Source organism: Streptomyces sp. NPDC053493 (genome assembly GCF_044544825.1).
Classification (GTDB): domain Bacteria; phylum Actinomycetota; class Actinomycetes; order Streptomycetales; family Streptomycetaceae; genus Streptomyces.
The window spans coordinates 285,719-343,389 of record NZ_JBITXS010000001.1 but is presented as its reverse complement, the minus strand read 5'-3'; the positions used below and the strand labels follow the sequence as shown (position 1 = coordinate 343,389).

The 57,671-nt window shown below is 73.4% G+C and carries 41 protein-coding genes (2 of these 41 running past the window's edge); 19 read left to right on the top strand and 22 right to left on the bottom strand.

The window, feature by feature from the left end:
• A protein-coding gene (locus ACIGO8_RS01465; protein ID WP_399722626.1) for a hypothetical protein crosses the window boundary here: on the top strand, positions 1-998 show its 3' portion. It extends 298 nt beyond the left edge of the window; 998 of the gene's 1,296 nt are visible here — the last part of the coding sequence; its start codon lies beyond the left edge, outside the window; its stop codon occupies positions 996-998.
• A gap of 111 nt (positions 999-1,109) precedes the next feature.
• Here the strand turns inward: ACIGO8_RS01465 and pyk are convergent, their stop codons facing one another.
• The 3 genes from pyk to pta form a co-directional block, all read right to left on the bottom strand.
• On the bottom strand, positions 1,110-2,540 hold the full coding sequence (gene pyk, locus ACIGO8_RS01460; RefSeq protein ID WP_399722624.1) for a pyruvate kinase: 1,431 nt from the start codon (positions 2,538-2,540) through the stop codon (positions 1,110-1,112).
• An 82-nt stretch (positions 2,541-2,622) separates the two neighbouring features.
• Complete coding sequence (locus ACIGO8_RS01455) at positions 2,623-3,852, bottom strand: acetate kinase (protein WP_399722623.1); 1,230 nt, start codon at positions 3,850-3,852, stop codon at positions 2,623-2,625.
• Positions 3,849-5,981 carry a phosphate acetyltransferase gene (pta, locus tag ACIGO8_RS01450; RefSeq protein ID WP_399722621.1) on the bottom strand — a complete coding sequence of 711 codons (2,133 nt, stop codon included), beginning with the start codon at positions 5,979-5,981 and terminating at the stop codon, positions 3,849-3,851. Before pta ends, ACIGO8_RS01455 begins: the two co-directional genes overlap by 4 nt.
• A 259-nt stretch (positions 5,982-6,240) precedes the next feature.
• On the opposite strand from pta, the gene ACIGO8_RS01445 reads away from it, so the two are divergent.
• Positions 6,241-7,266 (top strand): ATP-dependent 6-phosphofructokinase, encoded by a 1,026-nt coding sequence (locus ACIGO8_RS01445; RefSeq protein ID WP_399722620.1) that lies wholly within the window; start codon positions 6,241-6,243, stop codon positions 7,264-7,266.
• A 166-nt stretch (positions 7,267-7,432) separates the two neighbouring features.
• Positions 7,433-8,419, top strand: coding sequence for a helix-turn-helix domain-containing protein (locus ACIGO8_RS01440; protein ID WP_399722618.1), 987 nt, complete (start codon positions 7,433-7,435; stop codon positions 8,417-8,419).
• Here ACIGO8_RS01440 and ACIGO8_RS01435 read toward each other — a convergent pair.
• The 4 genes from ACIGO8_RS01435 to ACIGO8_RS01420 form a co-directional block, all read right to left on the bottom strand.
• Positions 8,416-9,165 carry a tyrosine-protein phosphatase gene (locus ACIGO8_RS01435; protein WP_399722617.1) on the bottom strand — a complete coding sequence of 250 codons (750 nt, stop codon included), beginning with the start codon at positions 9,163-9,165 and terminating at the stop codon, positions 8,416-8,418. The two genes, ACIGO8_RS01440 and ACIGO8_RS01435, sit on opposite strands and share 4 nt — an antisense overlap.
• A gap of 46 nt (positions 9,166-9,211) precedes the next feature.
• On the bottom strand, positions 9,212-9,820 hold the full coding sequence (locus tag ACIGO8_RS01430; protein WP_399724242.1) for a helix-turn-helix domain-containing protein: 609 nt from the start codon (positions 9,818-9,820) through the stop codon (positions 9,212-9,214).
• 146 nt (positions 9,821-9,966) lie between these two features.
• Complete coding sequence (locus ACIGO8_RS01425; protein ID WP_399722615.1) at positions 9,967-10,692, bottom strand: response regulator; 726 nt, start codon at positions 10,690-10,692, stop codon at positions 9,967-9,969.
• The gene (locus ACIGO8_RS01420; protein ID WP_399722613.1) at positions 10,689-12,443 is read right to left on the bottom strand and encodes an ATP-binding protein; all 1,755 of its coding nucleotides are present in this window, start codon (positions 12,441-12,443) and stop codon (positions 10,689-10,691) included. The genes ACIGO8_RS01425 and ACIGO8_RS01420 overlap by 4 nt, the downstream gene beginning before the upstream one ends.
• 240 nt (positions 12,444-12,683) lie before the next feature.
• Here ACIGO8_RS01420 and ACIGO8_RS01415 point away from each other — a divergent pair, with 240 nt between their 5' ends.
• Positions 12,684-14,036 (top strand): cation:dicarboxylate symporter family transporter, encoded by a 1,353-nt coding sequence (locus ACIGO8_RS01415; protein ID WP_399722612.1) that lies wholly within the window; start codon positions 12,684-12,686, stop codon positions 14,034-14,036.
• A 214-nt stretch (positions 14,037-14,250) separates the two neighbouring features.
• On the opposite strand, the gene ACIGO8_RS01410 is transcribed toward ACIGO8_RS01415, so the two are convergent.
• Both ACIGO8_RS01410 and ACIGO8_RS01405 read right to left on the bottom strand, forming a co-directional pair.
• Entirely contained in the window at positions 14,251-15,129 is an 879-nt protein-coding gene (locus ACIGO8_RS01410; protein WP_399722610.1) for an aldo/keto reductase, read from the bottom strand.
• On the bottom strand, positions 15,129-16,034 hold the full coding sequence (locus ACIGO8_RS01405) for an NAD-dependent epimerase/dehydratase family protein (protein ID WP_399722608.1): 906 nt from the start codon (positions 16,032-16,034) through the stop codon (positions 15,129-15,131). Before ACIGO8_RS01405 ends, ACIGO8_RS01410 begins: the two co-directional genes overlap by 1 nt.
• A 45-nt stretch (positions 16,035-16,079) precedes the next feature.
• Here ACIGO8_RS01405 and ACIGO8_RS01400 point away from each other — a divergent pair, with 45 nt between their 5' ends.
• From ACIGO8_RS01400 to trxA, 3 genes are read left to right on the top strand one after another with little or no spacing between them, the layout of a single operon-like run.
• Entirely contained in the window at positions 16,080-16,598 is a 519-nt protein-coding gene (locus ACIGO8_RS01400) for an Lrp/AsnC family transcriptional regulator (protein WP_399722606.1), read from the top strand.
• Between the two features lie 49 nt (positions 16,599-16,647).
• Positions 16,648-17,049, top strand: a complete 402-nt coding sequence (locus ACIGO8_RS01395) for a MerR family transcriptional regulator (RefSeq protein ID WP_399722604.1) — start codon at positions 16,648-16,650, stop codon at positions 17,047-17,049.
• Complete coding sequence (trxA, locus tag ACIGO8_RS01390; RefSeq protein ID WP_399722602.1) at positions 17,046-17,378, top strand: thioredoxin; 333 nt, start codon at positions 17,046-17,048, stop codon at positions 17,376-17,378. Before ACIGO8_RS01395 ends, trxA begins: the two co-directional genes overlap by 4 nt.
• Positions 17,379-17,403: 25 nt before the next feature.
• On the opposite strand, the gene thrS is transcribed toward trxA, so the two are convergent.
• Positions 17,404-18,639 (bottom strand): threonine--tRNA ligase, encoded by a 1,236-nt coding sequence (gene thrS, locus ACIGO8_RS01385; RefSeq protein WP_399722601.1) that lies wholly within the window; start codon positions 18,637-18,639, stop codon positions 17,404-17,406.
• Positions 18,640-18,976: 337 nt separating this feature from the next.
• On the opposite strand from thrS, the gene ACIGO8_RS01380 reads away from it, so the two are divergent.
• Positions 18,977-21,223, top strand: a complete 2,247-nt coding sequence (locus ACIGO8_RS01380) for a HelD family protein (RefSeq protein ID WP_399722599.1) — start codon at positions 18,977-18,979, stop codon at positions 21,221-21,223.
• On the opposite strand, the gene glgB is transcribed toward ACIGO8_RS01380, so the two are convergent.
• The 5 genes from glgB to ACIGO8_RS01355 form a co-directional block, all read right to left on the bottom strand.
• Positions 21,210-23,495: a 1,4-alpha-glucan branching enzyme gene (gene glgB, locus ACIGO8_RS01375; protein WP_399722597.1), complete on the bottom strand. Its 2,286-nt coding sequence runs from the start codon at positions 23,493-23,495 to the stop codon at positions 21,210-21,212. The two genes, ACIGO8_RS01380 and glgB, sit on opposite strands and share 14 nt — an antisense overlap.
• 204 nt (positions 23,496-23,699) lie before the next feature.
• Positions 23,700-25,061, bottom strand: a complete 1,362-nt coding sequence (locus ACIGO8_RS01370) for a maltokinase (RefSeq protein WP_399722595.1) — start codon at positions 25,059-25,061, stop codon at positions 23,700-23,702.
• Between the two features lie 243 nt (positions 25,062-25,304).
• A complete protein-coding gene (gene treS / locus ACIGO8_RS01365) occupies positions 25,305-26,999 on the bottom strand; it encodes a maltose alpha-D-glucosyltransferase (protein ID WP_399722593.1) in 1,695 nt (564 codons plus the stop codon).
• Positions 26,996-28,981 carry an alpha-1,4-glucan--maltose-1-phosphate maltosyltransferase gene (locus ACIGO8_RS01360; protein ID WP_399722591.1) on the bottom strand — a complete coding sequence of 662 codons (1,986 nt, stop codon included), beginning with the start codon at positions 28,979-28,981 and terminating at the stop codon, positions 26,996-26,998. Before ACIGO8_RS01360 ends, treS begins: the two co-directional genes overlap by 4 nt.
• Positions 28,982-29,365: 384 nt before the next feature.
• Complete coding sequence (locus ACIGO8_RS01355) at positions 29,366-30,295, bottom strand: SDR family oxidoreductase (RefSeq protein WP_399722589.1); 930 nt, start codon at positions 30,293-30,295, stop codon at positions 29,366-29,368.
• A gap of 128 nt (positions 30,296-30,423) precedes the next feature.
• On the opposite strand from ACIGO8_RS01355, the gene ACIGO8_RS01350 reads away from it, so the two are divergent.
• From ACIGO8_RS01350 to ACIGO8_RS01330, 5 genes are all read left to right on the top strand, one after another.
• Positions 30,424-31,419, top strand: a complete 996-nt coding sequence (locus ACIGO8_RS01350) for an AraC family transcriptional regulator (RefSeq protein ID WP_399724239.1) — start codon at positions 30,424-30,426, stop codon at positions 31,417-31,419.
• 161 nt (positions 31,420-31,580) lie between these two features.
• Positions 31,581-32,993, top strand: coding sequence for a 4-hydroxyphenylacetate 3-hydroxylase family protein (locus ACIGO8_RS01345; RefSeq protein ID WP_399722587.1), 1,413 nt, complete (start codon positions 31,581-31,583; stop codon positions 32,991-32,993).
• Positions 32,990-34,468, top strand: coding sequence for an MFS transporter (locus ACIGO8_RS01340; protein ID WP_399722586.1), 1,479 nt, complete (start codon positions 32,990-32,992; stop codon positions 34,466-34,468). The genes ACIGO8_RS01345 and ACIGO8_RS01340 overlap by 4 nt, the downstream gene beginning before the upstream one ends.
• 62 nt (positions 34,469-34,530) lie before the next feature.
• Positions 34,531-35,631, top strand: coding sequence for a monodechloroaminopyrrolnitrin synthase PrnB family protein (locus ACIGO8_RS01335; protein ID WP_399722584.1), 1,101 nt, complete (start codon positions 34,531-34,533; stop codon positions 35,629-35,631).
• A 31-nt stretch (positions 35,632-35,662) separates the two neighbouring features.
• Entirely contained in the window at positions 35,663-36,976 is a 1,314-nt protein-coding gene (locus tag ACIGO8_RS01330) for an FAD-dependent monooxygenase (RefSeq protein WP_399722582.1), read from the top strand.
• A 38-nt stretch (positions 36,977-37,014) separates the two neighbouring features.
• Here the strand turns inward: ACIGO8_RS01330 and ACIGO8_RS01325 are convergent, their stop codons facing one another.
• Positions 37,015-37,659 carry a dihydrofolate reductase family protein gene (locus ACIGO8_RS01325; RefSeq protein WP_399722580.1) on the bottom strand — a complete coding sequence of 215 codons (645 nt, stop codon included), beginning with the start codon at positions 37,657-37,659 and terminating at the stop codon, positions 37,015-37,017.
• Between the two features lie 136 nt (positions 37,660-37,795).
• Between ACIGO8_RS01325 and glgP the strand changes: the two genes are divergently transcribed.
• Positions 37,796-40,393 (top strand): alpha-glucan family phosphorylase, encoded by a 2,598-nt coding sequence (gene glgP, locus ACIGO8_RS01320; RefSeq protein WP_399722578.1) that lies wholly within the window; start codon positions 37,796-37,798, stop codon positions 40,391-40,393.
• Positions 40,394-40,531: 138 nt separating this feature from the next.
• On the top strand, positions 40,532-41,758 hold the full coding sequence (locus ACIGO8_RS01315; RefSeq protein WP_399722576.1) for an alginate lyase family protein: 1,227 nt from the start codon (positions 40,532-40,534) through the stop codon (positions 41,756-41,758).
• Positions 41,759-41,809: 51 nt separating this feature from the next.
• Here the strand turns inward: ACIGO8_RS01315 and ACIGO8_RS01310 are convergent, their stop codons facing one another.
• The 5 genes from ACIGO8_RS01310 to ACIGO8_RS01290 all read right to left on the bottom strand — a co-directional run bounded on the left by ACIGO8_RS01310 (position 41,810) and on the right by ACIGO8_RS01290 (position 50,631).
• Entirely contained in the window at positions 41,810-43,459 is a 1,650-nt protein-coding gene (locus ACIGO8_RS01310; RefSeq protein ID WP_399722573.1) for a sensor histidine kinase, read from the bottom strand.
• Positions 43,452-44,108: a response regulator gene (locus ACIGO8_RS01305; protein WP_399722571.1), complete on the bottom strand. Its 657-nt coding sequence runs from the start codon at positions 44,106-44,108 to the stop codon at positions 43,452-43,454. The genes ACIGO8_RS01310 and ACIGO8_RS01305 overlap by 8 nt, the downstream gene beginning before the upstream one ends.
• Positions 44,109-44,243: 135 nt before the next feature.
• Positions 44,244-46,268, bottom strand: a complete 2,025-nt coding sequence (locus tag ACIGO8_RS01300) for a M4 family metallopeptidase (protein WP_399722569.1) — start codon at positions 46,266-46,268, stop codon at positions 44,244-44,246.
• Positions 46,269-46,846: 578 nt separating this feature from the next.
• Positions 46,847-48,781, bottom strand: coding sequence for an ABC transporter ATP-binding protein (locus ACIGO8_RS01295; RefSeq protein WP_399722567.1), 1,935 nt, complete (start codon positions 48,779-48,781; stop codon positions 46,847-46,849).
• Positions 48,778-50,631, bottom strand: a complete 1,854-nt coding sequence (locus ACIGO8_RS01290) for an ABC transporter ATP-binding protein (protein ID WP_399722566.1) — start codon at positions 50,629-50,631, stop codon at positions 48,778-48,780. Before ACIGO8_RS01290 ends, ACIGO8_RS01295 begins: the two co-directional genes overlap by 4 nt.
• A 171-nt stretch (positions 50,632-50,802) precedes the next feature.
• On the opposite strand from ACIGO8_RS01290, the gene ACIGO8_RS01285 reads away from it, so the two are divergent.
• Entirely contained in the window at positions 50,803-52,083 is a 1,281-nt protein-coding gene (locus tag ACIGO8_RS01285) for a hypothetical protein (RefSeq protein WP_399722564.1), read from the top strand.
• Positions 52,084-52,098: 15 nt separating this feature from the next.
• Here ACIGO8_RS01285 and glgX read toward each other — a convergent pair whose 3' ends face one another.
• A complete protein-coding gene (gene glgX, locus ACIGO8_RS01280; protein ID WP_399724236.1) occupies positions 52,099-54,312 on the bottom strand; it encodes a glycogen debranching protein GlgX in 2,214 nt (737 codons plus the stop codon).
• A 156-nt stretch (positions 54,313-54,468) separates the two neighbouring features.
• Between glgX and ACIGO8_RS01275 the strand changes: the two genes are divergently transcribed.
• From ACIGO8_RS01275 to ACIGO8_RS01265, 3 genes are all read left to right on the top strand, one after another.
• A complete protein-coding gene (locus ACIGO8_RS01275; protein ID WP_399722562.1) occupies positions 54,469-55,689 on the top strand; it encodes an Ig-like domain-containing protein in 1,221 nt (406 codons plus the stop codon).
• 163 nt (positions 55,690-55,852) lie between these two features.
• The gene (locus ACIGO8_RS01270; RefSeq protein WP_399722560.1) at positions 55,853-57,100 is read left to right on the top strand and encodes an Ig-like domain-containing protein; all 1,248 of its coding nucleotides are present in this window, start codon (positions 55,853-55,855) and stop codon (positions 57,098-57,100) included.
• A gap of 86 nt (positions 57,101-57,186) precedes the next feature.
• Positions 57,187-57,671: the 5' portion of an enoyl-CoA hydratase/isomerase family protein gene (locus ACIGO8_RS01265; RefSeq protein WP_399722558.1), read on the top strand. The gene runs 283 nt beyond the window's last position; only the first 485 of its 768 coding nucleotides appear in the window; its start codon is at positions 57,187-57,189; its stop codon lies off the right edge, out of view.

Genomic DNA, 57,671 nt, shown 5'->3' with positions numbered 1-57,671 from the left:
CGACGGACACCCCGGCCGGCACGCCCGGTCCGGAGTCCTCCGCGACCGCCACGCCCAAGCCGACGGAGACCTCCGGCGCGACGGGCCAGAAGCCGGCGACGGCCCAGGCGCCCGCTCCCGGCGCGACCACCGCGCCCAAGCCGGCCCCGACGCCCACCAAGTCGGTCAACCCGCTCGACCCGCTGGGCGTCGGCGACGCGCTCAAGGACCTGTTCGGCGGCACGAAGACGACGCCGCCCGCCCCGTCCCCGACCGCGACCGAGCCGCCCGCGACCCAGGCACCCGCACCGAAGCCGACGGCCGGCACCGGCAGCCCGGACACCCCGGACGCCCCGAAGCAGACGACGCCGCCGAAGACCGGCACCTCGGACGACGACCCGGTCGACAAGACCAAGGACGCCATCAAGGCCGCCGCCGACAAGGCCGGCGCCACCACCGAGGAGCTCGCCGACTCCGCCAAGGGCCTCGACGCCAAGAAGGACGAGGACATACCCGACGGCGCCAAGCCGCGCTTCCCGTGCCCCGAGCCCGACCCGGAGGCGCTCGCCGCCGCGGACCTGGAGCCCGGACTGCCGCTGCTGCCGGACGAGCCGTGGCGGCTCGAGACCTCGCTGCTCACCCTGCGGGGCCTCGACTACAAGGGCATCGTCGAGGTGAAGACCGGCAGCGGGAAGATCAAGAAGGTCCTCAAGTTCACCGCGGACGAGGTGGACATCAAGGACCTGCACCAGCTGACCGTGCACTCCGACGGCCTGACCGGCCACGTCCGCTCCGACAAGGGCTCGACGTCCACGATCCGGCACGGCACGGTGACCATGTACACGGAGGAGCTGAAGGGCAACCTCTTCGGCCTCATCCCGGTCACCTTCAGCCCCGAGACCCCGCCGCCGCTCAACGTGCCCTTCGCCTTCTTCTCCAACGCCACGGTGAAGCAGGCCGGCCAGTTCGGCGGCACGCTCAAGGTGCCGGGCCTGCGCAACACGATCGAGCCCAGCTGAGCCGCGTACGGCCCTGAGGGCCACCGGGACCACTCCGGGAGCCGCACAAGGCGAAGCCCCCGCCCCTCCGAGGAGGGACGGGGGCTTCGTCGTACGTCGTGCCCGGCCGGGTCAGTCGCGGCCCGCGCCGCCCAGGTGGTGCACCCGCACCATGTTGGTGGTGCCGGGGACGCCGGGGGGCGAGCCGGCGGTGATGACCATGACGTCGCCGGCGTTGAAGCGCTGCATCTTCGCCAGCTCCGCGTCGACCAGGTCGACCATCGCGTCGGTGTTGTCCACGAACGGGGCGAGGAAGGGCTCGACGCCCCAGCTCAGCGTGAGCTGGTTGCGGGTCGACTCGTCCGTCGTGAAGGCCAGGATCGGCTGCTCCACGCGGTAGCGGGACAGCCGGCGGGCGGTGTCGCCGGACTGGGTGAAGGCGACCAGCGCCTTGCCGCCGAGGAAGTCGGCGATCTCGGCGGCCGCACGGGCGACCGAGCCGCCCTGGGTGCGCGGCTTCTTGCCCGGGACCAGCGGCTGGAGGCCCTTGGAGAGCAGCTCCTCCTCGGCCGCCGAGACGATCTTCGACATCGTCTTGACGGTCTCGATCGGGTAGGCGCCGACCGAGGACTCGGCGGACAGCATGACCGCGTCCGCGCCGTCCAGGATCGCGTTGGCGACGTCGCTCGCCTCGGCGCGGGTCGGCCGGGAGTTGGTGATCATCGACTCCATCATCTGGGTGGCGACGATGACCGGCTTGGCGTTGCGGCGGCACATCTCCACGAGGCGCTTCTGCACCATCGGGACGCGCTCCAGCGGGTACTCCACGGCGAGGTCGCCACGGGCCACCATGACGGCGTCGAAGGCGGCGACGACGTCCGCCATGTTCTCGACCGCCTGCGGCTTCTCCACCTTGGCGATGACGGGGACCCGGCGGCCCTCCTCGTCCATCACCTTGTGGACGTCCTTGACGTCGTTGGCGTCGCGCACGAAGGACAGGGCCACCATGTCGCAGCCCATGCGCAGCGCGAAGCGGAGGTCCTCGACGTCCTTCTCGGACAGGGCCGGGACGTTGACCGCCGCGCCGGGCAGGTTGATGCCCTTGTGGTCGGAGATGACACCGCCCTCGATGACGACGGTCTTGACCCGCGGGCCCTCGACCTCCACGACCCGCAGCTCGACGTTGCCGTCGTTGATCAGGACCTGGTCGCCCTTCGAGACGTCGCCCGGCAGGCCCTTGTACGTGGTGCCGCAGATGGACTTGTCACCGGGGACGTCGTCGGTGGTGATGGTGAACTCGTCACCGCGCACCAGCTCGACCGGGCCCTCGGCGAAGGTCTCCAGACGGATCTTCGGGCCCTGGAGGTCGGCGAGCACGCCGACGGCGCGGCCGGTGTCCGCCACCGCCCTGCGGAGACGGTCGTACCGCTCCTGGTGCTCTGCCTGGGTTCCGTGGCTCATGTTGAATCGGGCCACGTTCATGCCGGCCTCGATGAGAGCCTTCAGCTGCTCATAGGAGTCGACGGCGGGGCCCAGCGTGCAGACGATTTTGGAACGGCGCATGAGGCGGATCCTATCGGTTTGTTTCACTGCGGAATATTCCGTCTGGTGGAATGTACAAATGGGCGCGGTGCCGCTCAGGCGTTCACTTCGGGTGGTCGAGATCGCGCACGAGCGCGTAGCTCTGTCGGGCGATCTCCAGCTCCTCGTCCGTCGGCACCACGGCGACCGCCACCCGCGCGTAGTCCGGCGAGATGATCCGGGCCTCGTCGGACCGCACCGCGTTCAGGTCGGCGTCCACCGCCAGGCCCAGCTCCTCCAGGCCCGCGACGGCAGCTTCCCGCACGGGCGCCGCGTTCTCGCCGACCCCCGCCGTGAACACCACCGCGTCCACCCGGCCGAGCACCGCGTAGTACGCCCCGATGTACTTCTTCAGGCGGTGCACGTAGATGTCGAAGGCCAGCGCCGCCCGCTCGTCACCCTCGTCGATCCGGCGCCGGATCTCCCGCATGTCGTTGTCGCCGCACAGCCCGACCAGACCGGACTTCTTGTTCAGCAGGGTGTCGATCTCGTCCGCCGACATCCCCGCCACCCGCTTGAGGTGGAAGGTCACCGCCGGGTCGACGTCGCCCGAGCGGGTGCCCATGACCAGGCCCTCCAGCGGCGTCAGACCCATCGAGGTGTCCACGCACCGCCCGCCGGCCACCGCCGAGGCGGAGGCCCCGTTGCCCAGGTGCAGCACGATCACGTTCACCTCCTCGGGCGCCTTGCCGAGCAGCCGCGCCGCCTCCCGCGAGACGTACGCGTGCGAGGTGCCGTGGAAGCCGTAGCGGCGGATCCGGTGCGCGTCCGCCGTCTCCACGTCGATCGCGTAGCGCGCCGCCGACTCCGGCATCGTGGTGTGGAAGGCGGTGTCGAAGACGGCCACCTGCGGCAGGTCGGGGCGCAGCGCCGTCGCCGTACGGATGCCGGTGAGGTTCGCCGGGTTGTGCAGCGGGGCCACCGGGACGAGCCGCTCGATCTCGGCGAGCACCTCGTCGTCGATCACGGTCGGCGCGGTGAAGCGCAGCCCGCCGTGCACCACGCGGTGGCCGATCGCGGCCAGCTCGCGGGAGTCCAGGCCGAGGCCGTCCGCCGCCAGCTCCTCGGCGACCGCCTTCAGGGCCGCCGCGTGGTCGGCGATCGGCCCGCTCTTCTCGCGCCGGACGCCACCGCCGCCCTGCAGCGGCGTGTGCACCAGCCGCGAGGTCTGCTCGCCGATCCGCTCGACCAGGCCGACCGCGAGCCGGCTGCTGTCCCTCATGTCGAGCAGCTGGTACTTCACCGACGAGGAGCCGGAGTTGAGGACGAGGACGCGGGTGGGAGTGCCGGTCATGCGGGAAGCTCCTGGGCGGGTGCGGCGGGTGCGGCGGGTGCGGCGGGTGCGGCCGGGGCGGCGGGAACCTGGGACTGGATCGCGGTGATGGCGACCGTGTTGACGATGTCGCTGACGAGCGCGCCGCGCGAGAGGTCGTTCACGGGCTTGCGCAGACCCTGCAGCACCGGGCCGACGGCGACCGCGCCGGCCGAGCGCTGCACGGCCTTGTAGGTGTTGTTGCCGGTGTTGAGGTCCGGGAAGATCAGCACGCTCGCCTGGCCCGCCACCTCCGAGCCGGGCAGCTTGGTCGCCGCCACGGAGGGCTCGACGGCCGCGTCGTACTGGATCGGGCCCTCGATCCGCAGCTCCGGCCGGCTCTCGCGGACCAGCTTGGTCGCCTCGCGCACCTTGTCGACGTCCGCGCCGGAGCCGGAGGTGCCGGTGGAGTAGGAGAGCATCGCGATCCGCGGCTCGACACCGAAGCGGGCGGCGGTGGCCGCCGACTGCACGGCGATGTCCGCGAGCTGCTCGGCGTCCGGGTCCGGGTTGACCGCGCAGTCGCCGTACACGAGCACCTTGTCGGCCAGGCACATGAAGAACACCGAGGAGACGATCGAGGCGTCCGGCTTGGTCTTGATGATCTCGAAGGCGGGGCGGATCGTCGCGGCCGTGGAGTGCACCGAGCCCGACACCATGCCGTCGGCCAGGCCCTCCTCGACCATCAGGGTGCCGAAGTAGTTCACGTCCGACACCACGTCGTACGCGAGCTCCACGGTGACGCCCTTGTGGGCGCGCAGCCGCGCGTACTTCTCGGCGAACGCGTCCCGCAGCTCCGAGGTCTGCGGGTCGATCAGCTGCGTCCCGCCCAGGTTCACGCTCAGGTCGGCGGCCTTCTTGCGGATCGCCTCCACGTCGCCGAGCAGGGTCAGGTCGCAGACGTCACGGCGGACCAGCACGTCGGCGGCGCGCAGCACCCGCTCCTCGGTGCCCTCGGGCAGCACCACCCGGCGGCGGTCGGCCCGGGCCTGCTCCAGGAGCTCGTGCTCGAACATCATCGGCGTGACCCGGCCGCTGCGGGCCACCGAGAGGCGCCCGAGCAGTTCGGCGGTGTCGACATGGCGCTCGAAGAGGCCGAGCGCGGTCTCCGCCTTGCGCGGTGTCGCCGCGTTCAACTCGCCTTCGAGGGCGAAGAGTTCGGCGGCCGTCGGGAAGCTGGTGCCGGGGACGGAGATGACCGGCGTGCCCGGCGCGAGCCGGGCGGCCAGGGTGAGGATCTCCTCGCTGGGCCGCTCGTTCAGGGTGAGCAGCACGCCGGCGATGGGCGGGGTGCCGGCCGAGTGCGCGGCGAGCGCGCCGACCACCAGGTCGGCCCGGTCGCCGGGCGTCACCACCAGACAGCCGGGCGTCAGCGCGTTGAGGAAGTTCGGCAGCATCGCGCCGCCGAAGACGAAGTCGAGCGCGTCGCGGGCGAGACCGGAGTCGTCGCCGAGGACGACGGAGGCGCCGAGCGCGTGGGTGATCTGGGCGACGGTCGGCGCGGCGAGGGCCGGGTCGTCGGGCAGGACGTAACAGGGCACGGGCAGCCGGGCGGCGAGCCGCTCGGCGAGCGCGGCCCGGTCGTCCACCGCGACCCGGTTGACCACCATCGCGAGCACGTCACAGCCGAGGCCGTCGTAGGCGCGGAAGGCGTTGCGGGCCTCGGCGCGCACCGACTCGGGCGTCTGGTCCTTGCCGCCGACCACCGGGATCACCGAGGCGCCGAACTCGTTCGCGAGCCGGGCGTTGAGCGCCAGCTCGTCGGGCAGCTGGGTGGCGGCGAAGTCGGTGCCGAGGACGAGCACGACCTCGTAGTCCCGGGCGACGGCGTGGAAGCGGTCCACGAGCCGGGAGACCAGCTCGTCGGTGCCGCGCTCGGCCTGGAGCGACGAGGCCTCGTGATAGTCCATGCCGTAGACGGTGGAGGCGTCCTGCGAGAGGCGGTAGCGGCTGCGCAGCAGGTCGAACAGCCGGTCGGGCCCGTCGTGCACCAGCGGCCGGAACACTCCCACCCGGTCCACCTGGCGGGTGAGGAGCTCCATGACTCCCAGCTCGACGACCTGGCGGCCGTCTCCGCGGTCGATCCCGGTCACGTACACGCTGCGCGTCACGCCGTCGTCTCCTGTGTCCTTCGAAGGTCAATCGAGTGTGTTCAAAAACCACCGATAGGGTGGCATTGCCCTCTTGACAATACCCCCGGGGCTGGATACGACGCCCGCTGGACGAAGGGCCCGGAACGCCGGGACCAAAGGCCCCGCGAGGCCCGGCGGGGCCCGGCCCGCGGCACGTCCGCGAGCGCGACGGCACCCGCGGACGTGTGAGAATCGACAAGGCTCACACGTACCACTACCGAGCAGGAGACAGAGCACGATGCGCATCGGAGTTCTCACCGCAGGCGGCGACTGTCCGGGCCTGAACGCAGTGATCCGGTCGGTCGTGCACCGGGCCGTGACGCACTACGGCGACGAGGTCATCGGCTTCGAGGACGGTTACGCGGGCCTGCTCGACGGACGCTACCGCTCCCTCGACCTAAACGCGGTCAGCGGCATCCTCGCCCGCGGCGGCACCATCCTCGGCTCCTCCCGCCTCGAGCGCGCCCGCTTCCGCGCCGCCTGCGACAACGCCAAGGAACTGATCGAGAAGAGCGGCTTCGACGCGCTGATCCCCATCGGCGGCGAGGGCACGCTCACCGCCGCGCGGATGCTCTCCGAGGCCGGCGTCCCCGTCGTCGGCGTCCCCAAGACCATCGACAACGACATCTCCTCCACCGACCGCACCTTCGGCTTCGACACCGCCGTCACCGTGGCCACCGAGGCGATGGACCGGCTCAAGACCACCGCCGAGTCCCACCAGCGCGTGATGGTCGTCGAGGTCATGGGCCGGCACGCCGGCTGGATCGCCCTGGAGTCCGGCATGGCCGGCGGAGCCCACGGCATCTGCCTGCCGGAACGGCCCTTCGACCCGGCCGACTTGGTCAAGCTGGTCGAGGAACGCTTCGCCCGCGGCAAGAAGTTCGCCGTCATCTGCGTCGCCGAGGGCGCGCACCCGGCCGACGGCACCATGGACTACGGCAAGGGCGAGATCGACCAGTTCGGCCACGAGCGCTTCCAGGGCATCGGCACCGCCCTCGCCTACGAGCTGGAGCGGCGCCTCGGCAAGGAGGCCCGCCCCGTCATCCTCGGTCACGTCCAGCGCGGCGGCACCCCGACGGCGTACGACCGGGTGCTCGCCACCCGCTTCGGCTGGCACGCGGTGGAGGCCGTGCACCAGGGCCACTTCGGCCGGATGACCGCCCTGCGCGGCACCGACGTCCAGATGGTCCCGCTGGCCGAGGCCGTCACCCAGCTCAAGACCGTCCCCGAGGACCGGATGCGCGAGGCCGAGTCGGTCTTCTGACCCGGCCACGCCGACGGCATCCCGTACGCGGCCCCGATCGTCCCCCCGTGGAGGATCGGGGCCGAATCCATGCTTGAGCCCGGAGCCGCGGTCAACAAGGCTTGGGCGTGTCCCGGACATGTCCCACACCCGGTCCGGGCCAGGCCGGAGCGAGGGGATGGCGCGCATGGCGACGGGGGAGAGGGCTCCCGACCCGGGAGAGGCCCGCGATCCGGCCGGATTCATCGCCCGGCTCCAGGAGCTGAAGGACCGGTCCGGCCTGACCTACCGCGAGCTGACCGCGCGCGCCGAGGCGGTGGGCGACGTGCTGCCCCGCTCCACCGTGGCCAACATGCTGGCCCGCACCACCGTCCCGCGCGAGGAACTGCTGGCCGCCTTCCTGCGCGCGTGCGGAGTGGGGCCGGCGCAGGCGCGGGAGTGGCAGACCGTACGCAAGGAACTCGCGGTCCGGGGCGTGTACAAGCCGGACGGACCGGACCGGGGCGAGGCGGACGGGGCGGACGGGGCGGACGACGAGAGCGAGGACGACGGCGGCGACGGGCAAGGGTCCGACGGTGGGCCGCGGGCCCGGCTGCGGCGGATCGCCGTCGCGGCGGTCGCGGTGGCCGCCCTCGTCATCGCGACCGTGAGCGTCATCGCCTTCGTCCGCGACGACCACCCCGCCCACCGCCGCCCGCCCGTGCTCACCGCGCCCGCCGACGGCCCGGTCCGGATCCGGGTCATCGCCTCCGGCCTCTGCCTGAACGAGCGGCGCGGCGGCCGCAGCGGCCAGATCCACCAGCGGGCCTGCGCCGGCGCCGACGTGCCCCGCTACGAGCTGGAACGACTCGGCGGCGCCGAGTGGCGGATCGTCTCGCACCATCCGGACTACGGCCCCGGCTGCTCCGGCATCCCGTCCGGCGGCCGGATCCCCGACGCCGCGTTCGAGGACTCCGAGTGCGGCGACCCGACCCGCGTCGAGCGCTTCACCCTGGAGCCGTACGGCAGCCCGGTCACCGGCTACCGCATCGTCCCGGCCGGCTCCGCGACCGCCGGCAGCTGCGTCACCGTCGTCGGCGACACGCGCGCCGAATGGGCCCGCCTGGCCCAGGCACCCTGCGCGGCCGACGCCCGGGGCCAGCTCTTCAGCTTCGACCGCGCGGGCCCCGCCTAGGCGGGCTCGACGAGCCGGGCCCGCAGCGCCGTGACGACCGCCGGGTCCAGGCCCACGTGCCCGGTGGCGTACGCGTGCACGGAGCCGTACCGCGCCCGGAGGTCCGCGAGGACGAGCCGCATGATCTCGGCGGGTGCCCGGCCGTAGCCGGGCCAGCGCAGCTCGCGGCCCGGGTGGGCCGCCTTCCAGTCGGCGACCAGCCGCTCGGTGGCCAGCTCGGTCAGCGCGAAGTCGGCGAGGATCTCCTCGTCCGGGACGCCGAGCAGGGCGAGGACGAGGGCGGCGAGCAGACCCGTACGGTCCTTGCCGGAGGCGCAGTGGAAGACCAGCGGGCCCTCGGCCGCCGCGATGATCTCCAGGGCCTCGCGCAGTTCGGCGGCGCCGTCGAGGGCGACCTCGGCGAAGCGGTCGGCGAGGTAGCGCCAGGGGTCGAGGTCCGGATCGATCTCGGCCTGGTCGTACGGCCGGTGCTCGATGCTCAGGTTGTGCCAGGTCTGCGGTTCGGTCGCGGGCAGCCGGCCCTTGGCCTCGATCTCCCACGGATAGCGCAGGTCGATCACGGTGGCGATGCCCAGCTCCCGGAAGCGCTCCAGATCGGCGCGCGCGTCGGGGCCGGGGCCGGCGAGTTTGGCGAGGGAGTCGGAACGGTAGAGGGTCGCCCACCGCACGCTCCCGCCGTCGGCGGTTCGATAGCCGCCCAGGTCACGGAAGTTGTGGAGCCGCTGGAAAGGTATGTGTCGGGTCACGCGCCCAATGTAGAGAGGCCGGTGCGCGGTCTCGGGCGCGGGCCGGCTACGGCGCGACGATCGCCCAGAAGTGGTCGGTGATCTCGTCGAGGTACGTGCGTCCCGCGTCGCCCGTCGAGCCCGAGGCGCCCCAGCTGCTGGTGGCGGCCATCCGCGAGTGGTACTCGGCGTGCAGGCGCTGCAGCGCGTCCTCCACGGTCGGCTTCGGCAGCGGCAGGATCTTGATCACGGGCTTCACGTACGCCTGCCAGCGCGTGGTCGCCGCGTCGCGCAGCAGCTCCGTCAGCCGCTCGTCGCCGCCGGTCGCGGTGAGCAGGGCGCGCGGGCCGAGGCCGAGCGCCTGGGCGAGGGCGGTGGTCTGGCGCTCGTTCCCGCGCCAGCGGCCGGACTCCTCCATCCGCAGATACGCGGTGGGATCCAGGCCGACCCGGCGGGCCAGGTCCTCGGGGGCCAGGCCGCGGGCGATCCGGTGCTCGCGCAGGGTGGTGGCCGAGGCGAGGAGTTCGGCCGGGGAGCACCAGAGCACGCCGGCGAGGGCGGTCAGCTCGTGCGAGGCGGGAGTGAGACGGCCGCGCTCCCAGGCGACGACGGTCTCGGGGGCTATGTGGAGGCCGTACTGGGCCCGCAGGCCGTAGGCGACGTGGTCCGGGCCCATACCGAGACCCTCGCGCAGACGGCGCGCGGCGAGGGCGTTGAAGGGAGGAGAGGGTTGGTGCACGGCGCCCACGCTAGATGCGGAGGGTGATCGTTAGCTACGGTGCGTTCAGCCCAACCCAAAGGTCGTAGGAACGTGGGAACCGGTCAGTAACTCCGGGTGGCGCCGCCGTCACCAGGCACGTTGCCGCCGGCGAGCCAGCGGTACTGGAGTTCGGGGCGGCCGATCTGACCGTACTGCGGCGCCCGGGCCGCCCGGCCCGCGGTGACCAGGTGCTCAAGATAGCGGCGGGCCGTGATCCGCGAGATGCCGACGGCCGTGCCCGCCTCCGCCGCGGTGAGGCCCTCGGGCGCGGCCCGCAGCGCACGGGTCACCGCCTCCAGCGTGGGGCCGCTCAGACCCTTCGGCAGCGCGGCCGGCTGCGGGGCGCGCAGCGCCGCCAGCGCCCGGTCCACCTCGTCCTGGCCCGACGCCTCGCCGGCCGCCGCCCGGAACTCCGCGTAGCGGGCGAGCCGGTCGCGCAGGGTCGCGAAGGTGAACGGTTTCAGCACGTACTGCACGACGCCGAGCGACACGCCCTCCCGCACGATCGCCAGGTCACGCGCCGAGGTCACCGCGATCACGTCCGCCGCGTGCCCGGCGGCGCGCAGCGCCCGCAGCAGCTGCAGCCCGTGCCCGTCCGGCAGATACAGATCGAGCAGGATCAGATCCACCGGCACCCGGTCGAGCAGCCGCACCGCCGCGGCCCGCGAGTGCGCCACGCCGACCACCTGGAAGCCGTCCACCCGCCCCGCGTACAGCGCGTGCGCGTCGGCGGCGACGGGATCGTCCTCGACCACCAGCACCCGGATGCCCTCGCCTCGCCGGCTCACGCGCCCACCTCCACGCGGTCGGACCGGACGGCGGCCGTGTGCCCGGCGCCGGATCCGGCCGCCACGGGGCCGCCGAGCGGCAGGCGTACGGTGAACTCCGCGCCGCCCAGGGGCGATTCGGCCAGCGTCAGGGTGCCGGAGGCGCGGGTGACGGCCTGCTGGACCAGGGCGAGGCCGAGGCCGCGGCCCGGGCCGCGGGTGGACCAGCCGCGGTCCAGGACCGCGGCGCGGTCCTCGGGCCGGACGCCCGGCCCGCTGTCCCCGACCTGGAGCAGCAGCTCGCCGCCCTCGGCGAGCGCGGTCACCGTGACCCGCGCGCACCTGACGTCACCCGGGAGGCCGGCGGACTCGCCCAGGGCGGGCCCGTCCGGCCCGGGCCCGTCCGCGAGCCCCGGGGTCCGCAGGTCCGCCGGGCTCGCCGCCTCCACCGCGTTGTCGACGAGGTTGCCGAGGATGGTGACCAGGTCGCGGGAGGGCAGCGAGACCGGCAGGACGCCGTCGTCGATGCGGCTGGTGTCCGTCAGGGTCAGTTCGACGCCGCGCTCGTTGGCCTGGGCCGCCTTGCCGAGGAGGAGGGCGGCGAGGACCGGTTCGGCGACCGCGGTCACCACGCGGTCGGTCAGGGCCTGGGCCAGTTCCAGTTCGGCCGTGGCGAAGCCGACCGCCTCCTCGACGCGGCCCAGCTCGATCAGCGAGACCACGGTGTGCAGCCGGTTCGCCGCCTCGTGCGCCTGGGAGCGCAGGGCCTCCGTGAAGCCGCGCTCCGAGTCCAGCTCGCCCGACAGCGCCTGGAGTTCGGTGCGGTCCCGCAGCGTGACCACGGTGCCGCGGCGCTCGCCGCCCACCACCGGCCGGGTGTTGACGACGAGGACCCGCTCGTCCGTCAGGTGCAGCTCGTCCACCCGCGGCCCCGAGGACAGCAGCGCACCGGTCAGCGGCGCCGGAAGCCCCAGCTCCGCCGCCGACCGGCCCACCACGTCGCCGGCCAGGCCCAGCAGTTCCCGCGCCCCGTCGTTGATCAGCGCGATCCGCCGCTGCCCGTCCAGCATCACCAGGCCCTCGTGCACGGCGTGCAGCGCGGCCTCGTGGTAGTCGTGCAGCCGGCTCAGCTCGGTCGCGTTCATGCCCTTGGTGTGCCGGCGGAGCCGCGCGTTGATCACGTACGTGCCCGCGCCGCCGAGCGCCAGTGCCCCGCCCGCCGTCCCGAGCAGCGCCGCGACCTGCTCGCGCACCTGCTCGCTGATCCTGTCGATGGTGATCCCGGCGCTCACCAGGGCGATCACCCGCCCGTGGTCGCGGTCGTCGAAGACCGGCGCGACCGTGCGCACCGAGGGGCCGAGCACGCCCATGTGGATCTCGGAGAACGTCTCGCCGCGCACCGCCCGGTCGATGTGCCCGAGGTACGTACGGCCTATCTGCGCCGGTTCCGGGTGCGTCCAGCGCGTCCCGTCCGGCGCCATGATCACCACGAACGTGACGCCCGCGTGCTGCCGCAGCGCCTCCGCGTACGGCTGGAGCGCCGGCGTCGGGTCCACGGAGCCCGCCGCACGCGCCGCCGCCACCACGGCGGGCGACTCGGCGACGGCCGTCGCGGTCGCCGTCGACTGCCGGCGCGCGGTCTCCTCCGCCTGGGCGCGGTCCGTCACGTACGCGAAGACCGCGCACCCCGCGACGACGGCGGCCACGAGCACGACCTGCATCGCGAAGAGCTGACCTGCGAGGCTGCGGGGCCGGGGAAGGGGGAGACGCATGCGAGCCAGTGTGCCTGGCCCCGCGGGCGGGCCCGCAGCCGCGTGCCCGAATCGTTCCTCGACCGAGACGAACACCCCGGAAGACCCCGGCACACCTCGGCACACCTCTTCACGCCCGGCACGCCCCGGCAGGCCTCGGCCGTGAACGAAACGTACGCAAGCGTGACCCGGGTCACAGGCTGATGGATAGTCGCGGGGATCCACCGGGACGTGGACACCCCCGAGTACGAGGAGGACCCCGTGGCCGCACGACGGGACCGCACCCACTATCTGTATCTGGCCGTGATCGGCGCCGTCCTGCTCGGCATCGCCGTCGGCTTCGTGGCGCCCGGCTTCGCCGTGGAGCTCAAGCCGCTCGGCACCGGCTTCGTGAACCTCATCAAGATGATGATCTCGCCCGTCATCTTCTGCACGATCGTCCTCGGGGTCGGCTCGGTGCGCAAGGCCGCCAAGGTCGGCGCCGTCGGCGGGCTCGCCCTCGGCTACTTCCTGGTCATGTCGACCGTCGCGCTCGCCATCGGCCTGGTCGTCGGCAACATCCTTGAGCCCGGCTCCGGTCTGCACCTGACCAAGGACCTCGCGGAGGCCGGCGCGAAGCAGGCCGAGGGCGCGAGCGAGGGCACGGCCGACTTCCTGCTCGGGATCATCCCCAAGACCCTGGTCTCCGCCTTCACCGAGGGCGAGGTGCTCCAGACCCTCCTCGTCGCCCTGCTCACGGGCTTCGCGCTGCAGGCGATGGGCGCGGCGGGCGAGCCGGTGCTGCGCGGCATCGGGCACATCCAGCGGCTGGTGTTCCGCGTGCTGGCGATGATCATGTGGGCGGCGCCGGTCGGCGCGTTCGGCGCGATGGCCGCGGTGGTCGGCGCGACGGGCGCCGCCGCGCTGAAGTCGCTCGCCGTCATCATGATCGGCTTCTACGTGACCTGCGCGCTGTTCGTCTTCCTGGTGCTCGGCACGCTGCTGCGGGTGGTGGCCGGCGTCAACATCCTGGCGCTGCTGAAGTACCTGGGCCGCGAGTTCTTGCTGATCCTGTCGACCTCGTCGTCCGAGTCGGCGCTGCCGCGGCTGATCGCGAAGATGGAGCACCTGGGCGTCAGCAAGCCGGTGGTCGGCATCACCGTCCCGACCGGCTACTCCTTCAACCTCGACGGCACCGCGATCTATCTGACGATGGCCTCGCTCTTCGTCGCCGAGGCGATGGGCAACCCGCTCTCCCTCGGCGAGCAGATCTCCCTCCTCGTCTTCATGATCATCGCCTCGAAGGGCGCGGCGGGCGTCACGGGCGCGGGCCTCGCCACGCTCGCCGGCGGCCTGCAGTCGCACCGCCCGGAACTCGTCGACGGCGTCGGCCTGATCGTCGGCATCGACCGCTTCATGAGCGAGGCCCGCGCCCTCACCAACTTCGCGGGCAACGCCGTCGCCACCGTCCTCGTCGGCACCTGGACCAAGGAGATCGACAAGTCCCGGGTGACCGAGGTGCTCGCCGGCCGCGTCCCCTTCGACGAGACGACCCTCCTCGACGACGCCCACGGCCCGCAGCCGCCCGCCCAGCGCTCGGACGAGGGCGAGGAGAAGGCCCGCGCCGGCGTCTGATGCCCCCGGGTCCCGGGCCTTGAGCCGGATCCGGGCCCCGGTGCGCGAAACGCCCCCGGTCGCGATGGCGCGACCGGGGGCGTCTCGACACCCGCCCGGCCCACGCCTGACCCACGCCCCGCCCGGCCCACGCCCCGCCCGGCCCACGCCCCGCCCGGCCCACGCCCCGGCCGGTCACCGGGCCCGCCCGGCCACCGGCCGGGGCATGGCCGCGTCACCCGCCCAGCTCCGTCAGCTCCTCCTCCGTCAGCGTCAGGTCCGCCGCGGCCGCGGAGTCGCGGACGGTCTCCGGGCGGCTCGCGCCCGGGATCGGGAGGACGGTGCCCGGGCGGCCCAGGAGCCAGGCGAGGGCGAGCCGCTGCGGACTGACGCCACGGGCCCGGGACAGGCGGTGGAAGGCCGCGAAGCGCGGGTCCGCGTCCTGCGACGAGGGTCCGTCGAGGGAGCTGCGCGAGATCCCGCCGAGCGGGCTCCACGGCAGGAAGGCGAGACCGAGCTCGGCGCACAGCCGCAGTTCGGGCTCGGCGTCGCGGACGGCCGGCGAGTAGCGGTTCTGCACGGAGACCAGACGGTCGCCCAGGATCTCCCGGGCCAGCAGGATCTGCTCGCGGTCCACGTTAGAGACGCCGGCGAGCCGCACCGTACCGGCGTCCAGCAGGTCGCGGAGCGCGCCGAGGGATTCGGCGTACGGGACGGCCGGGTCCGGCTTGTGCAGCTGGTAGAGGCCGATCGCGCCGCCGCCGAGCCGCCGCGCCGATGCCTCGGCCGCGCGCCGCAGGTGTTCGGGCCGGCCGTCGACCGTCCAGCCGCCGTCGGCGCTTCGCCCGCGGCCGCCCTTGGTGGCGACGAGCACCGCGTCCCGGTCGCCGCCGTACGCGGCGAGCGCGCGGGCCACGAGCCGCTCGTTCGCGCCCGGCTCCCCGCCCGGCGGATGGTAGGAGTCGGCCGTGTCCAGCAGCGTCACTCCGGCGTCCAGGGCGGCGTGGACGGTGGCGACCGCGCGCGCCGCGTCCGGGTGTCCCTCGATCGACAGCGGCATCGCGCCGAGCCCGATCGCGCTCACCGTCACACCGCCCAGCGTGCGGTACCGCATCAGGCCTCCACCTCCGCCCCGACCGTCTCGGAAAGCGCCTGCCGCAGCCATTCCGAGGAATCACGGAAACGGAAACCGAGGGCCTCGGCCCGGGAATTGTCCATCGCGTATCCACGGGCGAACGAGAACGGGCTGACCTCGCCCACCTCCACCTCCTGGAAAACAGTCCGGCCGCCCACCAGTTCCTCGATCTCCGCGCAGATCCGGGCCGTCGTCAGCGCGCCGTGGGAATGCGCGTTCACCGGCCCGGTGAATTCCGCCTCGGCCGCCCACGCGAGGAACGCGGCGATCTCCTCCACGTACACGTACGTCGCCGGCCGGTTCACCGCCGGCACCGCGATCGGCTCGCCCGCCCGGATCCGCCGCGCGTAGTGGCCGACCCGCCCGGTGAAGTCGTCCGCGCCGCCCAGCACGTGCGCCACCCGAACCGACGTCCACGCGAACGGCGCGCCCGCGGCCGCGAACACCGCCTCCGCCTGCCGCTTTCCCTCTCCGTAGTGCGCCTCCAGGAACTCCGGGTCCTCCCACGGCAGTCCGAGGTCCACCGCCACCGCGCCCAGGTCGAGGACGTCCTCGGTGACGGGCACCGCGGAGTCCTCGTACGCGTACACCTCCACCGTCGAGGTCATCACATAGCGCCGGGTCCGCCCCGCGAACACCCGCCGGGCGATGTCCGCCTGGCGCGGTGTGTAGCAGACCTGGTCGACGACGACGTCGAAACTCCGCCCGGAAAGGGCCTTTTCGAGCGCGGCCTCGTCATTCCGGTCCGCGGTCAGGGAAAGGGTTCCTTCCGGCGCGGGCGAGGAACCGCGATTGAGCACCGTGACCTGATGGCCCGCGCCGAGCAGCGCGCTGGTGAGCCGCTTTCCGAAATAACGGTTGCCGCCGATGATCAGAATGTCCATGGGCACCAGTGTTACGGTGTGCGCTCGTCATCTGAAGGGGGAAACATGGGAGTCCGGGCCGTATCGCCGAAGGAACCACGGCCGCCGCGCCCCGCCGCCGTCGAAACCTCGGCGGGCGCCTTCGACCCCATCGACCGGCAGATCCTGGACCTGCTGCAGAGCGACGGCCGCATCAAGCTCAGCGAGCTCGGCCGCCGGGTCCGGCTCAGCCCCGCCGCCGTCACCGAACGGGTCCGCCGCCTGGAGGCCTGCGGCGCGATCACCGGTTACGGCGCCCAGGTCGCGCCCGCCCGTCTCGGCTACGGCATCCAGGCCTTCATCCGCGTCAACCCGCACGGCGGCTACACCCTCACCCATCCCCGCACCCTGGAGCTCACCGCCCGCCCGGAGATCCGTGAGGTCCACCACGTGGTCGGCGAGGACTGCTGGATCCTCAAGGTCGCCGTGACCGACACCGGGCACCTGGAGGAGATCCTGGCGCAGACCTCCGCCCTCGGCCGGACCACGACCTCGGTCGTCCTGTCCTCTCCCGTCGAGCAGAGGCCACTGCTCCCGCCGTCCTGAGCCGCCGCCGCTTGCCTTGACGTGGGCGTCAAGGCGTACGTTCGTCGGCATGAGAATCGGCGAGCTGGCCGAGCGGGCGGGCACGACCACGCGGACTCTGCGCTACTACGAGTCCCGCGGTCTGCTGACCTCACGGCGTACGGAGAACGGCTACCGCACCTACGACGAGGACGACCTGCGTCTCCTCCAGCAGATCCGGACCCTGCAGGACTTCGGGTTCGAACTGGAGGAGACCCGGCCGTTCGTGGAGTGCCTGCGGGCCGGCCACCCGGCGGGCGACGCGTGTCCGGCGTCGATCGCCGTCTACCGGCGCAAGCTCGCCGAGCTCGACGGACTCATCGAACAGCTGCAGAACGTGCGCGCCCAGGTCGGCGCGCAGCTGCTGCGGGCCGAGGCGGAGCTGCCGGGCGGCCCGGAACCGACGTGCGAACTGGGAGGGCGAGGAAGATGATCCGAGCGCGGGGTGTGGCCGAGGTGACCGACTTCGATTTCGACGCGGAGGTGCTGGAGGCGGAGCTTCCGGTGCTCGTGGAGTTCACCGCGGACTGGTGCGGGCCGTGCCGCCAGCTGGCGCCGGTCCTGAGCGCCGTCGCCGAGGAGGAGGCCGGCCGGCTGAAGGTCGTCCAGATCGACGCGGACACCAATCCGCAGACCATGAGCCGGTACGGCATCCTGTCCATGCCGACCCTGATGGTCTTCCGGGCCGGCGAGCCCGTGAAGTCCCTGGTCGGCGCCCGTCCCAAGCGCCGCCTCCTGGAGGAGCTCGCGGACGTCCGCTGATCCGGCCTGGTCCGGAGGAGACGGCCTAGTCCCACAGCTCGGTGGTGTGCGCCGCCACCGCCCGCGCCACGCGGTCGACGAGTTCGGCGGCGGGCAGCGGGCCGAGGCGGCGGCCGTCGCGGAGCCGTACGGAGACCCGGCCGTCGGCGGCCTCCTCGGCGCCGACGACCGCCTGGTACGGGACGAGGCGGGACGCGCGGATCCGGGCGCCCAGACTGCCGTGGTCCGGGGCGAGGACCTCGGCGCGCAGGCCGTGCGCGGCGGCCCGGCCGGCGAGTTCGGCGGCGGCGCCGCACTGGTCGCCGGAGACGGGAAGCACGGCGAGCTGGAGCGGCGCGAGCCAGGCGGGGAAGGCGCCGGCGTGGTGCTCGACGAGGTGGGCGACGGCGCGCTCCACGCTGCCGACGACCGAGCGGTGGATCATCACGGGCCGGTGCCGGGCGCCGTCGGCGCCGGTGTAGCGCAGGTCGAACCGTTCGGGCTGGTGGAAGTCGATCTGGACGGTGGAGAGGGTCGACTCGCGGCCGGCCGGGTCGGCGACCTGCACGTCGATCTTCGGCCCGTAGAACGCGGCCTCGCCCTCCGCCTCCTCGTAGTCGAGCCCGGAGGCGTCCAGGACCTCGCGGAGCAGGGCGATCGAGCGCTCCCACTTCTCGGGCGCGGCCACGTACTTGCCGCCGGGCCCGGGCAGCGAGAGCCGGTGGCGGACCGGCCGGACGCCCATCGCGGCGTGCGCCTCGCGGATCAGGCCGAGCGCGGCGGCGGCCTCGTCGGCGACCTGGTCGAGGGTGCAGAAGATGTGGGCGTCGTTGAGCTGGATGGCCCGCACCCGGGTGAGGCCGCCGAGCACGCCGGACAGCTCGGAGCGGTACATGCCGCCCAACTCGGCCATCCTCAGCGGGAGTTCACGGTAGCTGTGCGGGCGGGAACGGAAGATCACGGCATGGTGCGGGCAGAGGCTGGGCCGCATCACGAACTGCTCCCCGCCGACCTCCATGGGCGGGAACATGTCCTCGGCGTAGTGCGACCAGTGCCCGGAGATCTCGTACAACTCCCGCTTCCCGAGCACCGGTGAGTACACGTGCCGGTATCCGGCCCGGCGCTCGGCCTCGCGTACGTACTCCTCCAGCGCATGCCGTACGACGGCGCCGTCGGGCAGCCAGTAGGGCAGTCCGGCCCCGATCAGTGGGTCGGTGTCGAACAGGTCGAGTGCGCGGCCCAGCCTGCGGTGGTCGACGGTCTTCTCGGCGTTCACGGTCACTCCTCGTCGCGATGGGTGGAGGAGCGAGTGCCCGGGCGGCACGACGAAGCCCCGGGGCACTCGCCCCGGGGCTTTCGGCACAGACAGCTGTCAGCGCGCCGGGACACTCTCCGGCGTCGTCGTGATCACAGCGGCACGCTTCATGGGCGCCACGCTAGCCCGGCAGCGGTCGGCCGCGCACGGGATTTTCCGCGGACACAAAAAAGCCCCGGACTAGAATGGACAGCCGGGGTCGTGCGTCGCGTATATTGGGAGGTTCCGTGTCTGGCCGCATTTCTGGGCATAGCAGAGACGCGGACCACTTCACTAAACGCACCGTATCGCGCCGGGAGTCGAATTGTCAACCGAGGAATTTCGGAAAGAGCAGCAGTTCATCACCGAGCTCTACGCACGACTCGACGACCTGAGGGACCAGGCCGAGGCCGGCGTCGCCCGGGCCCTCGCCACGCCCGGCGAGGGCAGCGCCCAGGCACGCCTGGAGCGGGACGTGCTCGTCGCCGAGCAGTCCGGACTGCTCGCGGCGCTCAACGCGGGTGAGACCGGGCTGTGTTTCGGGCGGCTCGTCTTCCAGGACGGCCGCGACCACCACATCGGCCGCCTCGGCATCCGCCGCGACGACGCCCACCGCACCCCGCTCGTCGTCGACTGGCGCGCCGACGTCGCCCGGCCCTTCTACCTCGCCACCGGCTACGCGCCCATGGGCCTCACCCGCCGCCGCCACATCACCACCCACGGCCGCGAGGTCGTCTCGCTCCACGACGAGGTCCTCGACCTCGCCGACACCACCCGCACCGGTCACGAGAACCGCGACGCCGACGAGGTCCTGCTCGCCGCGCTCGACGCCGCCCGCACCGGCCGCATGCACGACATCGTGCAGACCATCCAGGCCGAGCAGGACGCCATCATCCGCTCCCCGCACGGCGGCGTCCTCGTCGTCGAGGGCGGCCCGGGCACCGGCAAGACCGCCGTCGCCCTGCACCGCGCCGCGTATCTGCTCTACGCCCACCGCGAGCAGCTCGCCAAGCGCGCCGTGCTCATCGTCGGACCCAACCCGGCCTTCCTCGGCTACATCGGCAACGTGCTGCCCTCCCTCGGCGAGACCGGCGTCCTGCTCGCCACGCCCGGCGAGCTGTTCCCCGGTGTCCGGGCCACCGCCACCGACAGCCCGCGCGCCGCCGCCGTCAAGGGATCGGCGCGGATGGCCGACGCCCTGGCCGAGGCCGTGCGCGACCGCCAGCGGGTCCCCGAACGCGGCGCGCCGCTGATCGTCCCGCACGAGGACGGCGACCTCGTCATCGACTGGGACATGGCCCTGGAGGCACGGCACAAGGCGCGCGAGACCTTCCTGCCGCACAACCTCGCCCGGCCCTACTTCGTCTTCCACATCCTCGACGCGCTCGCCGAACAGCTCGCGGACCGCATCGGCGCCGACCCCTACGGCGGCCCCAACTTCCTCGGCCCCGACGACCGCGCCCTGCTGGCCAAGGGCGTCGCCGCCAACCCCGAGGTGCACACCGCCCTCGACACCCTGTGGCCCGCGCTCACCCCGCAGGAGTTCCTCGCCGACTACCTCGCCGAGCCCACCCACCTGGACGACGAGGCGGACCTGGCGGCGATCCGGCGCACCGACGGCGGGCCGTGGACGCCCGCCGACGTGCCGCTGCTCGACGAGGCCGCCGAACTGCTCGGCGAGGACGACTCCGCCGCCCGCGTCGCCGAGGAGGCCGAGCGGCAGAAGCGGATCCAGTACGCGCAGGGCGTCCTCGACGTGTCCTTCGCCTCCCGCACCTACGAGTTCGAGGACAAGGAGGAGCTCGACAAGGACGCCTCCGAGGTGCTGTCCGCGCACGACATCATCGACGCCGAGCGCTTCGCCGACCGTCACGAGGAGGCCGACCACCGCAGCGCCGCCGAACGCGCCGCGGCCGACCGCACCTGGGCCTTCGGGCACATCATCGTCGACGAGGCGCAGGAGCTGTCCGCGATGCTGTGGCGGCTCCTCATGCGCCGCAGCCCGACCCGCTCGATGACCCTGGTCGGCGACCCGGCGCAGACCGGCGACCCGGCCGGTGTCGGCTCCTGGCGGGAGATCCTCGCCCCGTTCGTGGAGGACCGCTGGGAACTCGTACGGCTCGGCGTCAACTACCGCACGCCGGCCGAGATCATGGCCGTCGCCGCCGATGTGCGCCGCTCGGCGGACCCGGACTTCGAGCCGCCGCGCTCGGTGCGCTCCACGGGCGTCCGGCCCTGGGACAGGGAGGCCGAGGACCCGGTGAAGGAGACCGCCGACGCGGTGGCCGCCGAACTCAGGGAGCGGGAGGACGGCCGGCTCGCCGTCATCGCGCCCGAGGCCCTGCACGCCGAGCTGCGCGCCGCCCTGCCCGACGCCTCCTACGGGGCCGAGCCCGACCTGACCCGCCGTGTGGTGCTGCTCGATCCCCGGCAGGCCAAGGGCCTGGAGTTCGACACGGTCCTCGTCGTCGACCCGGACGGCATCCGGGCCGGCGCCCCGCACGGCGTCAACGACCTGTACGTGGCGCTGACCCGGGCCACCCAGCGGCTCGGGATCGTCAGGCGGGCCTGAGCCACACCGTCGCCAGCGGCGGCAGCGTCATCCGCACGCTCGCCGGCCGCCCGTGCCACGGCACCGACTCGGTCTTCACCGGGTCGGTGCCCACCACGCCGCCGCCGCCGTAGCGGGCCGCGTCGGTGTTGAGCACCTCGGCCCAGGCCGCGAAGGTGTCCGGCACCCCGAGCCGGTAGTCGTGCCGCACCACCGGCGAGAAGTTGCACACGGCCAGCAGCGGGGCGCCGGCGGCGTCGAAGCGGAGGAAGGCGAAGACGTTGTCGTCGGCGGCGTCGCCCGCGATCCACTGGAAGCCCTCGGGCGAGGTGTCCCGCTCCCACAGCGACGGCGTCGCCGTGTACACCGTGTTCAGGTCCCGCACCAGGTCCCGTACGCCCCGGTGGTCGTCGGCCGCGCCGTAGGACGGGTCGAGCAGCCACCAGTCCGGGCCGTGCTCCACCGACCACTCCGAGCCCTGGGCGAACTCCTGCCCCATGAAGAGGAGTTGCTTGCCCGGGTGGGCCCACATGAAGCCCAGGTAGGCGCGGTGGTTGGCGCGCCGCTGCCACCAGTCGCCCGGCATCTTCGACACCAGCGCCTGCTTGCCGTGCACGACCTCGTCGTGGGAGATCGGCAGGATGTAGTTCTCGCTGTACGCGTACACCATCGAGAAGGTCATCTCGTGGTGGTGGTACTTGCGGTGCACCGGGTCCTTCGACACGTAGCCGAGGGAGTCGTGCATCCAGCCCATGTTCCACTTCATGCCGAAGCCGAGCCCGCCGAAGCCGCCCGGGCCCACCTGGTCGGTCGGCCGGGTCACCCCGTCCCAGGCGGTCGACTCCTCGGCGAAGGTGATCACGCCGGGGCAGCGCTTGTACACGGTGGCGTTCATCTCCTGGAGGAAGGCCACCGCGTCCAGGTTCTCCCGCCCGCCGAACTCGTTCGGCAGCCACTCGCCGTGCTCGCGCGAGTAGTCGAGGTAGAGCATCGAGGCGACCGCGTCCACCCGCAGGCCGTCGAGGTGGAACTGCTCGCACCAGTACACGGCGTTGGCGACCAGGAAGTTGCGCACCTCCTTGCGGCCGTAGTCGAACTCCAGCGTGCCCCAGTCCGGGTGCGCGGAGCGGCGCGGGTCCTCGTGCTCGTACAGCGGCCGCCCGTCGAACTCCGCGAGCGCCCAGTCGTCGCGCGGGAAGTGCGCCGGCACCCAGTCCATCAGGACCCCGATCCCGGCCCGGTGCAGCGCGTCCACCAGATGGCGGAAGTCGTCCGGCGTGCCGAGGCGGGCGGTCGGGGCGTAGAAGCCGGTGACCTGGTAGCCCCACGAGCCGTGGAACGGATGCTCGGAGACCGCCATGAACTCCACGTGCGTGAAGCCGAGGTCGGCGACGTACGCGGGAAGCTGCTCGGCGAGCTCGCGGTAGGTGAGGCCCGGCCGCCAGGACGGCAGGTGCACCTCGTAGACGGACAGTGGCGACTCGTGGTGCGGGCGGGCACCGCGCCGGGCCATCCACTCCTCGTCCCGCCACACGTGGTGGTCGGCGGTGACGACGGAGGCGGTGTTCGGCGGGCACTCGGTGCGGCGGGCCATCGGGTCGGCGCGCAGCGTGTGCGAGCCGTCGGGCCGGGCGATGTCGAACTTGTAGACCGCGCCCTCGCCGACGCCCGGCACGAACAGCTCCCACACGCCGGTCGAGCCGAGCGAGCGCATCGGCAGCGCGGAGCCGTCCCAGTACGTCCAGTCGCCGGTGACCCGCACTCCGCGGGCGTTCGGCGCCCAGACCGTGAAGCGGGTGCCGGCCACGCCCTGATGGGTCATGACGCGGGCGCCGAGCGCCGTCCACAGCTCCTCGTGCCGGCCCTCGCCGATCAGGTGCAGGTCGAGCTCGCCGAGGGCGGGCAGGAAGCGGTACGGGTCGTGGACGGCCAGCTCGTCGCCGTCGTAGCGGATCCGCAGCTCGTACTCCGGGACCTTGCGCAGCAGCGGCAGCACGCCGGAGAAGAGGCCGTCGCCCTCGTCGGCCAGGACGTACCGCCTGCCCTTGGCCAGGACCGCCACCTCCGTGGCCCACGGGCGCAGGACGCGCACGGCGACACCGCCCTTGACCGGGTGGGCGCCGAGCAGGCCGTGCGGGTCGTGGTGCTCGCCGGCGAGCAGCCGGCCCCGGTCACCGGGGTCCAGCGGCGGCGCCTTCCGTACCGCGGTGTCGGCCGGATCCGGCTGGGCCTCCGCCCGGGGAGCGGGCGTCTTCGGCTTGCGGGCGGTCCTGCCTGCGGATCGGGGGGTCACCGGAATGCCTCCTGTTGAGGGGGAGAGGGGTGGTCGGGGTGCGGCGGTATCCACGCAAGCGCAACGCGGCGCGGTCCGCTCGGGACACTCGGCCGAACGGGCGCGTCCGGCCCGCCGCAGGCCGCGCCCGGGTGGAGCGGCCAACTTGTTGCGCCGAACGGGTCGGCCCGGCCCGCCGGGAGCCGGGCCGGGGACCGGGGAAGGTCACGTGCTGTCCGCCAGGCGATGGATGGCGGACATCGGGACCGGGAGCCAGTCGGGGCGGTGGCGGGCCTCGTAGAGGACCTCGTAGACCGCCTTGTCGGTCTCGTAGGCGCGCAGCAGGGCCGGGTGCTCGCGCGGGTCGGTGCCGGATGCCTCCGCGTAGCCGGCGCAGTACGCGGCGCGGCAGCGGACGGCCCAGTCGGCGTTCCAGGGGCGGTGGGTGCGGGCCGCGTAGTCGAAGGAGCGCAGCATGCCGGCGATGTCGCGGACCGGCGGCTGCACGCTGCGCCGTTCGTCCAGCGGCTTCGCCGGCTCGCCCTCGAAGTCGATCACGGCCCAGGCGCCGTCCGAGCCCCGCAGCGTCTGCCCCAGGTGCAGGTCGCCGTGGATGCGCTGGAGCCGGCCCGCGCCGAGCGAGTCGCCGGCCGCCGCGAAGACCGCCCGCAGTCCCGGCACGTACGGCAGCAGCGCCGGCACCGCCTGGGCCGCCGCGTGCAGCCGCGCGTCCATGGCCGCGGCCAGGTGCTCGGCCCGGTCGCGCCGCAGCCGCTCGGTGGGCAGCGCGGTCGCGAGCGCGAGGTGGACCTCGGCGGTGGCCCGGCCGAGGGCCCGCGCCTCCGTGGTGAACTCCCGGCCGTCGGCCAGCGCGTCGAGCGCGAGGCGCCAACCGTCCCGCGAGTCGCGCAGATAGGGCTGGAGCACGCCGAGCGTCGCGGCGCCCGTCTCGAACCAGGCGACCGGCGCGGGCACCCGGTCGCAGCCGGCCCGGGCGAGCGCGAGCGGCAGCTCCAGGTCCGGGTTGGCGCCCGGGCTGACCCGCCGGAAGATCTTCAGGATGAACGAATCTCCGTAGACCAGCGACGAGTTGGACTGCTCCGTGTCGAGCATCCGCGGCGCGAGCGCCGGCGGCAGCGGAGCCGTCGCGTGGAAGCGCAGCGGGCCGCTCCGGCCGGGGCTGCGCAGCCGTTCGTAGAGCAGTCCGGCGAGCCGCGGGTCGCGCAGCCCTTCGTAGACGGCCCGGCCGGCCAGCGGGCCCTGCCGGACCCGCCCGATCAGGGCGGGGGCGAGGCGTGGCGGCAGCTGGCTTCGTACGCCGAGCAGGACCTGGTAGCAGTCGGCGGGCGTGCCGGCCGGGCGGCCGGGTTGCTCGACCCGTACGAGCAGATGGAGGAGGCCGGGTCCGGGGCCGTCCAACGGCAGCAGCTCGGTGGCCGCGTCCAGCGTGAATCCGGTGACCCGGCGGCCCTTGCCCGCGAACCAGCGCTGCCGGGGCAGCCAGGTGTGGAGCAGGGGCGTCAGGGACGGAAGGAGGGCGTCCGTGGCCCGGGTGGTGGATGCGCTGGTGGAGGCGGTCTCCGGCATGGCATCGCGTCCTTTCCCCGGGGTGCGCAAAGGGAGTTCATAGGCGTTCAAATGCGCAGATTGTCCCGGATGGCGGCTTCGGCTGTCCGGCTGTGCGGGACGTGTCGGAGGGGGAAGATCCGTACGGGTCGGGCAAGAAGGCCCGTATGGACCTGAGCTGACCTGAATCGTGTGTGGGACACAGTTCCCGGTGTGGGGCGGGGGAAACCGCCCCACACGGGACAGAACACAATTGACGGTACGTCAGGATCGCGTGAGGCGGAACCAGTAGAACCCGTGTCCGGCCAGCGTGAGCAGATACGGCCACTGTCCGATCGGCGGGAACTTCACCCCGCCGATCAGCTCCACCGGCCGCGCCCCGTCGAAGCGGCGCAGGTCCAGCTCGGTCGGCTGCGCGAACCGCGAGAAGTTGTTCACGCAGAGCACGAGATCGTCCTCCGCCTCGCGCAGGAAGGCGAGCACCGCCGGGTTGGACGACGGGAGTTCGGTGTACGAGCCGAGCCCGAAGGCACGGTTCTGCTTGCGAATCTCGATCATCCGCTTCGTCCAGTGCAGCAGCGAGGACGGCGAGGCCATGCCCGCCTCCACGTTGGTCACCTGGTAGCCGTGCACCGGGTCCATGATGGCCGGCAGGTAGAGCCGGCCCGGATCGCAGGACGAGAAGCCCGCGTTGCGGTCCGGCGTCCACTGCATCGGCGTGCGCACGCCGTCCCGGTCGCCCAGCCAGATGTTGTCGCCCATGCCGATCTCGTCGCCGTAGTACAGCACCGGCGAGCCGGGCAGCGAGAACAGCAGCGCGGTGAACAGCTCCATCTGGTTGCGGTCGTTGTCGAGGAGCGGGGCGAGCCGCCGCCGGATGCCGATGTTGGCCCGCATCCGCGGGTCCTTGGCGTACTCGGCGTACATGTAGTCGCGCTCTTCGTCCGTGACCATCTCGAGGGTGAGCTCGTCGTGGTTGCGCAGGAAGATGCCCCACTGGCAGCCGGACGGGATCTGCGGGGTCTTCGCCAGGATCTCCGAGACCGGCGTGCGGGACTCGCGCCGCACGGCCATGAAGATCCGCGGCATCACCGGGAAGTGGAAGGCCATGTGGCACTCGTCGCCGCCGGAGCGGAAGTCGCCGAAGTAGTCGACCACGTCCTCCGGCCACTGGTTGGCCTCGGCGAGCAGCACCGTGTCCGGGTAGTGGTCGTCGATCTCCTTGCGGACCCGCTTGAGGAAGGCGTGGGTGGCGGGCAGGTTCTCGCAGTTGGTGCCCTCCTCCTGGTAGAGGTACGGCACGGCGTCGAGCCGGAAGCCGTCGATGCCCAGGTCCAGCCAGAAGCGCAGCGCGGACAGGATCTCCTCCTGCACCGCCGGGTTCTCGTAGTTGAGGTCCGGCTGGTGGGAGAAGAAGCGGTGCCAGTAGTACTGCTTGCGGACCGGGTCGAAGGTCCAGTTGGAGGTCTCGGTGTCGACGAAGATGATCCGGGCGTCCGCGTACTGCTTGTCGTCGTCGGCCCAGACGTAGTAGTCCCCGTACGGGCCGTCCGGGTCGGACCGCGACTGCTGGAACCACGGGTGGGCGTCACTGGTGTGGTTCATGACGAAGTCGATGATCACGCGCATCCCGCGCGCGTGGGCCGCGTCCACGAACTCCACGAAGTCGGCCAGGTCGCCGAACTCGGGCAGCACCGAGGTGTAGTCGGCGACGTCGTAACCGCCGTCCCGCAGCGGCGAGGCGAAGAACGGCGGCAGCCAGAGGCAGTCCACGCCCAGCCACTGGAGGTAGTCCAGGCGGGACGTGAGGCCCTTCAGGTCGCCGACGCCGTCGCCGTTGCTGTCCTGGAAGGAACGGACCAGGACCTCGTAGAAGACCGCCCGCTTGAACCAGTCGGGATCGCGGTCCCTGGCGGGCGTGTCCTCGAACGTGTCGGGGACGGGTTCGTTGACAGTCATGATGTGGGTGACCCTCCGGTCTGCGGGGACGGTCGCAGGACGAGGACGTGCGCCGGCGTGACACCCGGTTCCAGACGCACGTAGTTGGCCCTGCCCCAGTGATAGGTCTCGCCGGTGAGCTCGTCGCGCACCGGCACGGACTCGTGCCAGGCGAGGCCGAGTTCCGGCATGTTCAACGAGACCGTGGCCTCCTGGGTGTGGTGGGGGTCGAGGTTGGCGACCACCAGAACGGTGTTCGGGCCCGAACGCTTGCTGTACGCGAGGACGGCGCCGTTGTCGGTCGAGTGGAAGGTCAGGTTCCGCAGCCGGCGGAGAGCCGGGTGACGGCGCCTGATCCGGTTGAGGGAGGTGATCAGCGGGGCGATCGAGCGGCCGGAGCGCTCCGCGTACTCCCAGTCGCGCGGCCGCAGTTGGTACTTCTCCGAGTCCAGGTACTCCTCGCTGCCCTCGCGCACCGCGGTGTTCTCGCACAGCTCGTACCCGGCGTACATGCCCCAGGCGGGGGAGAGGGTCGCGGCGAGCACCGCCCGCACCTCGAAGGCCGGCCGCCCGCCGTTCTGGAGATAGGCGTGCAGGATGTCCGGCGTGTTCACGAAGAGGTTCGGCCGCATGTACGCCGCCGCCTCCCCGGACAGCTCCGTCAGGTACTCCGTGAGCTCCTCCTTGGTGTTGCGCCAGGTGAAGTACGTGTACGACTGCTGGAAACCGACCGCGCCCAGCGCGCGCATCATCGCGGGCCGGGTGAAGGCCTCCGCCAGGAAGATCACGTCCGGGTCGGTGCCGTTGATCTCGCCGATCACCCGCTCCCAGAACACCACCGGCTTGGTGTGCGGGTTGTCGACGCGGAAGATGCGTACCCCGTGGTCCATCCAGTGACGCAGCACCCGCACCGTCTCCGCGACGATGCCGTCCATGTCCTGGTCGAACGCGATCGGATAGATGTCCTGGTACTTCTTCGGCGGGTTCTCGGCGTACGCGATCGAACCGTCCGGCCGGCGGGTGAACCACTCCGGGTGCTTCTCCACCCACGGATGGTCCGGCGAACACTGCAGCGCGAAGTCCAGCGCCACCTCAAGCCGCAGCTCGCGCGCCCGGGCCACGAACGCGTCGAAGTCCTCGATCGTGCCCAGGTCCGGGTGCACGGCGTCGTGCCCGCCCTCCGGCGAACCGATCGCCCACGGCACGCCCACGTCCTCGGGGCTCGCCGACAGCGAGTTGTTCGGGCCCTTGCGGTGGGTCACGCCGATCGGGTGGACCGGCGGCAGGTAGATCACGTCGAAACCCATCGCCGCGATCGCCGGCAGCCGCTCGGCGGCGGTCCGGAAGGTGCCGGGCACGGTGCGGCCGCGCACCTTCCGCACGCCCTCGGAGCGCGGGAAGAACTCGTACCAGGAGCCGAACAGCGCCCGCTCCCGCTCCACCCGCAACGGCAACGACGGGGACTTCGACACCAGTTCGCGCAGCGGGTGGCGCTCCAGGGCCGCGAGCACCTGGGGCGCGAGGGCCGCCGCGAGCCGGACCGCGGCCGGCCGCGACTCGTCGCGCAGCACGTCCGCGATGGCGAGCACCACCTCCCGGCCGCCGCCCTTCTTCGGCACGCCCTTCGCGGCCCGCTCGTGCAGCTCCGCGCCCTCGGCGAGGACCAGTTCGGAGTCGATGCCGGCCGGGATCTTGATCCTGGCGGTGCGCCGCCAGGTCTCCATCGGGTCGCTCCACGCCTCGACCGTGTACGACCACAGGCCCTCGGCGTCCGGGGTGACCTCGGCGCCCCACCGGTCCGTGCCGGGGGCCAGTTCGCGCATCGGGGTCCAGGGCCCCGGCCGGCCGGACGGGCCGCGCAGCACCACATTGGCGGCGACCGCGTCGTGGCCCTCCCGGAACACGGTGGCGGTGACCTCGAAGGTCTCGCCCACCACCGCCTTGGCGGGGCGGCGGCCACAGTCGACCAGCGGGCGGACGTCCAGTACGGGAATGCGTCCCATGAGCGGTTTCACGGCATCACCTGACGGTTCGCGAGGGTGCGGGTGGTGTGCGCTCTTTCTAGCTCCGTCGACGGCCTGTGAGTTGCGGGCATGGCCGCTCCGTTGCGCGTTCACTCGGATGGCGGGGCTGGAGGGAGTACAGCGGGGTACGGGGAGGAGCCTTCCCACGGTTTTCGGGTGGGCAATCCGGCGCTTTGTTAACTACTAGGGCGTAGCCGTACGGACAAGAACACGTCCCGGACAAGAAACCGGCCCCGTCCTTGTGGGACGGGGCCGGTTGCTCCCGGGTCCGGTCCGTGGCCCCGGACCCGGGAGGTCGGTTTCCGCGGCCCCGCCGAGCGGGGCGCGCGGAGGCGCGGGCGCGGCGCGCGGACGCGGACGCGCTCAGGCGGGCTGCTCCTCCGTGTCGCTGGACCAGACCTGCCAGGGCTGACGGGTCACCCACTCCTCCACCGGTGCCGGGCTCACCGCCAGCGTCTCGGCCGACACGCCGTCGTCACCCGCCATCAGCAGCGGGTCGCCGCCGGTCGCCATGTAGTGGTAGATGCCGGCCACCCCGGCCGCCGTCTCCGGACCCAGGAGCTGGGCGAGCCCGCGCTCGAACAGCTCCGGCCGCAGCGCCACGTACCGCACCTCGCGGCCCAGGCCCCGGCCGAAAGCCGCCGCCAGGTCGGCGCCGGTCAGCGACAGCGCACCGCCGATGTCGAACGTCCGTCCCTCCAGGCCCTCGCCGGTCAGCGCCGCGTACGCCGCCTCCGCCAGGTCCCGGTGCGAGATCCAGGCGGTCGGCGTGGCCGCCGGCAGCGGATAGGCGAGGATGCCCTCGTTCACCAGCGCCGGCCCGTTCCACGGCGAGAACAGGTTGTCCAGGTACACCGGCGGCCGGACGACCACCAGCGGCACGCCGCTGTCCCGGAACACCTCCTCCGCGAGCCGCCGCGTCTCGAACGCCGGTACGGTGGTCGGCGCCTGCGGCACCCGGGTGTTGCTGTTGAAGACCAGTCGCTCCACCCCCGCGTCGCGGGCCGCCCGGGCGAGGGTGCGGGCGTAGTCGCGGACCCGCTCCGTCTCGTACACCAGCGGCATCGTGACGAAGGCGTGCGTGGTGCCCTCGAACAGCCGCCGCACGCTCCGCGCGTCGCCGAGCTCGCCCGGCACGAACTCGGTGCCCGGCAGCGGCGGCCGGTCACCGTCGGGGCGCCGCGTCAGCGTGCGGACGCGATGCTTCCGCTCGGCCAGCAGACGGGCCACGGCACCGCCCTGGAAACCGGTCGCGCCCACGACCGCCACCCGCATCGGATTCTGACTGGACATGTGTCGATGAGGCCCTTCGATAGGCTGTGACCGTTGCCGTTCTCCACGTCTTTCCAGGCTGGTCGCGGCGGCTTCATCCGTTCAATTAACAATCAGGGGCGGAAGTTGAAGGATCGTCCATGGACATCGTGGGTACCCAGGGCACTGACCGTCATACCGGCTGCGCGCAGGCCGGCCGAAACGGGGCCGAGCACGACGACCTGCTGAGCGAACTGCTCAAACCGCTCCGTCTCACCGGCGTCTTCGACAGCCGCTGGCACGTCAGCGCACCCTGGGCCATCGAGGGCGACGCCGAACAGAGCTGCGCCGTCCTCCACTACATCGTCGAGGGCGGCTGCTGGATCACCGCCGCCGGCCACACCCCGCTCGAACTGCGCGCCGGCGACCTCATCGTCTTCCCCACCGGCACCGCCCACCGGCTCTCCGACCGCCCCGACCGCCAGGGCGTGCCGCTCAAGGCCGTGCTGCCCGAACGGCAGCCCGGCACCTCGGGCGAGATCCGCATCGAGGGCACCGGGGCCGAGAGCCGGCTGCTGTGCGCCGGGCTCCACTACGACGCCAGCGCCGCCACCGGCCTCTACCGGTCGCTGCCCTGGGCCCTCGTCCTCGACGGCGCCCAGGTCGACCGCGAACCGCTGCTGCGCGACACGCTGCGGCTGCTCGCCGCCGCCGACCGGCCGGTCGGCCCCGGCGACCGGCTCATCACGCTGCGCGCCTTCGAGATGGCCCTCGTGCTGGCCCTGCGCCCGCTGCTGCGCGAACTCGCCGGCAACCCCGCCTCCCTGCCCGTGCTCCGCCACCCCGGCATCAGCCGCGCCCTCGTGATCGTCGCGACCCGCTTCGCCGAGCCCTGGACCATCGACTCCCTCGCCCGCGAGGTCGGCATGTCCCGCTCCGCGTTCACCGCCGCCTTCCGCGACCTCGTCGGCGAGTCCCCGGCCCGCCACCTCACCGGCCGCCGCATGCAGGAGGCCGCCCGGCTGCTCACCGAGACCTCGCTGCCCCAGTCCGCCGTCCCGGCCCGGGTCGGCTACCAGAGCGCGGTCGGCTTCCACCTCGCCTTCCGCAAGTGGTACGGGATGACACCGGGCGAGTACCGGACGGGGGAGGAGAAAGCGGCCTGAAAACCCCGGACGGGCCCGGGGAACGGGCCCGTCCGGACTGGCCGGTTCTTAAGGAGCCCTGGACGGTCGTTCATTGCCCGGGCCCCGGACGCCATGGAGGCTCAAGGCGGCGCACAGCCGCAGCGACACCCCGTGGCATCCCCGAGGAGAGGCGACAACCGGTGACGAGGTCCGGGCAGGAGTATCTGGAGGCCCTGCGCGACGGGCGCGAGATCTGGCTCGACGGCGAACGCGTCAAGGACGTCACCGCCCACCCCGCCTTCCGCGCCACCGCGGCCTCCTTCGCCCGGATCCACGACCTCGCCGCCGATCCCGCGCTCCGGCCCGTCCTCGTCGAGAACGGCGTGCACCGGGCGTACGCCGTGCCCCGCTCGTACGAGGAACTGGTCGCCCGCCGTCGCGCGTACAAGGTCTGCGCGGAGGCGAGCTTCGGCTTCCTCGGCCGCACGCCCGACCACATGGCCTCCGGCGCGGCCGGCTTCGCCGCCGTGCCGTCCGTGTTCACCGGCGAGGGATTCGACGGCTCCGAGCAGGCCCTCGCCTTCCACCGCAGGCTCGCCGAGGGCGACCTGCACTGCGCGTTCACCCTGACCAACCCGGCCGAAGGAGCCGTCCGGGTCGTCGAGGAACGCGCCGACGGGATCGTCGTGCGCGGCGCCAAGACCGTCGGCACCGGCGCCGTCTTCGCCGACGAGATCCTCGTCGGCACCATCGAGCCGCTCGCGGCCGACGACACCGAGCACGCCGTCACCTTCGCCGTGCCCGTCGACACGCCCGGCCTCAAGCTGATCTCCCGCACCTCCTACGAGCAGCAGGCCCGCTCCGTCTTCGACCAGCCGCTGTCCTCCCGCTACGACGAGAACGACGCGCTGCTCGTCTACGCGGACGTCTTCGTGCCCTGGGAGCGGGTGCTCACCTATCGGGACCCGGCCACCACCGCCGCGATCTGGTGGCGGACCCCGGCCTATCTGAACTTCACCCACCAGTCCGCGACCCGCTTCTGGACCAAGCTCGAGTTCCTGACCGGTCTCGCCATCCTGATCACCCGTTCGAACGGCACCGACACGCTGCCCGCCGTCACCCAGGCCGTCGGCCGGCTGCTCGGCGCGGTCGCCCAGGCCAAGGCGTTCGTGCTCGCCGCCGAGGCGTCCTTCGAGGAGGTCGACGGCGGGCGCGGCGGAGTCCGGCCGGGGCAGGAGATCTCCTTCGCCCAGCGGATCATGGCCGGCGAGCTGTACCCGCGGGCCGTGCAGGACATCAAGCTCCTCGCGGGCAGCGCGCTGATCCAGCTCCCGGCCGGCGGCCGCGACCTGCTGCACCCCGAACTCGGGCCGCTGGTGCGCGCGTACGTCCGCACGCCGGGTGACGCGGCCGAGGACCGGATCAAACTCCTCAAACTCGCCTGGGACGCGCTCGGTTCGGAGTTCGCCGGCCGCCACGAGCAGTACGAGCGCTTCTACCAGGGCGCCCCGCACGTCTACCTCACCATGCAGACCTGGGCGGGCGCCGCCGGCGACTGCGAGGCGCTCGCCCGCGCCTGCCTCGACGGCTACGACCTGGAGACCGTCAAGTGAAGGCCGCCGCCGCGCCCCGGGGCGCCCTGGCGGTGCTCGCCGCCACCCAGCTGCTGCTGATCATGGACACGGCGATCGTCAACGTCGCCCTGCCGTCGGTCGGCGCCGAACTGGGCTCCGGCTCCGCGGAACTCTCCTGGGTCGCCAACGCCTACCTGATCACCTTCGGCGGGCTGCTGCTGCTCGGCGGCCGCGCCGGCGACCTGCTCGGCCACCGGCGGCTGTTCCTCGCCGGCCTCGTCCTCCTCGCCACCGCCTCCGCGGCCGGCGGGCTCGCCCCGAACCCGGCCGCCCTGGTCGCCGCCCGGGCCGCGCAGGGCATCGGCGCCGCGCTCGCCGCGGCCGCCGCCTTCGCCCTGCTGCTCGTCCTCTTCCCCGACGGGCCCGCCCGCCACAAGGCGCTCGGCGTCTTCGCCGCGATGGGCGGCCTGGGCGGCGTCCTCGGCACCGCGCTCGGCGGCGTCCTCACCGACACCCTCGGCTGGCGCTCCACCTTCTGGCTGAACGTCGCCGCGGCCGCCGTCCTCGCGGCCCTCGCCCCCCGCCTGCTGCCGCCGGGGCCGCCGGACCTCGCCCTCCGTCCCACCGGCCCCACGGGCGCCGGGTCCGCCGGACCCGCCGGGCCCCGCCGGTTCGACCTGCTCGGTGCGGTCACCGTCACCGCCGGGCTCGGGCTCGTCGCGTACGCCCTCGTCGGCGGCGGCGAGCGCGGATGGACGGCGCCGGTGACCCTGGCCGCCGGCGCCGGCGGGGCCGGGCTGCTCGGCGTGTTCGCGGCCGTCGAGCGGCGGGCCGCCGTACCGCTCGTGCCGCCCGCCGTCCTGCGCAGGCCCGCGCTCCGACGGGCCAACCTGCTGGCCGCGCTCGCCCAGACCGCGCTGTTCCCGATGTTCTTCCTGGTCAGCCTCTACCTCCAGGACGTGCTCGGCGCGACACCGCTCGGCGGCGGCCTCGGCCTCCTGCCGCTGTCCCTGGTCGTCGTCGCCGTCGCCCCGCAGACCGGCCGGATCGTCCGGCGCCTCGGTCTCGCCCGCACCATGACCGCGGGCTTCCTGCTGCTCACCGCCGGCACGGCGTGGCTCGCGCTCGCGCTCCGCGCCGACGGCACCTTCGCCACGACCGTGCTCGCGCCCAGCCTGATCCTGGGCGTCGCGCTCCCGCTCGTGGTGGTCACCACCAACGTCGCCGCCACCGCGGACGCCGCTCCCGAGGAGACGGGCCTGAGCAGCGCCCTTGTGAACACCAGCCAGCAGTTCGGCTCGGTGCTCGGGCTCGCCGTCCTCGTGGCCGTGGCCACCGCCGTCACCGGCACCACCGGAACCCCCACCCCCGCCACCGTGACCGGTGGCTTCCAGGCCGCGCTGCTCGTCGGCGCGGCCTTCGCGGCCGTCGCGGCGCTCCTCTCCGCCCGGCCGCGCCAGCCCGCCCCCGCCACGGCGCCACCGCGCCAGGAGCGGGTGGGCGACCCGCGCTGACCGCTGCCCCGAGCGGTCCGCCCACCCCCGACACTCACCTACCTCTCCCGAGGGGGCTTTCCGTGACGCTGTACGACCTCGTCGTGCCCGGACTCGACGAACGAACCGACCCGCGCTACCGGATATCCGACATCCGCGCCGCCGATCCGCTCGGCGCGGACGCCGTGCTCGCCGCGCTGCCCGCGATGAACGCCGACGCCGACACGGCCGCGCTCACCGTCGCCCTGCGCGCCCTGGTCCCCGACCCGGACCTGGCCGCCGAGTGGAGCGTCGTCGACGCCCTCGCCGCCATGCGGGACCTCGGCATCCTGCTCGGCTCGCTGAAACGTCACGGCATCCAGCCCGTCGCCGCCGTCCCGGAAGTCCTGCCGGTCCTGGAACTCCTCGGCCGCCGCACCGACATGGTGCCCCGCGACACCGTCCACCACTACACGACCTGGAACCCGTCAGGCCCGCGCTGCCGCTCGTACACCGGCCACCGCATGGAGGCCCACCTCCAGGAAGCGGTACGGATGTCGTTCCCGGCGCTCGTCTCCGCGCTCGACGCCTGCGGTCGCATCGCCCGGCTCGAACCGTACGACCCCGGCTTCGCCCTCGCCCTCGACCGCACCGCCCACCACGTGCAGTCCGTCGTCGACGCCATCGACCTGACCGTCGCCGAGGTCACGCCCGAGTACTTCGCGCGCACCCTGCGCCCCTACTTCGAGGAGATCGACGTCGACGGGCGCAGCTACCTCGGCCCCGCCGCCGCCCAGGTCCCGCTCTGGCTGGTCGACCTGACGCTCTGGCAGTGCGACCGCTCCGACCCGGCCTACGACACCTTCCTCACCGACTCGCTGCCCTACGCCCTGCCGTCCTGGCGCGCCTTCCACGCCCGCCACCACGGCGGCGTCTCCGCCGTGAGCAAGCTGTCCGCCGCCCTCAGCTGGGAGAGCGGGCAGCGGCTGCCCGCCGAACTCGCCGCCTCCGCCCGCTCCCTGGCCCGCGTCCTGCGGATCCTCAAGTCGTTCCGCGCCCGGCACATCACCCTCGCCCGCAAGGCCTACGACGAGGAGCTGCGCCTGTACGAGGAGGGCAGCGGCGGCGCCCCGGTCGCCCTGCTCCGCACCGTCCTCGACCTCACCCGCGACAACGAGACGCTGGTGCGCCGCTCCTTCGCCTGAGTCCGACTCCACCGTCCCCAGGAGAATCCCCATGACCCCCCACAGCTCCGCCACGCCCCACGTGGTGATCGCCGGCGGCGGCATCGCCGGGCTCACCGCCGCGCTGGCGCTGCACGCCGTCGGCTTCACCCGGATCACCGTCGTGGAGGCCGCCCGCCAGGCCCGGCCGGTGGGCGCCGGACTCAACCTCATGCCCGGCGCCGTCCGCGAACTCGACGCGCTCGGCCTGCTCGCCGACCTGGAGTCCGGCGCCGCCCTGCGCACCCGCGAACTGCGCTACTACCACCGCTCCGGCGGGCTGATCTCCCGCGAACCGCGCGGCCTGGGCGCCGGATACCGCTGGCCCCAGCTGTCGATCCACCGCGCCCACCTCCAGCGCGTGCTCGGCGACGCCGTACGGGACCGGCTCGGGCCCACCGCCGTCCTGACCGGCGTACGGGTCACCGGCGTGGGCGTGCACCCCGACGGGCGGCCCCGGCTGTGCCTCGAACACCGCGACAACGGCGGGCGCGGCGGCCGGGCCTCGCTCGACCCGGACGTGCTCGTCGGCGCCGACGGCATCCGCTCCGCCGTCCGCGCCGCCCTCAACCCGGGCGAGGGCCGGCCGCCGTGGAACGGGATGCTGGTGTGGCGCGGCGTCTCCTGGCTGCCCGCCGAGGCCGCCGGCCGCTTCATGCTGATCGCCGGCGACGACCGGCAGAAGGCCGTCGTCTACCCGATGAGCCGCCCCACCGGCGGCCGGGTCCTGGTCAACTGGGCGCTGGCCCGGCCCGCGGACGGCGTGCCCGACGCCCGCGCGTTCGGCGACTGGAGCCGCCCCGTCGGCGTGGACGCCTTCCTGCACCACTACGAGGGCTGGGAGTTCGACGGCGTACGCGTCACCGACGTGCTGCGGGCCGCCGAGACCGCCCACGAGTACCCGATGGTCGACCGCGAGCCGCTCGACCGCTGGAGCCACGGCCGCACCACGCTCATCGGCGACGCCGCCCACGCCATGTACCCCATCGGCTCCAACGGGGCCAGCCAGTCGATCGTCGACGCCCGCGCCCTCGCGCACGCCCTGGCCCGCCACCCCGACCCGGCCGAGGCCCTGCGCGCCTACGAGGCCGAGCGCCGCCCGGTCACCACCGCCCTCCAGCAGGCCAACCGGCGGCAGGGCCCCGAGGTCGTCATCGACCTCGCCCACCGGCGCGCCCCGCACGGCTTCGGCGACATCCACGAGGTCATCCCGGCCGAGGAGCTCGCCGCGATCGCCTGCCGCTACGCCGCCACCGGCGCCTTCGACCCGGCCACCGTCAACCAGGGCTCCCCGTACGACGCCGTGACGGCCGCCGGCCGCCTGTAGGGGGTGTCCCTGACGGCCGGCGCGCCCGCGCGGAGGGCCTACTTCCGCCAGAACAGGTGGTGCGTCACACCGCTCGGGCTCGGCACCACGTCCAGGTGGAAGCGGTCGAGCAGCTCCTCGGGCGACTCCCACAGCCGCAGCCCGGAGCCGAGCTTGATCGGCGAGACCGCCACGTGCAGCGTGTCCACCAGGTCCGCCTCCAAAAACTCCCGGATCGTGGTGACGCCGCCGCCGAGCCGGACGTCCTTGCCGTCGGCCGCCTCCTTGGCGCGGGCGAGGACCGTCGCCGGGTCGGCGTCGACGAAGTGGAAGGTGGTGTCGGAGAGCGTGAACGACGGCCGCTCGTGGTGGGTCAGGACGAACACCGGCGTGTGGAACGGCGGCTCCTCGCCCCACCAGCCCTGCCACTCGTGGTCCTGCCAGGGGCCGCGCTGCGGACCGAACTTGTTGCGGCCCATGATCTCGGCGCCGATGTTCCGCGCGAAGTCGCGGGTGAAGTAGTCGTCCAGACCGCGGCTGCCGCCCGGGTCGGTGCGCATCGGCCAGCTCGCCGTGGCACCGGCCCAGGCGAAGAGCCGGCCGGGATCGACATGGCCGAACGGACGTTCCAGCGTCTGGTCCTCGCCGGCGGCGACGCCGTCCGCCGAGACGTTGAAGTTCTGTACGCGCAGGAGCTGGGTCATGGGTTCCTCCACGGGACGTGGCCTGGACTCTCGTCGACTGTCGACGATGAGACTTGCCGGAGCGGGCAAACTCATCGGCGGAGGCACAGCGTGGTGTTTCCACTCCGCTCCGTCACGGCCTGCGAAGGTGGAACACGTGAAGGCTATCCGTCGGTTCACCGTGCGCCCCGTTCTCCCCGAGCCCCTCCGACCCCTCGCCGCCCTGGCGCGCAACCTGCGCTGGTCCTGGCACGAACCCACCCGTGAACTCTTCGACTCCGTCGATCCCGGCGGCCACCGGCCCGAGGGCGCCGACCCCGTCCGGGTGCTCGGCGCCATCGACGCCGGGCGGCTCGCCGCTCTCGCCGCCGACCAGGACTTCCTAGGCCGGCTGCGGGCGGCGGCGGAGGACCTCGACCGCTATCTGACCGAGCCCCGCTGGTACCAGCAGCAGCCCGGCGAGCCGCCCGCCTCGATCGCGTACTTCTCGCCCGAGTTCGGCGTCGCCGCCGCCCTGCCCCAGTACTCCGGCGGCCTCGGCATCCTGGCCGGCGACCACCTCAAGGCCGCCAGCGACCTCGGCGTCCCGCTGATCGGCGTCGGACTGCTCTACCGCCACGGCTACTTCCGCCAGTCCCTGTCCCGCGACGGCTGGCAGCAGGAGCACTACCCGGTGCTCGACCCGGGCGAGCTGCCCGTCTCCCTGCTCCGCGAGCCCGACGGCGGCCCCGCCCGGGTGACGCTCGCCCTGCCCGGCGGGCGCAGTCTGCACGCGCACATCTGGATCGCCCAGGTGGGCCGGGTGCCGCTGCTCATGCTGGACTCGGGCGTCGAGGAGAACGCGCCCGGCGAGCGCGAGGTCACCGACCGGCTCTACGGCGGCGGCAGCGAGCACCGGCTGCTCCAGGAGATGCTGCTCGGCATCGGCGGCGTCCGTGCCGTCCGTACGTACTGCCGGCTCACCGGCACGCCCGCGCCCGAGGTCTTCCACACCAACGAGGGCCACGCCGGCTTCCTCGGCCTCGAACGCATCCGCGAACTGGGCCGGCCGGGCCCGGGCGATGGCCCCGGCCGGGGCGAGGACCAGGGCCTGGACTTCGACGCCGCCCTGGAGCGCGTCCGGGCCGGGACCGTGTTCACCACCCACACACCCGTGCCCGCCGGCATCGACCGCTTCGACCGGGCGCTCGTCGCCCGCCACTTCGGCGAGGACGGCGCGCTGCCCGGCGTCGATCCCGCCCGGATCCTCGCCCTCGGCGACGAGACGCCGCTCGGCGGCGAGCCCGGCGTCTTCAACATGGCCGCCATGGGCCTCCGGCTCGCCCGCCGGGCCAACGGCGTCTCCACGCTCCACGGCGCCGTCAGCCGCGCCATGTTCGCCGGCCTGTGGCCCGGCTTCGATCCCGACGAGGTCCCGCTGACCTCCGTCACCAACGGCGTCCACGCGCCCACCTGGACCGCTCCCGAGGTCGCCCGGCTCGGCCCGGACGCCTCCGACGGCGAGCTGTGGGAGCTGCGCCGCACCCTGCGCGAGCGGCTCGTGACGGACGTACGGCGGCGGCTGCGGGACTCCTGGCGGCAGCGCGGCGCGGCGGCCGCCGAACTCGGCTGGACCGACACCGTCCTCGACCCCGACGTCCTCACCATCGGCTTCGCGCGCCGCGTCCCGTCGTACAAGCGGCTCACCCTGATGCTGCGCGACAAGGACCGGCTGCGGGCGCTGCTGCTGCATCCCGAGCGGCCCGTGCAGCTGGTCGTGGCGGGCAAGGCGCACCCGGCCGACGACGGCGGCAAGAAGCTGGTGCAGGAGCTGGTGCGGTTCGCCGACGACCCGCGGGTGCGCCACCGGATCGTCTTCCTGCCCGACTACGGCATGGGCATGGCCCGCGGTCTCTACCCGGGCTGCGACGTGTGGCTCAACAACCCGCTGCGGCCGCTGGAGGCCTGCGGCACCAGCGGGATGAAGGCCGCGCTCAACGGCTGCCTCAACCTCTCGGTCCTGGACGGCTGGTGGGACGAGTGGTGCGAGCCGGACTTCGGCTGGGCGATCCCGACGGCCGACGGGGCCGCGGCGCTCGACGAGGAGCGCCGCGACGACCTGGAGGCCGCCGCGCTCTACGAGCTGATCGAGCGCCGGGTCGCGCCCCGCTTCTACGACCGCGGACCCGACGGCGTGCCGGGCGGCTGGACCGCGATGGTCCGCCGCACCCTCGCCGACCTCGGGCCGAAGGTGCTCGCCGACCGGATGGTGCGCGAGTACGTGGAGCGGCTCTACGCCCCGGCGGCCGCCGCGCACCGGGCGCTCGGCCCCGACGAGGGCCGTGAGCTGGCCGCCTGGAAGGCCCGGGTGCGGGCCGCCTGGCCGAAGGTGTCCGTCGACCACGTGGAGGTCGGCGACGAGCTGGCCGAGGCGGACGCGGACGCGGAGCTGGGCGCGACGCCGGCCGTCCGGGTGCGGGTGGACCTCGGCGGGCTGGCTCCCGAGGACGTGGAGGTGCAGGCCGTCACCGGGCGGGTGGACGCCGACGACCGGCTGCTCGACCCGCGCACGAGCGTCCTCAAGCCGGCGGGCGGCCCGGACCTGGAGGGACGGCTGCCGTACGCGGGCGCGCTCTCGCTGGACCGCACCGGTCCCTTCGGCTGCACGGTCCGGGTGCTGCCGACACATCCGCTGCTCGACCACCCGGCGGAACTCGGTCTGGTGGCGCTGCCGGTGGAGACGACGGGACAGGGAGCCGGTGTGCTGATGCGCTGAGGGCCTCGCGTCGAATGGTCTGGACCGGGGTCTTGACGTGTCCATGGGGTGTCACTAGGTTCCGCGCTCGACAGGGAGTTCATTCTCCCGACCTGCGTTCACATGGCTGAACATGAGCGAACGGAAGGCAGCCCCCACATGCGTCCTCGCACCCTGGTCCTCTCCCTGACGGCGGCCCTCGCCCTCCTCCTGGCGCCCTCCCCGGCGCCGGCACCGACGGCCGCCCCGCCCCCCGCCGCCACCGCCTTCGCTCCCGTCGCGGCGCAGGCGCCCGCCGCCTTCACCCATCCCGGCGTCCTCGTCGGCGGCGCCCAGCTCGACTTCGTCCGCGCCCAGGTCCAGGCCGGTGCACAACCCTGGAAGAGCGCGTACGACCAGATGATGGCAAGCCCCTACGCCTCGCTCACCCAGGCGCCCAAGCCGCGCGCGATCGTCGAATGCGGCTCCTCCTCCAACCCCAACCACGGCTGCACCGACGAACGCCAGGACGCCGTCGCCGCGTACACCCAGGCCCTCGCCTGGTACCTCACCCGCGACGCCCGCCACGCGAAGAAGGCGATCGAGATCATGGACGCCTGGTCGGCCGTCCTGCAGGACCACACCAACTCCAACGCCCCGCTCCAGAGCGGCTGGGCCGGCGCCTCCTGGCCCCGCGCCGCCGAGATCGTCAAGCACACCTACCCCGGCGGCTGGCCGGGCTCCGGACGCTTCGCGACCATGCTGCGCACCGTGTATCTGCCCGAGGTCTCCGGCGGCGCCGCCCTCACCAAGAACGGCAACTGGGAACTCGTCATGACCGAGGCCGCCCTCGGCATCGCCGTCCACCTCGAGGACCGCGCCGCCTACGACAAGGCCGTCGCCACCTACCTCCGCCGGATGCCCGCCTACGTCTACCTCGCGAGCGACGGCGCCCTGCCCAAGCCGCCGCCGAACAGCTCCATCGACACCCGCGACGAGATCGTGACGTACTGGCAGGGCCAGTCCACCTTCGCCGACGGGCTCTCCCAGGAGACCTGCCGCGACTTCGGCCACACCGGATGGGGCCTCGCCGCCGCCGTCCACATCGCCGAGACCAGCCGCCTCCAGGGCCAGGACCTCTACCCGCAGGTCTCCGAACGGCTCCGCCACGCGCTCGGCTTCCACACGAAGTACGAGAACGGCGCCGCCGTCCCGTCCTGGCTGTGCGGCGGCACGCTCAGGACCGGTCTCGGGCCGGTCACCGAGGTCGGCTACAACGCCCTGCACCACCGGCTCGGCATCGGCATGACCAACACCGGGATCTACACCGAGGCCCGCCGCCCGGCCGGCAGCGACCACTACTTCGTCTCCTGGGAGACCCTCACCCACGCCGAGAACCCCCGCTGAGCCTCCGCCGGGTCCCCGCCGGGTCGCCGGGCCGAGCCCGGGCCCGCCCGCTCAGGGCAGCTCCGCCCGGTCCGCCAGGTGCCCGTCCACGAAGCACAGGCGGTAGACCGGGAGCGCCGCCAGCAGCTCCGAGCGGTAGTACAGACACTCGTCCATCCCGGCCGGCTCGGCCGGGACACGGGCGGGCCGGCCGTCGAGAGGGTGGTCCGGGAGGTGCGCGGCGATCTCCGCGCGCGACTGTCCTGTACGGATACGGGCATAGTCCTCCGGCTCCAGATACGTCTGGTGCTGGGTGTACACGGCGACGCCTGCCATCAGCAGCCCGAGCGCGGCGAGCAGCGCGAGCGGGATCCAGATCGCCCGCGCGAGGCCCCGCCGCACCTGCCGCCGCGCCAGGTCCAGTTCGCGCGCCGAGCGCGGCGCGGCGGGCCGCGGCGCCGGCGGGTCGAGCGGCAGGACGGCGGACAGCGCGAAGCCGCCCTCGCCGGTCGGCCCGTGCCGCAGCGAGCCGCCGGCGAGCCGCACCCGCTCGTCGAGCCCCACCAGCCCCGTCCCGCCCGACGCCAGCCCGGACGGCGAGGTGCCGCCCGGGCCGGCGCCCGCGCCGGCGGGCCCGGGGCCGTCGCCGCCGCGGCCCGTCCCGTCGGAGGATGCCGGGCGTGGGCCGCTGGTGACCCGGACCCGGACGAGCGCCGCGTCCCGTTCGACCGTCACCGCCACCGGCGCGCCCGGCGCGTGCTTCGCCGCGTTCGTCAGGCCCTCCTGCACCACCCGGCGCAGCGCCCGGGCCGTCATCTCCGCCGGCGGCTCGGCCGCGTCCACCAGCGTCACGGCCATCCCCGAGGCCCGGGCCCGGTCCACCAGGTCGGCCACCGTCTCGTCCGGCGGCGCCACCGGCGCGACCGACGCCTCGTCGTCCTCCTCGCGCAGCACGCCGATGATGTCCCGCAGCCGGCCCGTCGCGTCCGCCGCCGCCCGGCGCAGCTCACCGGCCGCCCGCCGTTGCTCGGGACCGAGCGCCGGGTCCAGTTCGAGGGCGCCCGCCCGCAGCGCGAGCAGCGCCAGGTCGTGCCCGAGCGAGTCGTGCATGTCGCCGGCGATCCGGGACCGCTCGCGCAGCCGCTCCCGGTCGGCCACCGCCGCCTGCTCCCGCTCCATCCGGTCGGCCAGCTCCCAGCCGCTGCGCACCAGCCGGTCGTACTGCCGCGCGTACCGCCCGATCAGCCAGGGCGCGACGACGGCGAGGGCCAGCGAGAGCAGCAGCCCGAACCAGGTGAACAGCGCCTTGCCGGACGCCAGGACGAGCACGAGGCCCGCCACCGGCACCGCCGCGAACAGCCCGAGGGCCCAGCGCGGGTCGTCCTGGCGGCGTCCCGCGAGCGCGCCGAAGGCGATCAGGGCCGGCACGTACGAGGGCGTGAACAGCTCCGGCGCCAGGGCCAGCGAGACCGCGACCGTGAGCGCGAGCGGCAGCACCGGCCACCGCCGGGCGAGCGCCGTGCACACCGCCAGCAGCACCACGCCCACCGCCACCCGGGTCCACGAGCCGCCGTCGTTCGGATCGGACGTCAGCAGGACGGGCACGCACAGCAGCAGCCACAGCAGCACGTCGAACGCCCGCTCGCGGCCGCGCTCCCCGGGCGACGCTCCGGCACGCCGCCCGGCCCGCTCTCCGCCCCGCCCGGCGGCCGGCTCAGGCATCGGGCACCAGCCCCGCCTCGTACGCGAGGACCGCCAGCTGCACCCGGTTGCGCAGCCCGATGCGTCCCAGGACGGCGCTCACATGGGCCTTCACGGTGCCCTCGACCACATGGAGCCGCTCGGCGATCTCCTGGTTGGACAGGCCCGCGCCGACCAGGGCGACCACCTCCCGCTCGCGTCCGGTCAGCGGCGCGAGCCGGGTGCGCGCGTCGGCGGCGCGGATGAGGCGCGGGCCGCCGAGCGTGTCGATGACCCGGCGGGCGACGGCGGGCGAGAGGAAGGCGGCGCCCTCGGCGACCGCCCGTACACCGGCGATCAGTTCGCGCGGGTCGCCGGACTTCAGCAGGAAGCCGCTGACGCCGCTGCCGAGCGCCCGCTCGATGTACGCGTCCTCGGAGAAGGTGGTGAGCACGACGAGCGCCGTCTCCGGCACCGCGCGCCGCAGCTCCTCGGCGGCGCCGAGACCGTCGAGCCGGGGCATGCGGATGTCGAGGAGCACGACGTCCGGCCGGTGCAGGCGGGCGAGCTCGACCGCCTCGTGGCCGTCGCCCGCCTCGGCGACCACCTCGATCCCGGGGTCGGTGGCGAGGATCGCCCGTACGCCGGCCCGGATCATCGTCTCGTCGTCGGCGAGCAGCACCTTGATCATGCGCTCCAGCCTAAGCAGGCGGCCCGCGGCCCTGCGGCCCTGCCGCTCTTCGGCGGCGGACGCGCGGACGCCCGGAGGGAAGGTTCCCTCCGGGCGTCCGTCAGATCACTTCGGGCAGGCGGTCCCGCTCGGTGCTTACGGGAAGGTCAGCTTGAAGCTGTTGATGTAGCCGGTGTCGATCGACGCCTTGTCCTGGACGCGCAGCTTCCAGACGCCGTTGGCGACCTCGGTGGAGGCGTTCACGGTGTAGGTCTGGTTGATGTTGTCGGCGCTGCCGCCGGCACGGTTGTGCAGGTTGTAGACCGAGCCGTCGGGGGCGATGAGGTCGACGACCAGGTCACCGATGTAGGTGTGGACGATGTCCACGCCCACCTTGAGGGTCGACGGCGCGTTGCCGGCGACACCCGAGACGGTCAGGGACGAGGTCACCGCGGCGCCGTTGTCCGGGATGGAGACGTCGGCGTCGTTGGTGAAGACCGTGCCGCCGCCGGGTCCGCCGGGGCGGGAGCCGACGTTGATGGCGGCCCAGGCGTTCTCGACGGCCGCGACCTCGGCGCTGCCCGCGCCGTACAGCTCCGTCGCCGCCGCGACGGTGCCCGTGCGGGCGCCGGCGTAGTTGGTGTTGGAGCTGAACTTGGTGGTGAGCGCCTTGAACCAGATCAGCGAGGCCTTGTCACGGCCGATGCCGGTGACGGGCAGGCCGTCGGAGGTCGGCGAGTCGTAGTTCACGCCGTTGACGGTCTTGGCGCCGCTGCCTTCGGAGAGCAGGTAGTAGAAGTGGTTCGCCGGACCCGAGGAGTAGTGGACGTCGATCGAGCCGAGGCCCGAGTACCAGGCGTCCTTGGACGCGCCGTCCTTGCTCGGCTTGTCCATGTAGCGCAGCGGGGTGCCGTTGCCGTTGATGTCGATCTTCTCGCCGACGAGGTAGTCGCCCTTGTCGCTGGCGTTGTTGGCGTAGAACTCGACCGCCGCGGCGAAGATGTCGGAGGTGGCCTCGTTGAGGCCGCCGGACTCGCCGCTGTAGACCAGCTTGGCGGTGTTGGAGGTGACGCCGTGCGTCATCTCGTGCGCGGCCACGTCGATGGACGTGAGCGGCTTGCTGTTGCCCGAGCCGTCGCCGTAGGTCATGCAGAAGCAGGAGTCGGACCAGAAGGCGTTGACGTACGCGTTGCCGTAGTGGACCCGGGAGTACGCGCCGACGCCGTCACCGCGGATACCGCTGCGGCCGTGCACGTTCTTGTAGTAGTCCCAGGTGAGAGCGGCGCCGTAGTGGGCGTCGGCGCCGGCCGTCTCCTTGTTCGACGGCAGGCCGTTGCCCCAGGTGTCGGTGCTGTTGGTGAACAGCGTGCCGGTGCCGGAGGTGCCGCCGTTGAGGTTGTACGTCTTGTGGTTGCCGCGGCCGGTGTCCGTCAGGGTGTACGACGGGGCCGTGCCGAGCGTGACCTGGCCGCTGTACTGCGTGTTGCCGACGCCGGTCTCGATGGCCTGCCACTCGAAGAGCTTCGCGCCGGACTTGGCGTCCGTGATGACGTGCAGCTCGTTCGGCGTGCCGTCGTGCTGGAGGCCGCCGACGACGGTCTCGTACGCGAGGACGGGCGTGCCGTTCGCGGCCCACACGACCTTGCGCGGGGCGCTGCTGGCCTTGGTGGACTTCGAGCCCTCGGCGTTCGCGCGGCCGATCGCCTGCTTCTCGGCGGCGGCCGGGGCGACGGTCGCGGTCGCGGTGTCGACCTTGGTGATGTCGGCACGGGTGGCCTTGTTCACGCCGGTGGTGGCGCCGGCCTTGGTCTCGGTGACGATGAGGTCACCGCCGAGGACGGGCAGACCCGCGAGCGTGCGCTCGTAGCGCGTGTACGTCGTGCCGTCGCGGTCCTGGACGACGTCGCGGACGACCAGCTTCTCCTGGGCGCCGAGGCCGAGCTGCTTGGCCGTGGCGCCGCTGTCCGCCTGGGCGGCGCGGATCAGCGCGGTGCGCTGGGCCGGGGAGAGGTCGGCCGGCAGCTTGCCGGGGTTGGCCTTGCCGGCGGCCTGGGCCTTGGGGGCGAGCCCCAGGGAGTTGTCGGCCGAGGCGGTGCCGGTCTGGACGCCAACGGCGATCATGGCGGCGGCAGCGATCAGAGCGCCGGTCGCGGTGGCGCGACGGCTGGGCGTGGATCTCACGCAGACTCCTTTTGCGAGGGGGGTACCGGGGGCTGGGTGAGACCGCCCGGGCGGAGCAAACAGAGCTGTGGAGCACGAACGGGTGAAGCGAGGAACGTTGGTGCGAAGAGCCGGGGAGAGAGTGGCAGTTGTGGACGGCCCCTGTCAGGAGCGCGTCAACAACTTGGCCGGAAATCGTCCGTTGCCCGTAGGTTGCTGTTCGTTAACCGGACGTTTCACCGGCCGTGCCGGTACGCCCTCCCGCCCGCCGCACACCGGCCCCGCCCGGGGCCGGCACGCTCCTGACGATCTCGACAACCCCGCGTAACACGCGGTCGGAAGCCCTCGGACCCGGCACCACCCGGCGTGGCTCGTTCCGCACCCCGCCCCGCCGGGCGCCGTCTCCGGCGCGCGTCGGCGGGACGCCTCGCACGCGTCCACCATGCGGACCGGGCGGGGCGGTCGGGACGGGCGGCCGGGGGCGACCCGGGCGGGGCGGCCGGGGCAGGCGGGGCGGTCGGGGCAGGCGGGGCGGCCGGGCCCGGTGGGACAGGCGGCCGGTCCGGCGGCCGGTCCCACCGGGCCGGACCGGCGTCGGGTCAGCCGACCAGACTGTCCCGCCAGGCCCGGTGGAGGCCCGCGTAGTGGCCGTCGCCGGTGACGAGGGCGGCGGGAGAGCCGTCCTCGACCACCCGGCCCGCCTCCATCACCAGGACCCGGTCGGCGACCTCGACCGTGGAGAGGCGGTGCGCGATCACCACGGCCGTGCGCCCGGCCAGGACCGTGTTCATCGCGTGCTGGACCGCCCGTTCGCCCGGGACGTCCAGGGAGCTCGTCGCCTCGTCGAGGATCAGCACCGCCGGGTCCGCCAGCAGGGCGCGGGCGAACGCGACCAGTTGGCGCTGGCCCGCCGAGATGCGGCCGCCGCGCTTGCGGACGTCCGTGTCGTAGCCGTCCGGGAGGCCGGTGACGAAGTCGTGCGCCCCGATCGCCTTCGCCGCCCGCTCGATCTCCGCGCGGCTCGCGTCCGGACGGCCGATCGCGATGTTCTCCGCGACCGTCCCCGAGAACAGGAACGCCTCCTGCGTCACCATCACCACGCCCCGCCGCAGTTCGGGCGTCGACAGCTCCCGCAGATCGACACCGTCCAGCAGCACCCGGCCTTCCGTCGGGTCGTAGAAGCGGGCCAGCAGCTTCGCCAGCGTCGACTTGCCCGCACCCGTCGCCCCGACCACCGCGACCGTCTGCCCGGCCGGAATCGTCAGGTCGAGGCGCGGCAGCACCTCGCCGCCCGTCCGGTAGGCGAACCGGACGCCCTCGAAGACCACCTCGCGCCCGGGCCCCGCGTCGCCCGGCCGGGCCGGCAGCTCGCGCGGCGACGCCGCCTCCGGGACGCCCGGCTCCTGGGCGAGCAGGCCGGCGATCTTCGTGAGCGAGGCGGCCGCCGACTCGTAGGAGTTGAGGAACATGCCGAGCCGGTCGATCGGGTCGTACAGCCGCCGCACGTACAGCACCGCCGCCGCGAGCACGCCGAGCTCCAGCGTGCCGTCCGCGACCCGCCACGCGCCCCACAGGCACATTCCGGCCACCGCCGTGTTGGCGACGAGCCGCGAGCCGACCACGTAGCGGGCCATCTCCAGGAGCGCGTCGCCGTTGCTGCGCTCGTGCCTGCGGTTGAGCGCCGCGAACTCGGCGTTGTTGGCCCGCTCCCGGCGGAACGCCCGCACCGGCCGGATCCCGTTCATCGTCTCCGCGAACTTCACGATCACGGCGGCGACGGCCGTCGACCGCTCCGAGAAGACCACCGCCGAGCGCCGCCGGTAGCTGCGCACCAGCAGGTACAGCGGACCGAAGGAAGCCACCGCGACCGCGCCGATGCCCAGATCCAGCCACAGCAGCATCACCGAGATCGTGACGAACGACAGCACCACGCCGATGAGTTCCTGCAGGCCCTCGGAGAGCAGCTCGCGCAGCGACTCCACGTCCGTGGTGGACCGGGAGATGAGCCGGCCCGAGGTGTAGCGCTCGTGGAAGTCCACGCTGAGCGCCTGCGCGTGCCGGAAGATCCGCCCGCGCAGATCGAGCAGCACGTCCTGGTTGACCCGCGCCGCGACCCGCACGAACGCGTACTGCAGCAGCCCGCCGGCCACCGCGCACGCCACGTATCCCACGGCCACCGCCACCAGCGGCCCGTACCCGCCCGCCCGGAGCGCCGGTACGCCCCGGTCGATCGCGTACGCCACCAGCAACGGCCCCGCCTGCAGGGCGCCCTGCTGCACGAGCAGCACGACCGCGCCCAGCACCACCCGCCACCGGTGCGCGGCGAGCAGCGACCGCAGCAGCCGCCCGGTGGCCCCGGGCGCGGCCGGCAGGTCGTCCCGGTCGAAGGGATCGCCGCCACCGGACCCGCCCGGCCCGCCCGGCCCGCCCGCCCGCTCCTCGGCCGGTGCCGGCGTGGGTGCCGGCGCCGAGGCCGTGTCCGCGCCCGCCCCCGTGGCCGCGCCCGCGTCCGTGTCCGTGTCCGCGTCCGTCATCGTTCGTCCTCCCGCTCTCCGGACATCAGCCAGGCGTACTCGCCACTGGTGCGCAGCAGTTCGTGGTGGGTGCCGACCGCCGTGATCCGGCCGCCGGACAGCAGCGCGACCCGGTCGGCCAGGAGCACCGTGGACGGGCGGTGGGCGACCACCAGGGCCGTGGTGTCGCGCAGCACCTCGCGCAGGGCCGCCTCAACCCGGGCCTCGGTGTGCACGTCCAGCGCCGACAGCGGGTCGTCGAGGACCAGGAAGCGCGGCCGGCCGACGACCGCCCGGGCCAGCGCGAGCCGCTGGCGCTGGCCGCCCGAGAGGCTCAGGCCCTGCTCGCCCACCTGGGTCGCGGTGCCGTCCGGGAGCCGGCCGACGAAGCCGTCCGCCTGGGCGACGGCGAGCGCGCGCCGCAGCTCCGGCTCGGCGGCGTCGGGCCCGGCGCCCATGAGGACGTTCTCGCCGACGCTCGCCGAGAACAGCGTCGGTTCCTCGAACGCCACCGACACCAGCGTCCGCAGCCGCTCCCGCGGCATCAGCGTGACGTCCTCGCCGTCGAGCAGGATCCGGCCGCCGGTCGGCTCGTGCAGCAGCGGTACGAGCGCGGTGAGCGTGGTCTTGCCGGAACCCGTCGCGCCGACCAGCGCCATCGTCTCGCCGGGCCGGATGTGCAGGTTCACGCCGTCCAGCACGGGCCGCGCGTCGGCCGGAGCGTCCGGGTAGCGGAAGGTGACGCCCTCGAACCGCACCCCGTCCGCGGCCCCGGCCCGGGCCACGGCCGCCTTCGGCGCGGGCTCCGGCTCCGGGTCGCTCTCCGGGTCGCTCCCTGGGTCCGTCTCCTCGGCCGCGTCCATCACCTCGAAGTACCGCTGCGTCGCCGTCGCCGCCTCCTGGCTCAGCGCCAGCAGGAACCCGATCGACTCCACCGGCCACCGCAGCGCCAGCGCCGTCGACAGGAACGCCACCAGCGTGCCCGCCGACAGCTCGCCGTCCGCCACCCGCACCGCGCCGAGCACCAGCGCCGCGCCCACCGCCAGCTCCGGCAGCAGCGTGATCAGCGCCCAGATCCCGGCGAGCAGCCGGGCCTTGACCAGCTCCGTGCCGCGCAGCAGCTCCGCCAGCGTCCGGAAGGCCGCCGCCTGACTGCGGTGGCGGCCGAAGCCCTTGACGATCCGGATGCCGAGCACGCTCTCCTCGACGACCGTCGTGAGGTCGCCCACCTGGTCCTGCGACCGCCGCGCCACCACCGCGTACCGCCGCTCGAAGACCGAGCAGAGGATCACCAACGGCGCGACCGGCGTCAGCAGCACCAGGCCCAGCGTCCAGTCCTGGGCGAGCAGCACCGCGTAACCCGCCAGGATGGTCACGCCGTTGACCAGCAGGAAGGTCAGCGGGAAGGCCAGGAACTGGCGGACCATCATCAGGTCCGTGGTGGCGCGCGACAGCAACTGGCCGGACGCCCACCGGTCGTGGAAGGCGATCGGCAGCCGTTGCAGCCGCCGGTAGAGCGCCGCCCGCATGCCCGCCTCCACGCCGGACAGCGGCCGGGCCACCAGCCAGCGCCGCAGACCGAAGAGCCCGGCCTCGGCGATGCCGAGCAGCAGCAGGTACAGCGCGCCGAGCCACACTCCGGCGGTGTCGCCGTCCGTGACCGGGCCGTCGACCAGCCATTTCAGGACGAGCGGGATGACGAGCGAGAGGAGGGAGGCGACGACGGCGACGAACGCGGCCGTGAACCAGCGGGCGCGGACCGGCCGGAGGTACGGCCACAGGCGCAGCAGCGAGCGCACGGTGGAGCGTTCGCCGACGGGCTGCGCCGGCTCCGGCGGCATGTCCTTGGTGGGTGCATGTTTTTCGGGCATCAGGTCCGAGCCTAGGGTTCACCCCTGACATCGCTCATGTGGTTTTCCGGCCACGGCCGCCACCGCCGGTGGCGGCCGCGGCCGGGCCGCCTGACCGCCGCGTCCGGCAGGCGACGCGCCCCGTAGGATCCCGATCGATCGCCCGGGGGGCGGGAGGACGAGGGCGGGGACATGAACGACTCCAGGACGAGGCGGCGGCGCGCCGCCGCGCCGGCGCTGCCGTGGCTGCTGACGGCCGTGACGGCCCTGACGGTCCTGACGGGCTGCCAGGCCGGCGGCCGGGGCGGCACGGCGGCGGCCGCGCCCTCGACGCCGTCGCCGACGGCGACGCCCGTCTTCTCGGTGCGGCTCGGCGACCAGCTGTCCGCCGCGAGCCGGGCCACGGCCGCGGCCGGCCCCGCCGCCTTCACCTGGACGCTCAGTTACGGCTCCGCCAAGGGCACCGCCGTCGAGCGGGTGACCGGAGTGCAGGACTACGCCAAGGACACCGCGCGGGCCGAGCGGACGGTCGAGATCCCACGCCGCTTCCCTGCGGACGCGGCGCGCGAGCTGGGCGGTGAGCCCGAGGGGTCGCGCAGGCCGCAGACCTTCGCCGTCTCCCACAACGAGGTCTTCTACCGCACCGCGGACGGCGACTGGCTGCGCTACTCCTCCGCCGCCTCCGGCGAGATCGTCGACCTCATGGGCGGCGCCCTCCAGCGGGCCGGCGACAGCGCGCCGTACGGACGGACGCTCGCCGAGGTCGTGAGCGTCGCCGACGCGGGCAAGGCGCCGGTGAAGGGCGCCGACGGCAGCCGCACCTACCAGGTCGTTCCGCTCACCTTCGCCTCCGTGGCGCTGCCGAACGGGCTCGACATCGGCCAGGACAGCGCGCGGCAGGCGCCCGGACCGGTCCGGACGACCGTCGTCCTCGACGCCGAAGGGCGGCTCGTCAGGGCCACCGCCGACTACGCGCCGGCGCTCAAGCTGCTGCACGACGGGCACCTCCTGACCGGGGTGACCTCGCTGCGCGCCGTGTACACGCTCTCCGGTCACGGGAGGACACCCGTGCCGCCGCCGCCCGCCGCCGCGAAGTCCCTGGACGCCGCGAAGGCCCTGACGGACGTGCACGCGGTGCGGCCGGGCGCCTGCGCCTCCCTCGACACGGGCCTCGGCACCCTGGCCCTGGTCCGGGTCGTCCCCTGCGGCGCGCGGGCCGACCTCAGGGTCTTCGGGCACGTCAGGTTCAAGACGACCGTCCAGGGCGACCCGGGCGGCGTCGCCGTCCGCGAGGCCCAGGACCGGTGCGAGGCCGCCTACCGCTCGGCCCCGCGGGCATGGATCGCCGACGGGCGGCCCGCCGGCCGGTTCACCACGTACGGGCAGGCCACCACCTCCTCCGCCTACCTCGGTCCCGACGTCGACATCGAGGGCGACTACACCTGCCTCGTGGAGACCTCCAGGCCGGCCTGATCCGAAAGAACCGGCCTAACCACTCACCCGCAGCAGCACCACCGACCGCCCCGCCACGGTGAGCGTCCCGCCGCCCTGGTGGACGGTGCCCGGGGCGGTCGCCTGGTCCTCGCGGGCGGTGTCGACGACCAGTTCGTACGACTGGGCCCACGGCGGGCCCGGCAGGTGGTAGTCGACCGCGCGGTGGCCGGCGTGCAGGACCGCGAGGAAGCTGTCGTCGGTGACCCGCTCGCCGCGGGCGTCCCGGCCCGGGATGTCGCGGCCGGACAGGTAGAGGCCGAGCGTGGCGGCCGGGGCGTACCAGTCGGCCTCGGTCATCTCGGCGCCCTCGGCGGTGAACCAGGCCAGGTCCCGCAGTCCGTCCGCGCGCTGCGGGCGGCCGGAGAAGAAGGCCCGGCGGCGCAGCACCGGGTGCCGGTGGCGCAGGGCGAGGAGGCGGCGGGTGAGGGCGAGCAGCTGGGCGCGGCCCGGGTCCTCGGGCAGCGACCAGTCGAGCCAGCCGATCTCGTTGTCCTGGCAGTAGGCGTTGTTGTTGCCGCCCTGGGTGCGGCCCATCTCGTCGCCGGCGACGACCATCGGCACGCCGGTGGACAGCAGCAGCGTGGTCATCAGGTTGCGCAGCTGGCGCCGGCGCAGCGCGTTGACGGCCGGGTCGTCGGTCTCGCCCTCGGCGCCGCAGTTCCAGGAGCGGTTGTCGTGGGTGCCGTCCCGGTTGCCCTCGCCGTTGGCCTCGTTGTGCTTGCGCTCGTAGGTGACGAGGTCGCGCAGGGTGAAGCCGTCGTGGGCGGTGACGAAGTTGACGGAGGCGTACGGGCGGCGCCCGCCCCAGGCGTAGAGGTCGCTGGAGCCCGACAGCCGGTAGCCGAGGTCGCGCACGTCGGGCAGGGCGCCGCGCCAGAAGTCGCGGACGGCGTCGCGGTAGCGGTCGTTCCACTCGGTCCACAGCGGCGGGAAGGCGCCGACCTGGTAGCCGCCGTTGCCGACGTCCCACGGCTCGGCGATCAGCTTGACCCGGCGGAGCACCGGGTCCTGGGCGATGACGGCGAGGAACGGCGAGAGCATGTCGACGTCGTGGAAGGAGCGGGCGAGGGCCGCCGCCAGGTCGAAGCGGAAGCCGTCCACGCCCATCTCGGTCACCCAGTAGCGCAGCGAGTCGGTGATGAGCCGCAGCACCTGCGGCTGCACCACGTGCAGGGTGTTGCCGCAGCCGGTGTAGTCGGCGTAGCGGCGGGCGTCGGACTGGAGCCGGTAGTAGCCGCGGTTGTCGATGCCCTTGAGGGACAGGGTGGGCCCGAGCTCGCCGGCCTCGGCGGTGTGGTTGTAGACGACGTCGAGGATGACCTCGATGCCGGCCGCGTGCAGCGCCCGCACCATCCGCTTGAACTCGCCGACCTGCTGCCCGGCGGTGCCGCTGGACGAGTAGCCGGCGTGCGGCGCGAAGTAGCCGATGGAGTTGTAGCCCCAGTAGTTGGTGAGGCCGCGGCGCAGCAGGTGGTCCTCGTGCGCGAACTGGTGCACCGGCAGCAGCTCGACGGCCGTGACGCCGAGCCGTACGAGGTGTTCGACCGCGGCCGGGTGCGCGAGGCCCGCGTAGGTGCCGCGCAGGTGCTCGGGGATGCCCGGGTGGCGGGCGGTGAAGCCCTTGACGTGCAGTTCGTAGATGACCGAGTCGGGCCAGGGCGTCTTGGGCCTGCGGTCGTCGGACCAGTCGTCGTCGTCCCGCACGACCACGCCCTTGGGCACGTACGGGGCGGAGTCCCGCTCGTCGCGGACGGTGTCGGCGACGTGCTGCTGGGGCCAGTCGCGCACGTGTCCGTACACCTCGGGCGGCAGCGTGAAGTCGCCGTCGACGGCCCGCGCGTACGGGTCGAGGAGCAGCTTCGCCGGGTTCCACCGGGCGCCGGTCCACGGGTCCCAGCGGCCGTGCACCCGGTAGCCGTAGCGCTGCCCGGGGCCGACGCCGGGCACGAAACCGTGCCAGATCTCGTGGGTCAGCTCGCTCAGCGCGAGCCGGGTCTCGGTGCCGTCGGCGTCGAACAGGCACAGCTCGACCGCCTCCGCCCCGCCCGCCCACAGCGCGAAGTTGGTGCCCGCGATCCCGTCGGGCCCGGTCCGGCACCGGGCGCCGAGCGGCGTCGGCGCCCCCGGCCACACCGGTGGGCCGCCCGGCCGCCCCTCCGGGGCGCGGGCATGCTCACGTACCGCGTCCTGCTCGGCTGCGCTCGACACCGTCCCGGCCTCCCGCGGCTCTCCCGTGCCGGAGCGGGGCGTCCCGGCCGCCGCTCCCCGCACGTGGTCCTCCTCCCTGTTCTGCCCGCCCGGCCGGGCTCCCAACATGACCCGCACGCACGTTTCCCCTGGAGGGGGGCCGTCGTTGGTCCGGGCGTGACACACGTACTGAAGCGGGCGGGGCTCGCGCTCGCCGTGGCGGGGCTCCTCGTGGGCCTCGCGGGCTGCACCGGATCCGGCGGCGGGAGCGCGGGCATCGACCTCGATCTCCCGGGGAAGGCCCGGGCCCCGGGCGACGTGATCCGGGTCAGCCCGGAGGACGGCAGCCGCGGGGTGCCCGCCGACGGGCCCCTGGAGGTCAGGGTCGACAGCGGGCGCCTGGAGCGGGTGACGGTCGTCCAGGTGGAGGACGCGCAGCGGACGGAGGTGGCGGGCGAGATCTCCGCGGACGGGCTGCGCTGGCGGCCCCGGCCGCCCGGCCGGCTGGCGCTCGCCGCCAAGTACAGCGTGGACGCGGTCGCGCTGGACGCCCACGGCCGCCGCTCGGCCCGGCACACCACCTTCACGACGGTGGTGCCCGAGCACCGCTTCATCGGCTACTTCAAGCCGGAGAACCGTTCCACGGTCGGCGTCGGCATGATCGTGTCCTTCTCCTTCAACCGGGAGATCGAGAACCGCGCGGAGGTGGAGCGGGCCATCCGGGTCACCTCCGACCCGCCGGTGGAGGTGGCCGGCCACTGGTTCGGCAGGGACCGCCTCGACTTCCGCCCCGCCACGTACTGGCGGCCGGGCACCAGGGTGAGCGTCGAGCTCGCGCTGCGCGACGTCGAGGGCGCGCCGGGCGTGTACGGGATCCAGCGCAAGACGGTCGGCTTCACCGTGGGCCGTTCGCAGGTCTCGGTGGTCGACGCGGAGAAGCACACCATGGAGATCCGCCGGGACGGCGAGCCGCTCACCACCCTGCCGATCACGGCCGGGGCGCCGAAGAACACCACGTACAACGGCAAGATGGTGGTCACGGAGCTGTACGACGTGACGCGGATGGACGGGCGGACGGTCGGTTTCGGCGGCGAGTACGACATCAAGGACGTGCCGCACGCGATGCGGCTCACCGACTCGGGCACCTTCCTGCACGGCAACTACTGGGCCTCGCCGTCGACGTTCGGCTCGGCCAACGTCAGCCACGGCTGCGTGGGACTGCGGGACGTGAAGGGCGGCGGCGCGGACACGCCGGCCGGCTGGTTCTTCGACCGGACGCTCGTCGGAGACGTGGTCGAGGTGGTGAACTCGCGCGACAAGCAGGTCGCCCCGGACAACGGGCTCGGCGGCTGGAACATGGAGTGGAGCCGCTGGAAGGCGGGGTCCGCGCTGGACTGAGGCCCTTTCAGTCTCCCTATCACGCCAACTGCGACGGAACAGTGACATGCGCGAGGAACTTTCGTGTCCTGCGGTGTGATTATCTAACGCCGTGTGCGCGGGAGGATGCGCACGGGGGTGGGGCCCGGGCGGTGCCGGGGTCGTGCGAGGGGAGAAAACCATAGTGAACGGGCAGCCGGTATCCGGGGCGACCGCCGGACGACGCCGCCGTGGCGCCCGCCTGGGCGCCCTGGCGACGGGAACGCTGCTTCTCGTCCTGACCGCCTGTGGCGGCGGGGGCGGTACGAACGCCGGCGGCAAGGACGGCGAGGCGGGGACGGGCTCCGGCGGAAAGCAGGGAATCACGGCCTCCCAGGCCGTCGTGACGATCGCTCCGAAGGACGGCGCCGACGCGGTCGCCACCAGCGGCGCGCTCAAGGTGACGGCCGAACAGGGCCGGCTGACCACGGTCACCGTCGCCGACAGCGAGGGCAACGCGGTCGAGGGCAAGATCGCCGCCGACGGCAGCAGCTGGGAGCCGGTCGGCCACCTGGCCGCCAGCACCCAGTACAAGGTGCACGCGATCGCCAAGGACGCGGACGGCCGTGAGTCGGCGAAGGACACCACCTTCTCCACCCTCACCCCGAAGAACACCTTCATCGGCCACTACACGCCGGAGAACGGCCAGACCGTCGGCGTCGGCATGCCGGTCTCGGTCAACTTCACCCGGGGCATCACCAACCCGGAGGCCGTGGAGCGCGCCATCAAGGTGACGGCGGAGCCGGCCGTCGAGATCGAGGGCCACTGGTTCGGCAACGACCGGCTCGACTTCCGCCCCAAGGAGTACTGGGCCGCGGGCACCAAGGTGACCGTGAAGCTCAACCTGGACGGCGTCGAGGGCCGCCCGGGCGTCTACGGCAAGCAGAAGAAGACCTTCACCTTCACCATCGGCCGCCGCCAGGTCTCCACGGTGGACGCCGCCGCGCACACCATGAAGATCGAGCGCGACGGCAAGATCATCAAGAACATGCCGATCACCGCGGGCGCGCCGTCCACGACCACGTACAACGGTCAGATGGTCATCAGCGAGAAGTTCAAGGTGACCCGCATGAACGGCGCCACCGTCGGCTTCGGCGGCGAGTACGACATCAAGGACGTGCCGCACGCGATGCGCCTGTCCACCTCGGGCACCTTCGTGCACGGCAACTACTGGGCCTCGGCCTCGACCTTCGGCTCGGCCAACGTCAGCCACGGCTGCGTGGGCCTGCGCGACGCCCGTGGCGCCGGCGACAGCTCGACGCCCGCCGCCTGGTTCTACGACCACTCGCTCATCGGCGACGTCGTCATCGTGAAGAACTCGCGGGACAAGCAGATCCAGCCGGACAACGGCCTCAACGGCTGGAACATGTCCTGGTCGGAGTGGACGGCGTAACACCCGTACGACGCCTCGGCGCGGGCCCCGGTGCTGTGACCAACAGCACCGGGGCCCGCGTCGTTAACGGCGGCTAACCTCGTGCCATGACTGTGAACCTCGAAGTCGCCGAAGGCGTCGGCACGATCCGCCTCGACCGTCCCCCGATGAACGCCCTGGACATCGCCACCCAGGACCGGCTGCGCGAGCTGGCCGAGGAGGCGACCGACCGCGACGACGTGCGGGCCGTGATCCTCTACGGCGGCGAGAAGGTGTTCGCGGCCGGCGCGGACATCAAGGAGATGCAGGTCATGGACCACGCGGCCATGGTCAAGCGGTCCCGGGCGCTCCAGGACTCCTTCACCGCGGTCGCCCGCATCCCCAAGCCGGTCGTCGCCGCCGTCACCGGCTACGCGCTCGGCGGCGGCTGTGAGCTGGCGCTGTGCGCCGACTACCGGATCGCGGCCGACAACGCCAAGCTGGGCCAGCCCGAGATCCTGCTCGGCCTCATCCCGGGCGCCGGCGGCACCCAGCGCCTGTCCCGTCTCGTCGGCCCCTCCAAGGCCAAGGACCTCATCTTCACCGGCCGCAT

Excerpts from the sequence above, each read along its gene's own strand:
- pyk (WP_399722624.1), bottom strand. The coding sequence starts at position 2,540 with ATGCGCCGTTCCAAAATCGTCTGCACGCTGGGCCCCGCCGTCGACTCC.
- ACIGO8_RS01455 (WP_399722623.1), bottom strand. The coding sequence starts at position 3,852 with ATGACCGGCACTCCCACCCGCGTCCTCGTCCTCAACTCCGGCTCCTCG.
- ACIGO8_RS01445 (WP_399722620.1), top strand. The coding sequence starts at position 6,241 with ATGCGCATCGGAGTTCTCACCGCAGGCGGCGACTGTCCGGGCCTGAAC.
- ACIGO8_RS01440 (WP_399722618.1), top strand. The coding sequence starts at position 7,433 with ATGGCGACGGGGGAGAGGGCTCCCGACCCGGGAGAGGCCCGCGATCCG.
- ACIGO8_RS01430 (WP_399724242.1), bottom strand. The coding sequence starts at position 9,820 with ATGGGCCCGGACCACGTCGCCTACGGCCTGCGGGCCCAGTACGGCCTC.
- ACIGO8_RS01420 (WP_399722613.1), bottom strand. The coding sequence starts at position 12,443 with ATGCGTCTCCCCCTTCCCCGGCCCCGCAGCCTCGCAGGTCAGCTCTTC.
- ACIGO8_RS01410 (WP_399722610.1), bottom strand. The coding sequence starts at position 15,129 with ATGCGGTACCGCACGCTGGGCGGTGTGACGGTGAGCGCGATCGGGCTC.
- ACIGO8_RS01405 (WP_399722608.1), bottom strand. The coding sequence starts at position 16,034 with ATGGACATTCTGATCATCGGCGGCAACCGTTATTTCGGAAAGCGGCTC.
- ACIGO8_RS01400 (WP_399722606.1), top strand. The coding sequence starts at position 16,080 with ATGGGAGTCCGGGCCGTATCGCCGAAGGAACCACGGCCGCCGCGCCCC.
- ACIGO8_RS01395 (WP_399722604.1), top strand. The coding sequence starts at position 16,648 with ATGAGAATCGGCGAGCTGGCCGAGCGGGCGGGCACGACCACGCGGACT.
- trxA (WP_399722602.1), top strand. The coding sequence starts at position 17,046 with ATGATCCGAGCGCGGGGTGTGGCCGAGGTGACCGACTTCGATTTCGAC.
- ACIGO8_RS01370 (WP_399722595.1), bottom strand. The coding sequence starts at position 25,061 with ATGCCGGAGACCGCCTCCACCAGCGCATCCACCACCCGGGCCACGGAC.
- treS (WP_399722593.1), bottom strand. The coding sequence starts at position 26,999 with ATGACTGTCAACGAACCCGTCCCCGACACGTTCGAGGACACGCCCGCC.
- ACIGO8_RS01360 (WP_399722591.1), bottom strand. The coding sequence starts at position 28,981 with ATGGGACGCATTCCCGTACTGGACGTCCGCCCGCTGGTCGACTGTGGC.
- ACIGO8_RS01355 (WP_399722589.1), bottom strand. The coding sequence starts at position 30,295 with ATGTCCAGTCAGAATCCGATGCGGGTGGCGGTCGTGGGCGCGACCGGT.
- ACIGO8_RS01330 (WP_399722582.1), top strand. The coding sequence starts at position 35,663 with ATGACCCCCCACAGCTCCGCCACGCCCCACGTGGTGATCGCCGGCGGC.
- ACIGO8_RS01325 (WP_399722580.1), bottom strand. The coding sequence starts at position 37,659 with ATGACCCAGCTCCTGCGCGTACAGAACTTCAACGTCTCGGCGGACGGC.
- ACIGO8_RS01315 (WP_399722576.1), top strand. The coding sequence starts at position 40,532 with ATGCGTCCTCGCACCCTGGTCCTCTCCCTGACGGCGGCCCTCGCCCTC.
- ACIGO8_RS01310 (WP_399722573.1), bottom strand. The coding sequence starts at position 43,459 with ATGCCTGAGCCGGCCGCCGGGCGGGGCGGAGAGCGGGCCGGGCGGCGT.
- ACIGO8_RS01305 (WP_399722571.1), bottom strand. The coding sequence starts at position 44,108 with ATGATCAAGGTGCTGCTCGCCGACGACGAGACGATGATCCGGGCCGGC.
- ACIGO8_RS01295 (WP_399722567.1), bottom strand. The coding sequence starts at position 48,781 with ATGACGGACGCGGACACGGACACGGACGCGGGCGCGGCCACGGGGGCG.
- ACIGO8_RS01290 (WP_399722566.1), bottom strand. The coding sequence starts at position 50,631 with ATGCCCGAAAAACATGCACCCACCAAGGACATGCCGCCGGAGCCGGCG.
- ACIGO8_RS01285 (WP_399722564.1), top strand. The coding sequence starts at position 50,803 with ATGAACGACTCCAGGACGAGGCGGCGGCGCGCCGCCGCGCCGGCGCTG.